The organism is Belnapia moabensis DSM 16746, from assembly GCF_000745835.1.
Lineage (GTDB): Bacteria > Pseudomonadota > Alphaproteobacteria > Acetobacterales > Acetobacteraceae > Belnapia > Belnapia moabensis.
Window position 1 is genome coordinate 1 of sequence record NZ_JQKB01000018.1, and the last position, 57,290, is coordinate 57,290.

Annotated in this window: 49 protein-coding genes, 1 tRNA gene and 2 pseudogenes (1 of these 52 running past the window's edge); 33 read left to right on the plus strand and 19 right to left on the minus strand. The window is 67.9% G+C overall.

Annotated features, from left to right (window positions below; all coding sequences use genetic code 11):
• From EP26_RS13530 to EP26_RS13540, 3 genes are all read left to right on the plus strand, one after another.
• Positions 1 to 284: transposase (locus tag EP26_RS13530; protein WP_043339185.1), on the plus strand; the 284-nt coding region annotated here is incomplete at its 5' end.
• Positions 285 to 472: 188 nt separating this feature from the next.
• Complete coding sequence (locus EP26_RS13535; protein WP_043339186.1) at positions 473 to 1,927, plus strand: cryptochrome/photolyase family protein; 1,455 nt, start codon at positions 473 to 475, stop codon at positions 1,925 to 1,927.
• A complete protein-coding gene (locus EP26_RS13540; protein WP_043339188.1) occupies positions 1,924 to 2,655 on the plus strand; it encodes a metallophosphoesterase in 732 nt (243 codons plus the stop codon). The genes EP26_RS13535 and EP26_RS13540 overlap by 4 nt, the downstream gene beginning before the upstream one ends.
• On the opposite strand, the gene EP26_RS13545 is transcribed toward EP26_RS13540, so the two are convergent.
• The 3 genes from EP26_RS13545 to EP26_RS13555 form a co-directional block, all read right to left on the minus strand.
• The gene (locus EP26_RS13545) at positions 2,644 to 3,144 is read right to left on the minus strand and encodes a VOC family protein (RefSeq protein ID WP_043339189.1); all 501 of its coding nucleotides are present in this window, start codon (positions 3,142 to 3,144) and stop codon (positions 2,644 to 2,646) included. The two genes, EP26_RS13540 and EP26_RS13545, sit on opposite strands and share 12 nt — an antisense overlap.
• A 73-nt stretch (positions 3,145 to 3,217) precedes the next feature.
• Positions 3,218 to 4,099, minus strand: a complete 882-nt coding sequence (gene rpoH, locus EP26_RS13550; RefSeq protein WP_043339190.1) for an RNA polymerase sigma factor RpoH — start codon at positions 4,097 to 4,099, stop codon at positions 3,218 to 3,220.
• Between the two features lie 240 nt (positions 4,100 to 4,339).
• Positions 4,340 to 5,335 (minus strand): RluA family pseudouridine synthase, encoded by a 996-nt coding sequence (locus tag EP26_RS13555; protein WP_043339191.1) that lies wholly within the window; start codon positions 5,333 to 5,335, stop codon positions 4,340 to 4,342.
• Here EP26_RS13555 and EP26_RS37450 point away from each other — a divergent pair.
• The 7 genes from EP26_RS37450 (at position 5,322) to EP26_RS13580 (ending at position 13,138) form a co-directional block, all read left to right on the plus strand.
• Positions 5,322 to 5,597 (plus strand): DUF6476 family protein, encoded by a 276-nt coding sequence (locus EP26_RS37450; protein WP_245624393.1) that lies wholly within the window; start codon positions 5,322 to 5,324, stop codon positions 5,595 to 5,597. The genes EP26_RS13555 and EP26_RS37450 overlap by 14 nt on opposite strands.
• The gene (locus EP26_RS33135; RefSeq protein ID WP_084112527.1) at positions 5,594 to 5,755 is read left to right on the plus strand and encodes a DUF2256 domain-containing protein; all 162 of its coding nucleotides are present in this window, start codon (positions 5,594 to 5,596) and stop codon (positions 5,753 to 5,755) included. Before EP26_RS37450 ends, EP26_RS33135 begins: the two co-directional genes overlap by 4 nt.
• A 42-nt stretch (positions 5,756 to 5,797) precedes the next feature.
• A tRNA-Glu gene (locus EP26_RS13565) sits at positions 5,798 to 5,873 on the plus strand.
• Between the two features lie 3,141 nt (positions 5,874 to 9,014).
• On the plus strand, positions 9,015 to 10,454 hold the full coding sequence (locus EP26_RS13570; protein WP_157033527.1) for a hypothetical protein: 1,440 nt from the start codon (positions 9,015 to 9,017) through the stop codon (positions 10,452 to 10,454).
• Complete coding sequence (locus tag EP26_RS13575) at positions 10,439 to 11,197, plus strand: SOS response-associated peptidase (RefSeq protein WP_043339194.1); 759 nt, start codon at positions 10,439 to 10,441, stop codon at positions 11,195 to 11,197. Before EP26_RS13570 ends, EP26_RS13575 begins: the two co-directional genes overlap by 16 nt.
• A 117-nt stretch (positions 11,198 to 11,314) precedes the next feature.
• Positions 11,315 to 11,527 (plus strand): DUF551 domain-containing protein, encoded by a 213-nt coding sequence (locus EP26_RS38595; protein ID WP_084112528.1) that lies wholly within the window; start codon positions 11,315 to 11,317, stop codon positions 11,525 to 11,527.
• Between the two features lie 279 nt (positions 11,528 to 11,806).
• Entirely contained in the window at positions 11,807 to 13,138 is a 1,332-nt protein-coding gene (locus EP26_RS13580; RefSeq protein ID WP_043339196.1) for a hypothetical protein, read from the plus strand.
• Between the two features lie 818 nt (positions 13,139 to 13,956).
• Here the strand turns inward: EP26_RS13580 and EP26_RS13585 are convergent.
• The 3 genes from EP26_RS13585 to EP26_RS34830 all read right to left on the minus strand — a co-directional run bounded on the left by EP26_RS13585 (position 13,957) and on the right by EP26_RS34830 (position 16,284).
• Positions 13,957 to 14,265, minus strand: coding sequence for a DUF6894 family protein (locus EP26_RS13585; RefSeq protein ID WP_043339198.1), 309 nt, complete (start codon positions 14,263 to 14,265; stop codon positions 13,957 to 13,959).
• A gap of 2 nt (positions 14,266 to 14,267) precedes the next feature.
• Positions 14,268 to 14,495, minus strand: coding sequence for a hypothetical protein (locus EP26_RS13590; RefSeq protein WP_043339199.1), 228 nt, complete (start codon positions 14,493 to 14,495; stop codon positions 14,268 to 14,270).
• A gap of 502 nt (positions 14,496 to 14,997) precedes the next feature.
• A complete protein-coding gene (locus tag EP26_RS34830; RefSeq protein ID WP_157033528.1) occupies positions 14,998 to 16,284 on the minus strand; it encodes an LAGLIDADG family homing endonuclease in 1,287 nt (428 codons plus the stop codon).
• Between the two features lie 108 nt (positions 16,285 to 16,392).
• Here EP26_RS34830 and EP26_RS38140 point away from each other — a divergent pair, with 108 nt between their 5' ends.
• The gene (locus EP26_RS38140) at positions 16,393 to 16,647 is read left to right on the plus strand and encodes a helix-turn-helix domain-containing protein (RefSeq protein WP_281177081.1); all 255 of its coding nucleotides are present in this window, start codon (positions 16,393 to 16,395) and stop codon (positions 16,645 to 16,647) included.
• Positions 16,648 to 16,665: 18 nt separating this feature from the next.
• On the opposite strand, the gene EP26_RS13595 is transcribed toward EP26_RS38140, so the two are convergent.
• On the minus strand, positions 16,666 to 18,219 hold the full coding sequence (locus EP26_RS13595; RefSeq protein WP_043339200.1) for a DUF6538 domain-containing protein: 1,554 nt from the start codon (positions 18,217 to 18,219) through the stop codon (positions 16,666 to 16,668).
• 208 nt (positions 18,220 to 18,427) lie between these two features.
• On the opposite strand from EP26_RS13595, the gene EP26_RS13600 reads away from it, so the two are divergent.
• The 7 genes from EP26_RS13600 (at position 18,428) to EP26_RS13630 (ending at position 26,052) form a co-directional block, all read left to right on the plus strand.
• Positions 18,428 to 19,309 carry a TauD/TfdA dioxygenase family protein gene (locus tag EP26_RS13600; RefSeq protein WP_043339201.1) on the plus strand — a complete coding sequence of 294 codons (882 nt, stop codon included), beginning with the start codon at positions 18,428 to 18,430 and terminating at the stop codon, positions 19,307 to 19,309.
• A 1-nt stretch (position 19,310) separates the two neighbouring features.
• Positions 19,311 to 20,213 (plus strand): fumarylacetoacetate hydrolase family protein, encoded by a 903-nt coding sequence (locus EP26_RS13605; protein WP_043339202.1) that lies wholly within the window; start codon positions 19,311 to 19,313, stop codon positions 20,211 to 20,213.
• Positions 20,213 to 21,196, plus strand: coding sequence for a Bug family tripartite tricarboxylate transporter substrate binding protein (locus EP26_RS13610; protein WP_043339267.1), 984 nt, complete (start codon positions 20,213 to 20,215; stop codon positions 21,194 to 21,196). Before EP26_RS13605 ends, EP26_RS13610 begins: the two co-directional genes overlap by 1 nt.
• A gap of 3 nt (positions 21,197 to 21,199) precedes the next feature.
• Positions 21,200 to 22,315, plus strand: coding sequence for an Ldh family oxidoreductase (locus EP26_RS13615; RefSeq protein ID WP_052389144.1), 1,116 nt, complete (start codon positions 21,200 to 21,202; stop codon positions 22,313 to 22,315).
• Positions 22,316 to 22,419: 104 nt separating this feature from the next.
• Positions 22,420 to 23,292: an FAD binding domain-containing protein gene (locus EP26_RS13620; RefSeq protein WP_211259441.1), complete on the plus strand. Its 873-nt coding sequence runs from the start codon at positions 22,420 to 22,422 to the stop codon at positions 23,290 to 23,292.
• Positions 23,293 to 23,296: 4 nt separating this feature from the next.
• Positions 23,297 to 23,776, plus strand: coding sequence for a (2Fe-2S)-binding protein (locus EP26_RS13625; RefSeq protein WP_043339204.1), 480 nt, complete (start codon positions 23,297 to 23,299; stop codon positions 23,774 to 23,776).
• A complete protein-coding gene (locus EP26_RS13630) occupies positions 23,776 to 26,052 on the plus strand; it encodes a xanthine dehydrogenase family protein molybdopterin-binding subunit (protein WP_043339205.1) in 2,277 nt (758 codons plus the stop codon). Before EP26_RS13625 ends, EP26_RS13630 begins: the two co-directional genes overlap by 1 nt.
• A gap of 91 nt (positions 26,053 to 26,143) precedes the next feature.
• Here the strand turns inward: EP26_RS13630 and EP26_RS37460 are convergent.
• From EP26_RS37460 to EP26_RS13650, 5 genes and pseudogenes are all read right to left on the minus strand, one after another.
• Positions 26,144 to 26,476 (minus strand): annotated as a pseudogene (locus tag EP26_RS37460) (hypothetical protein); the annotation flags it as partial.
• Between the two features lie 7 nt (positions 26,477 to 26,483).
• Positions 26,484 to 27,347: pseudogene (locus tag EP26_RS13635) on the minus strand (MFS transporter); the annotation flags it as partial.
• Positions 27,348 to 27,366: 19 nt separating this feature from the next.
• Entirely contained in the window at positions 27,367 to 28,635 is a 1,269-nt protein-coding gene (locus tag EP26_RS13640) for an arsenic transporter (RefSeq protein ID WP_052389145.1), read from the minus strand.
• Between the two features lie 334 nt (positions 28,636 to 28,969).
• Positions 28,970 to 32,140 carry an efflux RND transporter permease subunit gene (locus EP26_RS13645; RefSeq protein WP_043339206.1) on the minus strand — a complete coding sequence of 1,057 codons (3,171 nt, stop codon included), beginning with the start codon at positions 32,138 to 32,140 and terminating at the stop codon, positions 28,970 to 28,972.
• Positions 32,141 to 32,164: 24 nt separating this feature from the next.
• Complete coding sequence (locus EP26_RS13650) at positions 32,165 to 33,361, minus strand: efflux RND transporter periplasmic adaptor subunit (RefSeq protein ID WP_084112530.1); 1,197 nt, start codon at positions 33,359 to 33,361, stop codon at positions 32,165 to 32,167.
• 126 nt (positions 33,362 to 33,487) lie between these two features.
• Here EP26_RS13650 and EP26_RS13655 point away from each other — a divergent pair, with 126 nt between their 5' ends.
• Positions 33,488 to 34,072, plus strand: a complete 585-nt coding sequence (locus EP26_RS13655; RefSeq protein ID WP_052389146.1) for a TetR/AcrR family transcriptional regulator — start codon at positions 33,488 to 33,490, stop codon at positions 34,070 to 34,072.
• A 134-nt stretch (positions 34,073 to 34,206) separates the two neighbouring features.
• Here EP26_RS13655 and EP26_RS13660 read toward each other — a convergent pair whose 3' ends face one another.
• The 4 genes from EP26_RS13660 to EP26_RS13675 all read right to left on the minus strand — a co-directional run bounded on the left by EP26_RS13660 (position 34,207) and on the right by EP26_RS13675 (position 37,732).
• On the minus strand, positions 34,207 to 35,310 hold the full coding sequence (locus EP26_RS13660) for an LLM class flavin-dependent oxidoreductase (RefSeq protein WP_043339207.1): 1,104 nt from the start codon (positions 35,308 to 35,310) through the stop codon (positions 34,207 to 34,209).
• A 16-nt stretch (positions 35,311 to 35,326) separates the two neighbouring features.
• Positions 35,327 to 36,277 carry a Bug family tripartite tricarboxylate transporter substrate binding protein gene (locus EP26_RS13665; protein WP_043339208.1) on the minus strand — a complete coding sequence of 317 codons (951 nt, stop codon included), beginning with the start codon at positions 36,275 to 36,277 and terminating at the stop codon, positions 35,327 to 35,329.
• 103 nt (positions 36,278 to 36,380) lie between these two features.
• On the minus strand, positions 36,381 to 37,529 hold the full coding sequence (locus EP26_RS13670; RefSeq protein ID WP_052389147.1) for an acyl-CoA dehydrogenase family protein: 1,149 nt from the start codon (positions 37,527 to 37,529) through the stop codon (positions 36,381 to 36,383).
• Positions 37,526 to 37,732 (minus strand): hypothetical protein, encoded by a 207-nt coding sequence (locus EP26_RS13675; RefSeq protein WP_043339209.1) that lies wholly within the window; start codon positions 37,730 to 37,732, stop codon positions 37,526 to 37,528. The genes EP26_RS13670 and EP26_RS13675 overlap by 4 nt, the downstream gene beginning before the upstream one ends.
• Positions 37,733 to 38,172: 440 nt before the next feature.
• Here EP26_RS13675 and EP26_RS13680 point away from each other — a divergent pair, with 440 nt between their 5' ends.
• Both EP26_RS13680 and EP26_RS13685 read left to right on the plus strand, forming a co-directional pair.
• Positions 38,173 to 39,519 (plus strand): hydrolase, encoded by a 1,347-nt coding sequence (locus EP26_RS13680; RefSeq protein ID WP_043339211.1) that lies wholly within the window; start codon positions 38,173 to 38,175, stop codon positions 39,517 to 39,519.
• A 55-nt stretch (positions 39,520 to 39,574) separates the two neighbouring features.
• Complete coding sequence (locus EP26_RS13685) at positions 39,575 to 40,144, plus strand: TetR/AcrR family transcriptional regulator (RefSeq protein WP_043339212.1); 570 nt, start codon at positions 39,575 to 39,577, stop codon at positions 40,142 to 40,144.
• Between the two features lie 99 nt (positions 40,145 to 40,243).
• Here the strand turns inward: EP26_RS13685 and EP26_RS13690 are convergent, their stop codons facing one another.
• Positions 40,244 to 41,290 carry an LLM class flavin-dependent oxidoreductase gene (locus EP26_RS13690; protein ID WP_043339213.1) on the minus strand — a complete coding sequence of 349 codons (1,047 nt, stop codon included), beginning with the start codon at positions 41,288 to 41,290 and terminating at the stop codon, positions 40,244 to 40,246.
• Between the two features lie 336 nt (positions 41,291 to 41,626).
• Here EP26_RS13690 and EP26_RS13695 point away from each other — a divergent pair, with 336 nt between their 5' ends.
• Positions 41,627 to 42,001 (plus strand): hypothetical protein, encoded by a 375-nt coding sequence (locus tag EP26_RS13695; RefSeq protein ID WP_157033530.1) that lies wholly within the window; start codon positions 41,627 to 41,629, stop codon positions 41,999 to 42,001.
• A gap of 135 nt (positions 42,002 to 42,136) precedes the next feature.
• Here the strand turns inward: EP26_RS13695 and EP26_RS13700 are convergent, their stop codons facing one another.
• Positions 42,137 to 42,496, minus strand: a complete 360-nt coding sequence (locus EP26_RS13700; protein ID WP_043339215.1) for a winged helix-turn-helix transcriptional regulator — start codon at positions 42,494 to 42,496, stop codon at positions 42,137 to 42,139.
• Between the two features lie 102 nt (positions 42,497 to 42,598).
• On the opposite strand from EP26_RS13700, the gene EP26_RS13705 reads away from it, so the two are divergent.
• The 5 genes from EP26_RS13705 to EP26_RS13725 all read left to right on the plus strand — a co-directional run bounded on the left by EP26_RS13705 (position 42,599) and on the right by EP26_RS13725 (position 48,001).
• Entirely contained in the window at positions 42,599 to 42,925 is a 327-nt protein-coding gene (locus tag EP26_RS13705) for a nuclear transport factor 2 family protein (protein ID WP_043339216.1), read from the plus strand.
• On the plus strand, positions 42,925 to 43,713 hold the full coding sequence (locus EP26_RS13710; protein ID WP_043339218.1) for an SDR family oxidoreductase: 789 nt from the start codon (positions 42,925 to 42,927) through the stop codon (positions 43,711 to 43,713). The genes EP26_RS13705 and EP26_RS13710 overlap by 1 nt, the downstream gene beginning before the upstream one ends.
• 327 nt (positions 43,714 to 44,040) lie before the next feature.
• On the plus strand, positions 44,041 to 44,844 hold the full coding sequence (locus EP26_RS13715; RefSeq protein WP_169747394.1) for an alpha/beta fold hydrolase: 804 nt from the start codon (positions 44,041 to 44,043) through the stop codon (positions 44,842 to 44,844).
• Positions 44,845 to 45,124: 280 nt separating this feature from the next.
• Positions 45,125 to 45,493, plus strand: coding sequence for a hypothetical protein (locus tag EP26_RS13720; RefSeq protein WP_043339219.1), 369 nt, complete (start codon positions 45,125 to 45,127; stop codon positions 45,491 to 45,493).
• 312 nt (positions 45,494 to 45,805) lie between these two features.
• On the plus strand, positions 45,806 to 48,001 hold the full coding sequence (locus EP26_RS13725) for a bifunctional metallophosphatase/5'-nucleotidase (protein ID WP_052389150.1): 2,196 nt from the start codon (positions 45,806 to 45,808) through the stop codon (positions 47,999 to 48,001).
• A gap of 160 nt (positions 48,002 to 48,161) precedes the next feature.
• Here EP26_RS13725 and EP26_RS34835 read toward each other — a convergent pair whose 3' ends face one another.
• Complete coding sequence (locus EP26_RS34835; RefSeq protein ID WP_052389151.1) at positions 48,162 to 48,632, minus strand: calcium-binding protein; 471 nt, start codon at positions 48,630 to 48,632, stop codon at positions 48,162 to 48,164.
• Between the two features lie 99 nt (positions 48,633 to 48,731).
• Between EP26_RS34835 and EP26_RS13735 the strand changes: the two genes are divergently transcribed.
• From EP26_RS13735 to EP26_RS13755, 6 genes are all read left to right on the plus strand, one after another.
• Positions 48,732 to 50,894 carry a TonB-dependent siderophore receptor gene (locus EP26_RS13735; protein ID WP_245624394.1) on the plus strand — a complete coding sequence of 721 codons (2,163 nt, stop codon included), beginning with the start codon at positions 48,732 to 48,734 and terminating at the stop codon, positions 50,892 to 50,894.
• Positions 50,894 to 51,766: a PepSY-associated TM helix domain-containing protein gene (locus tag EP26_RS13740; RefSeq protein ID WP_052389152.1), complete on the plus strand. Its 873-nt coding sequence runs from the start codon at positions 50,894 to 50,896 to the stop codon at positions 51,764 to 51,766. Before EP26_RS13735 ends, EP26_RS13740 begins: the two co-directional genes overlap by 1 nt.
• A gap of 36 nt (positions 51,767 to 51,802) precedes the next feature.
• Entirely contained in the window at positions 51,803 to 52,438 is a 636-nt protein-coding gene (locus EP26_RS31945; RefSeq protein ID WP_052389153.1) for a PepSY-associated TM helix domain-containing protein, read from the plus strand.
• 507 nt (positions 52,439 to 52,945) lie between these two features.
• Positions 52,946 to 54,973 carry a hydantoinase/oxoprolinase family protein gene (locus EP26_RS13745; RefSeq protein WP_043339281.1) on the plus strand — a complete coding sequence of 676 codons (2,028 nt, stop codon included), beginning with the start codon at positions 52,946 to 52,948 and terminating at the stop codon, positions 54,971 to 54,973.
• Positions 54,970 to 56,556 carry a hydantoinase B/oxoprolinase family protein gene (locus tag EP26_RS13750; protein WP_043339223.1) on the plus strand — a complete coding sequence of 529 codons (1,587 nt, stop codon included), beginning with the start codon at positions 54,970 to 54,972 and terminating at the stop codon, positions 56,554 to 56,556. Before EP26_RS13745 ends, EP26_RS13750 begins: the two co-directional genes overlap by 4 nt.
• Positions 56,553 to 57,290, plus strand: the 5' portion of a protein-coding gene (locus tag EP26_RS13755) for a Bug family tripartite tricarboxylate transporter substrate binding protein (protein ID WP_043339224.1). 225 nt of this gene lie beyond the right edge of the window; 738 of the gene's 963 nt are visible here — the first part of the coding sequence; the start codon lies at positions 56,553 to 56,555; the stop codon falls past the right edge of the window. The genes EP26_RS13750 and EP26_RS13755 overlap by 4 nt, the downstream gene beginning before the upstream one ends.

A 57,290-nucleotide genomic window follows, 5' to 3' on the forward strand; every position in this document is an offset into this window, starting at 1 on the left:
GAGCCCATGCTGTCCTCGTCCTCGACGGCGCGGGCTGGCACACCTCACCCAAGCTGCAACTGCCCGCAAACATCAGCCTGCTGCCGCTGCCTCGCTATGCGCCCGACCTGAACCCGGTCGAGAACCTGTGGGAGTTCCTGCGGGCCAACTTTCTCAGTCATCGCGTGTGGGAGAGCTACGACGCTATCGTGGACGCCTGCTGCTCAGCCTGGAACGCGCTGATGCGCAGACCAGAGCAGGTCACCTCCATCACCACCCGTGCCTGGGCTCAGGTCAAGCTCTAGGGCGGCTGGTATAAGGCAAGCGTGCGAAATCGGCCTTTTCGGTTGATAGGAGCAGTCGATTGCCGGCTAGCGGGATCGCACCCGTGCGGTTGCGGAACGCGACTTCATCGCACCGGTTCGCTCCCTCGCGCTGCCGTCATGAGGTGCGGATATGTCGCGTATTCGGCAGGACCGCCTACATACTGTCGATGACCGATGCCTCCCCTGCCCTGCTCTGGTTCCGCCAGGATCTGCGCCTCGCCGACAATCCCGCCCTTGCCGCCGCAGCCGATCGTCCCCTGCTGCCCGTCTATGTTCTGGACGATGCCGCGGCCGGGCGCTGGGCCCCGGGCGGCGCCGCCCGCTGGTGGCTGCACCACTCCCTTGCCGCACTGAACGAGGCATTGGCTGTGCGCGGGGCGCCGCTGCTGCTGGTGCGCGGCCGGGCGGAGATCGTCATCCCGGCGCTGGCCGATGCTATCGGCGCCGATGAGGTCCTGGCCGGCCGGCTCTACGAACCCTGGGCCCGCGAGCGCGACGCCCGCGTGGCGGAGGCCTTGCAGGCCGGCGGCCGCAACTTCCGCCTCGTTACCTCGACCCTGCTGCGCGAGCCGCCCACGGTGATGAGCGGCAGCGGCAAGCCCTATACGGTCTATGGCCCCTTCGCCAAGTCGATGGCCACCCGCGGCGAGCCGGAGCCGCCCCTGCCCGCCCCCAACCGCCTGCACCCGGTGCCGGACGCGCCAGCCGGCGACCGCCTCGCCGACTGGCATCTGCGGCCGCAGCCCCCCATCCCCGACTGGGCCGCCGAGTTCGGCACGGTCTGGACGCCGGGCGAGGCCGGGGCGCAGGCCCGCCTTGCCCGCTTCCTCGCCGGCCCCGTGCGCGATTATGCGGTCAACCGCAACCTCCCCGGCGTCGAGGGCTCCTCCGGCCTCTCGCCGCATCTGCGCTGGGGCGAGGTCTCGCCGCGCCAAGTCTGGCATGCCGTGCGCGAGGCCATCCCCGGCGATGCCGAGGCCGCCCAGCCCTTCCTCTCCGAGATTCTCTGGCGCGAATTCTCCTACCACCTGCTTTGGCACCGGCCGGAAATGCCGGAGGTGGCGCTGCGCGAGCGCTTCGCCCCCTTCCCCTTCGAACCCGATGCCGCCCTGCTCCGCGCTTGGCAGCGCGGCCGTACCGGCATCCCCGTCGTCGATGCCGGCATGCGCCAGCTCTGGCGCCATGGCTGGATGCACAACCGGGTGCGGATGATCGCGGCCTCGCTCCTGGTGAAGCAGCTGCTCCAGCCCTGGCAGGCCGGCTCCGCCTGGTTCTGGGACACGCTGGTCGATGCCGACCTCGCCTCCAACAGCGCCTCCTGGCAATGGATCGCCGGCAGCGGGACGGATGCCTCGCCCTATTTCCGCGTCTTCAACCCGGTGCTCCAGGGCGAGAAATTCGACCCCGAGGGCAGCTACGTTCGCCGCTTCGTACCCGAGCTGGCGAAACTGCCCGACCGCTGGCTGCACCAGCCCTGGGAAGCGCCGGGGGGCGTCCTGCGCGAGGCCGGCCTCGTCCTCGGCCGCGACTATCCGGCGCCCGTGGTGCTGCCGGAAGACGGCCGCCGCCGCGCCCTCGACGCCTTCGCCCGCCTCCGCGCTGGGCAGGAGCCGGCCGCGTGACCGCCGCAGCCCAGGCCGACCTCGCGGCGCGCGGCTTCAGCGGCCTGCGCATCGTCGGCGACGTGCATGGCGAGGCCACAGCCTTCGAGCATGCGGTCGCCGGGGCGGAGGCGGAGCGGCTCTTCGTCCTGCAACTCGGCGACCTGACTGACCACGGGCCGGACAGCCCGGCCGTGCTGCGGCGGATGTTCGGCCTGCTCGATGCCGGCGCCGGGCGCTTCCTGCTCGGCAACCACGACCACAAGCTGCGCCGTGCCCTGATCGGCCAGCGGGTGCGGATGGCGCCGGAAGGGCTCGGGCGGACGCTCGCGCAACTCGCGGAGGCGCCGGATGGCGCCGCGCTGAAATCCCGCGCCATCGCCGAAATCGCCGCCGCCCCGGCCTGGCTCAGCCTCGGCCAATCGCTCTTCGTCCATGCCGGCTGGCACCCGCGGATGCTGCGCGAACCCTCGCCACCCGATGCCGGCACCCGCAAGCCGGACCCGATGCTCTCCCGCGCCCTCTTCGGGCAGGTGACGGGGCGGATGATGGCCGATGGCTACCCCGAGCGGCTGCATGACTGGGTGGACCGCATCCCCGCCGGCTACACCCTCTATTGCGGGCATGAGCGGCGCTCGACCGATGGCCGCCCCTATATCCAGCCGGGCGAGGCCGGCGGGCGGGCGATCTTCCTCGATACCGGTGCCGGCAAGGGCGGCCACCTCTCCTGGATCGACCTAGCTTGGTGAGGCGGCCTCGGCCAGCAACGCCTGCAGGTCGAACCGCCGATTGACCATGGCAAGCTCGCCCGCCGTAACGCGCGGCCATTCCTCAGGCGCGCGGTCGCGGTAGAGCTCCACGCCATTGCCGTCCGGGTCGCGGAGATAGACCGCCTCGGAGACGCCGTGATCCGCCGCGCCCTCCAGCGGCACGCCCGCCTCCACCACCCGGCGCAGCGCCACGGCGAGAGCCGCGCGGTCCGGGTAGAGCAGCGCCACATGGTAGAGGCCGGTCGCTCCCGGCGGAGGCCAAGCGCCGCCTGCGCTTTCCCAGGTGTTGAGGGCGATATGATGGTGATAGCCGCCGGCCGAGAGGAAGACGGCCTGCCGGCCCATCCGCTGCTGCACCTCGAGCCCGATCACGTCGCGCCAGAAGCCGAGGGCGCGGTCGAGATCGGCGACCTTCAGATGGACATGGCCGATCCGCATGGCGGGATGGACGGGAATGGCGTCGGGCATTGGATGTCTCCTTCGCCCAAAACAATGGCGCCGCCCGGGGGGCGGCGCCAATCATCAGTCCTGATAGTGGTTATCAGACAGCCAGGCGGCGCTCGACGATCTGGTTCTTCATGCTCTTCTGCAGCTTCTCGAAGGCCCGCACCTCGATCTGGCGCACGCGCTCGCGGCTGATGTTGTACTGCTGCGACAGCTCCTCGAGCGTGGTCGGCTCGTCCTTCAGCCGCCGCTCGATCAGGATGTGGCGCTCACGCTCGTTCAGCGTCTTCAGCGCCTCACCCAGAAGCATGCGGCGGTTGGACAGGTCCTCGCGGTCGGAAAGCTCGCTCTCCTGCGTCTCCTGGTCGTCGACCAGCCAGTCCTGCCACTCGCCCTCGCTATCGGCGCGGACGGGGGCGTTCAGGCTGTGGTCGGGCGAGGCGAGGCGCCGGTTCATCGACACCACGTCCTGCTCCGGCACCTGGAGGACGCGGGCGATTTTCTCGACCTGCTCGGATTGCAGGTCGCCCTCCTCCAGTGCCGACATCTGGGCCTTCAGCCGGCGCAGGTTGAAGAACAGCTTCTTCTGCGCGGCGGTCGTGCCCATCTTCACGAGCGACCAGCTGTGCAGGATGTATTCCTGGATTGCGGCGCGGATCCACCACATGGCGTAGGTAGCGAGGCGGAAGCCGCGGTCTGGGTCGAACCGCTTCACCGCCTGCATCATGCCGACATTGCCTTCGGAGATCAGCTCGCCGACCGGCAGGCCGTAGCCGCGATAGCCCATGGCGATCTTGGCGACGAGGCGCAGGTGGCTGGTGACGAGCTTGTGGGCGGCTCGCTCATCGCCATGCTCTTTCCACCGTTTGGCAAGCTCCAGCTCCTCCTCCGGGGCGAGCATCGGAAATTTCCGAATCTCCTGGAGGTAGCGCGAGAGGTTGCCCTCGGGGGCAATGGGGATCATGGAGCTGGAAGCCATAACTGATATCTGCCTCCTGCGCTGGCGCGGTGCCCCGTGACGGCGGCACCATGGACCAGCGACGAATCTGGCAGTTGAACGCCCTCCGAGCCCACCCGACCGCGCCTGCCTCGGTCACGACGAGGCGAGCAAGGCTGCGATATGGGTCTTGGCACCCGAAGGCCGCTGCCGAGGCGTTTTTTAGACGAAGTGGTGCCGCGATGCAACAAAAATCCGACTTTCTGGGTCGGTTACTCGGCGTTACGTGCCGCCATCCTTAGTCAGGATATCAAGCAACGCGGCAAAATCCGGGGGCGTCGGCACGCTGAAGCTGAGTGCCTCGCCCGTCACCGGATGGCGGAAGCCGAGGCTCGCCGCGTGCAAGGCTTGGCGCGGGAAGGCCAGCAACGCCCCACGCGCCGGCTCCGCCAGCAGCCGCGCCGCGCCCGGTGTGCGGCGCAGATAGACCGGGTCGCCCACCAATGGATGCCCCCGCTCCGCCAGATGCACCCGGATCTGGTGCGTCCGCCCGGTCGCCAGCCGGCAGCGCAGCAGGGCACAGGCGGCGCCCCAGGCGCGCTCCGTGGCATAGCGGGTGAGCGCATGCTTGCCGTTGCGGGTGACGACGGCCATCCGCTTCCGGTCGGTTGGGTGGCGGCCGATATCCCCCTCGATCTCCCCGGCCGGCGGCTGCGGCACACCCCAGGCGAGAGCCAGGTATTCCCGGTCGAGGTCCCGATTCGCGAAAGTCTCGGAGAGCGTCCGTAGCGCTCTCTCCGTCTTGGCCACGACCATGACGCCGGAGGTATCCTTGTCCAACCGGTGAACGATGCCCGGCCGCTTCTCGCCCCCGATTCCCTCCAGCTCCTCTCCCGCATGGGCCAGCAGCGCGTTCACCAGCGTGCCGTCCTGGTTGCCCGGCGCCGGGTGGACGACGAGCCCCGCGGGCTTGTCGAGCACGATCAGGTCGCGGTCCTCGAACAGGATCGTCAGCGGGATGTCCTGCGGCAGCGGCAGCGCATCGGTCACGTGCGGGATGGCGAGGGCGTAGGTGCTGCCCGCCCGCACCGCCTCGGCGGCGTCGCGTAGCGGCTTGCCGTCCCGCGTCGCGGCGCCGGCCACGATCAGCGCCTTGACGCGGGAGCGCGAGAGCGAACCTATCGCCTCCGCCAGGAAGCGGTCGGCGCGGGTGCCGGCGGCCTCGGGCCCCGCCACGGCGGTGAATGTCTCGGAGGGGGTCGCGTTGAAAGCGCTCAAGGTCCTGGTCGTCGTGATGGGGGTGCTGATCGTCGGCGGCACCGTGACCCTGGTTGCGCTGCTCGTCCAGCGGGCCGGCGGCGGCGGGGCCAATGCCGCCTGGCAGGCGGCGCTCGACCAGCCCGAGGGATCCCGCATCGCCGGCATCGCCGCGAGCGAGACCGGCATCGGCGTCTGGGTCCAGCGGCCCGATGGCGACCGGGTGCTGATGGTCGATCCGAAGCGCGGCCGGGTCAGCGGTGAGATCCGCCTCGGCCGATGAAGCCGCCCCTGCCGCAGAAAACCTGTGCCGCCTGCGGCCGCCCCTTCGCCTGGCGGCGCAAATGGGCGCGCGACTGGGAGCAGGTGCGCTTCTGCTCCGAGGCCTGCCGCAGCGGCCGCTATGCGCGGGCGAAAGAAAAACCGCGGAAGGGCGCTTGATCCCGGCTCCATCCGCGGGTAGAAGGCGCGCCTCGCGGCCTTGTCCCCTTCGTCTAGAGGCCTAGGACACCGCCCTCTCACGGCGGTAACAGGGGTTCGAATCCCCTAGGGGACGCCACGCGGCGTTTTTGTAGCAAATTCAAACGGTTAAAGGACCCAATCGGGCCCACTTTGTAGCACCGTTTTGTAGCAATGCGGTGTTTGAAACCCGCTGCTTGCGCCGCGCTGTCCCTGCCGTCCCTACGGCACGCCGTAGTATGTCCAGAACCACTGCAGCAGAGCCATAATGAACGGCACGGCGGTCATGCTGGCCAGCAACAGAAAAATGCCGCCGACGAATGAGCCGACGCCTCTGAAGGCGAACCTGCTGACAAAGCGGCGCCCCTTCCTCGTTTCTGCCTCCCGCTTAACCGTCCATTGCGCTGACAGGAGCCCTGTCAGCCATCGACGGCTCTGCCGTCATCTCTGGACGGCATTAGCGGCCCGGATGAGTGATACCGGCGGCTTGTAACGTGCCAGCGCAATGGTGACGAACTGCGCCTAGAAGTGTCTGTAATGTTATAGCATTGCGTGAATGTGTGAGGCTGCTTTTCTGCCTCTCTTTTGTCAGGGTGTCTCGCACGTACGCAAGCGACCGCTGCAGTTATGTCGCCTCGCCTTGGTGGTCGCCGAAGCAGACCGGATACCCGAAGATTGCAACCTGCGTGGGCTGTCTAACGGCCATCATCGACGCTGCTTCCGGTACCGGACTTAAACCAAATCTGCATTCGAGCAGCGCCAGGAAGCGGCTGACTACCCCACCGCCTACCCTTGCTGCGCCGCAACAAGCCACACTTACAACCACTTGCTCTCGGTTTCGTGAGTTTTAGCTTGAGGTGAAGATTTCGGCCGGATAAATCAACCCCAGCACGATTTAGCCATATTCGCCGAAATAGAGACACAATCGATATGTTCGCACCGTTCGCGGTCGGCGCTGCGTTTGCGCGCGCCCTACCACTTTGCGCACTTCTGACCACTCCTCTATCGGCGAAAGCTGATTGGGCCGTAACGCCAGCTCAGGCTTTAACTGGACAGGCGAACCGGGCGATTCTTACCGACGCGGCACGGGTGCGATGGAGCACGCCAAACGGCAACTTGTGGGCGCAGGGTGAGGTCCGCCCGACTGCCCCAAGCGTGGAAGCGGAAGGAGGGGTCTATAGGGGCGCTATGAGCCTTGGGACACGTCACAAGCTCATCACCGCAAGCTCTTTCTCTTTGGCGTTTGTGCCGCAGCTTCGAGTAGAGAGCTCAAGCGTAACGGGCAGTTCGGCTACTTCGCCGGCTCTCGGCGCCTCCCTAGTGCAGGAAGCTACGTGGGCGCTGCCAAGTGGCATACGCATCAGTGCTAATATGGGGATCGGCGACTCCGTGGGCGTGTCAGCGCCCCTGGAAGGTAGCAATTGGGCTAACGCGCGGCTGGCTGTTCGCGCCCGTGCTGCCGTAGCGGGTATCATTGGTACAGTCGCAGCGGCGCCGCTGCACGCTGAGTTTCAAGTTACCGCCACTCGCGCCGTAATCTCGGATCGGGGAGCGGTCCAGAGCTCGCGCTGCGAGCTGAGAATGGAGCTTAGCCGACCCGAGATTCCTCCTTTGCGGTTTGTTACCTCCTGCCCCGGCGACAATGGGGCGCGTTTTACCGTGGGCATCGGTGGCCATTTTTAACCAAGCCGCTTCCGAGACACCTATTCAACCGGCCCCGCCGTACATTTTGTGTTAACAACATTCCGGTTAAAGGTCTGAGTGAGAGCCGGAAGGGGCCGTGACTGCGCGAGCTTCCCCGCTGATCGCGGTGCAAGGCCGGGGCCGAATGGCCCCCTCTCGAAACCTCCAAGGCTCTTATAAATAGAGAGAATTTTTTCGGAGAAGCGCGCTCCGGCATGCTTGCTCACAAGCATTCGAAGCGAGGCGGAAGCAGCGCCCGCGCCGCCGTCACTTCGGTTGTGTAAGGCAGGATTTAGCCAGTTAAGCCGGCCGCCTCATGAACCGGTTGGTCAGCGGCGGCATTGCCGACCCCGACCGTCGCGAGGCGGTCGGCTATGGGGATCAGGCGGCCGTAGGTGAGCACCGCTTCGCCTTTGGGACTAACCGCATATAGCTCGGCAGCCGACCCTCATCGAGCCATAGATCAACGAGCGGTGTGATGGTGCCGACAACGCCGAAGCCGCGTCCGTGTAGCGGGTGATCGGGCATCCGAAGCGCGCAGACGTGCCCGCCCTTGTGGCAGTCGATCACCGCGCCTCGATAGGCGTAAGAGGGACCGCCGAGAGGGCCTTCCGCTGCGGTCAGCTCAGGCTCGGGACGGGCGCCGTCAACACGCGGGGGGTCGGCGAACAGGCTCATGCTGCAAGCGTTGCCGAAAACGCCTAACGGTTGATTGCTCGGGCCCGGAGGGGGCTTGGGCCAGCCGGGGTACCCGGATAGTGGATGTAAGTGAAGGCCAAACAATCCTGGCAAGGGCACGATACCACCTTATCACCTCTGCGCAGGGGTTTCGGACGGCTGGATGGCGGGTGCACGGATTGTCTGGCTGGCAGCCCTGAACTGAGGCTCGGCGCGGGAGAGCCAGTTCTGACCTAAGCGGCTGCTCACAGGAACAACGCCTAACGGCCCAAACCGGCATCAGCGTGGCGCCATTCGGCCAGAGGACGGCTCCGGCAATCGGCCAAAACCGCTATGCAGGGGTGCTAGCCGCTCCTGCTTGTTCTGCGCTCGGATCAGGGCGTCAGAGCGAACGCAAGTGATTTCAGTTGACCTCACGATATTGTGAGGCTAAACAGAGGCTATTGGGACCGAGGGCCTTACCCCCGGAAGCGCCATTAACCCGCCTCGCATTGCAGCTCGGAGTACTGCCAAACCCACTCTTGCAGTGGGTCTGAAGGGCTCCCGGCCTGCTCAACCCTGCATTTTTGGTCCTGTCATGCTCCCCATTGATCCAAACTGCTCCCCGGCAGATGTGCTGGTGGATGATGCATGCACGCTTAAGTCTATTAGTAGGCTCCCCTCGGGGGGGCCGTATAACAATAAGCCCCATATAGAGACTCAAGCAGCCAACTCCGAAGATGATTGGCTTCAAGACATCTTCGGGGAGGCTTCCAGCTCTGTCGAAGCAGCCTCTGTTCATGAATCCGCTTCACTCCTGGAGGAAGATTACTGCTCCAAGGCTGAAATCTCCCTCCAAGCACCTCCGGCGCGGCACTCTCGTACGAAGAAGCCGAAGCCGATGCCCGAGAAGGTACCTCCGCTCCGGAGCAACTCGTCTCTCGGACTGATGGGAGGGTTCCGGTTCCCTCCGGAGAAGCTGTCTCGGAAAGCTGTTGGCGACTCCCGCTACCTCAACTTCCTCCGGGCTCCATCGAATCCGGCAGCCGAAGCCTTAGTCGCGGAAATTCACCGCCGCGTCATCCTCGCAGAAACCTATGCCGAAGCCCGTACTCGGGCTCGCCGGGCGGATGCTGATCGTCAGCTCCGGGCAGCTCTAGGCGCCATTGTCGGCAGTCTGCTTCTCGCTTGGACAGAAACACCACCTCGGGCAGTCTCCCGCAGCTTCGATGCAAACACCTTCACGGGTGAGGACATTGGTTATCCCGCATTTGTCGATGCGATCCACTGGATGGAGAAGGAGTATTTCCTGCGCCGTAGAAGGGGCGGACGCCTCCCGGACGGTTCTAAGGGTGCTGCCTCACGCTTCTGGCCTACCGAGAAGCTGCTGACGCTCGCCGCCTCCTACGGCATCGACACGGCCACCGTCGCCGCAGATTTCGGGTGGCGCCGGAGCAGCAGCTTGAAGGCTCCCAAGGTCCGCGAGGCAATCGTCCTGCAAGAAATCCCGCCGCATCCGAATGCCGAGCGGGGACGGAAGCTTCGGATCGATCCACATGACCTCGTCGCTTCCTCACTCCGGGCGGAGGTAGAGCGCCTGAATGCCTTTGCGGCCGGCTTTGACGTCACGGGATGTCTCCCGCCGCGCTGGCAGCGGAAGTTCAAGGGCAACCTTCAACTCTACGGACGCCTCCATGCGGTGGGTGACGGCAACTACCAAAGCATGCCGCTTGAGCGCCGCCTCAATGACATCCGGATCAACGGTGAGTCCGTCGTCGAAGTCGACATCAGCGCCTCTCATCTCTCGATTATGCATGCCTTGGTCGGGCTGCCGCTTCCTGAAGGCGACCCTTACGCGGTGCCGGGGTTCAGCCGAAGCACCGTGAAGGCGTGGGTTAACGCCACTTTGGGCAAGGGAAGCCCGGTGCGGAAGTGGCCGAAGGATCGGCTTGCAAAGACGCCGGAGCTGGCCGCCGTCGACCCGCTGGAAGTGATGGCCACTGTTCTCAAACAATATCCTTGGCTTTCGGAGCCGTGGCGCCTCGCAACCGAGTTCTCGGCCGTCGCGGAGCCGAAGCGCGTCCTCCCGCACATGCTGATGGGGCTTGAGTCCGACATCATGCTCGTCGTGGTGCAAGGGCTCGGCAAGCAAGGCATCCTTGGGCTGCCGATCCACGACGGCATCCTTGTTCCGGCCAACGCTGCGGCTCTGACCTGCGACTTGATCCGCGCCATTTCACGCCGAGAAATCGGCCTCGAATTCAAGCTAAAGACCTACTCTACCACTCAAAATCACAGCCAGTCCCATTTCGAAGGAGCATACCCATGTGCGGACGCCTGATTTCAAACCTGCCCGTCTCCACTATCGCCGACCTACTCGATGCTAAGCCGGCTGAAGGGGTCATTGAACCGCGCTTCAACCTCGCGCCACGCGGCATCGCGCCGATGGTCTGCGTCGACAAGAGGCCGGGCTCGAAGGATAGAGGCCGTCGCGTGCTCATCCCTGCTACCTTCGCCATCTCGGTGCCCGAGCCAGCATGGAAGGCGATCAAGAAGAGGCGGCCCGCATACGACACCCGCACCGAGGAGGTGCCGTCCGTCAAATCGTCAGCCCTGAAGAAGGCGCCTTGGGCTGATCTACTCCACCATCGCCGTGGGATAGTGGCCGTGTCCGGGTACTACGATTGGACCGTGCCTCACCCCAACCTGCCGCATCACAAGCACGTCCACGCCGTCGTGCGACAGGATGGCAGCCCTATGTTGCTCGCCTGCCTTTACGATGATGCGTGTGAACAGCGGCGCGGTGCAGATGTGCGGTTCTCGGTCGTGACCGTTGAGGCAAAGGGACATGAGGCGGCGCCGAATGGATGGATGCCGGCCATCTTGCAATCCGACGATATTGTGGCGTGGATTGGAGACGCCGCAGCGGAGCATGACTTAAAGCAACTTTCAGCGTTGCTGCGCCCCGCCGCGGACGGTGTGTTGCGTCGCTACAGGGTGGCGAATGCGGTCGGGAACGCGGCGAATGATGGGGAATGGCTGCTGCAACCCATCGATAGAGTGACAGCCATCAAGGCAGCCTAAGTTCGAGCGGCGCCCTGACGTCTACCTCGGCACGGCCAGCGATTGAGCTTGCGTCGCGTTCGGCCGAGGCTGCTACCCTGCCCGCCAAACTTTGCTCGCAACGTCGTGGGAGGGGTCATGCAAAGCTGGCAGCCTATCGCAACGGCCCCACAAGACGGTCAGGTCATCCTAGTCTACCTTCCTGAGCGTGCCGGCCATGCCCTCCGGCAGGACGTGATTACGGCCTATTGGAGTAGTTGGGGCGGTGGGCGATGGGAAACGGCGTGGAGCGGGGCGAAGCTCACCGCGAAGCCGACGCATTGGATGCCGCTACCTGATCCCCCGACGTGACATGCAACGCGGTTTGAACCGGAGGAAATAAGCGCGGGCATTCGTCGGTCCGGATAGCTGTTTATGGCATGCATGCGTGCTTGCCAGTTGCCAAGAGCGCCGACAGACCGTTGGGCCTAGTCGTTGAGAATACTTTCGGCTCCTTGGAGCTGTCTTAGACAGATTATTTCGAATGTTGGCTTCTCCGGAGCCACATTTGGACGCCACACGCTGTTGCCGTAGAGAGTACGGCTTCTTTCACGCTCTACAAAGGAGAACCGCTTGGCTGGCCTAACTGATATGGAGGAGCTCATCACTACGGTCCACGACCGAGATGTGGCGGACTTTTTAAAGGAAGCCTTCATTTGCTACGGTACTGGTGCACACCGCGCCTGTGTGGTGCTCACTCACATCGCGCTGTTTGATAGTCTGCGTCGAAAGATCAAGGCCATTGCGCCCGTAAACGGCACCGCAAAGGCCGTTTCCGATGAGATCGAGGCGCTGGCTGCCGCACAAAGGGTCTTCGAGACGCCACTTATCCAAAAACTAAAAGCGGCCGGCATACTCACGCACCTTGAGGCGCAGATCCTTGAGCAGCTTAACTCCCAACGGAACAAGGCGGCGCATCCCTCTGGCCACACTGTCACGGCTGAGGAGGCGCGTTTTGTGTTCGCGGAGGCAGTAAAAAAATTCATAAGCCAGCCAGTGAGAGAAACCTCGTACATCGTTGAAGCTGTAATTGGGAGGTTCGGCGATCAGAATTTCTTCCCAAGCTCCAATGTTCCCGACATGGTGGCTGTTCTCGGCCAAGAGCTCGCCAACCTTGATCCGGCAGCCAAGCCATTTTTGATCAGTCGGGTGGTCCAATCTTTGGACAACGCCGATGCTACTATCGCCGGTAATGCGCGCAATTTCCTGCTTGCGTTCGTTGCGCGCCGGGAAACCGCTGACCGAGACTTAATCATCAAAGGCCTCGTGATCCCCAAGTCATCTGATACGAAGCTTGCCGAACTCTTTTCCATGTTGGTAGCAAGCGACCCATTCTTATTCTCCAGCCTGCCGCTAGCAATCAAGCTTCGCATCAGGTCGCTACTTATGCTGAATGCCACGGCCGTAGGGGTGGGATTGCCCTATCAGCAGCTTAGGCACCCTGCACGTGTTTTAGGGGCGTGCGTTTCAGAGCTTGGCGAAGCTTTTGTCGTCGCCGAACTTAAGGAGTTCTCCGATTGGGTTGTAGCGCTCGCCCCATACACGCCGGAACTCTTGCAAACGCTCGCGCATGCTCCCGACCTGTTCAGCCGGCTGTTCGAGAATTACGTCACTCGTGCGGCCTCGTCGCAATGGGCAACTTCAAACCCGTTTGCAGCAGCCGTTCCGGCGCTCGATGTGCCACTGGCGGCGTTGATTACGGACGAGCAGGCATTTCAGCTTCTTGCCGCGATCAAGAGAGGAGCAGAGTGGAGCGGCCATGGTCCATTGGCGCTCACCAACAGCGCGTTTGCTACGTTACCGGCCTTGAAGGCTAAAGCGCAGTCCTTCGCCGCTGTCGACCCTGCAAGAGCCACCGCCGTTCTTGCCGCGCAAAAGGTCGTTACCGATCTTGCGGAATTTCTTAGCGAGCACCTTGCCTAATTACAAAAGGGCCGCAGGAAGCTTAGCAAAACGTCGCGTCTAAGCCCGCGCGTCAGCGGTCTTGAGCGTGAGCTTCGATCAGGTCTAGGTACGGTCACTGTAGTAGGCAGAAAGTAAGAAAAGGATGTAATGCATGTTGCTACAGCCTTTTCTCCTCCTGTTACAGGGGCGCCGAATGCAAGCGTCTCGCAGGAGAAGACGGTCAAGAAATTTATGGCAGGCGCCGCCCTATATTACAATTTAGTCGATCGATAAGGATGCCCGCTCGGCTAACCTCGACAAGATAGCGGCTATTAAGAAGGGTATCGACAACCTCGTCGCATTTAGCGCGTGTTTTCGAAGTGGTTGAGCCTTCAGGTCCGGGCCACGCTATGGCCCAAGCCAGGAACATGAGCGAGGCTCCAAGAAAAGCCAACGAAACCACCATTCCCATGAGTGGGCGCATACCATCTGCCAAAAACATGGCTAAACACTCCACCAAGCGGCTATAATGTTACACTCCGCTCTGATGCGATGCTAGCCGGTTTTGGAGCCATCATACTCGCACCCAAAGATGCATAGCCTCTGCCGTAATGAGCATCGAACGCCTGCTTATAAGGCAGGTCGCACCATCTCGCCGAGGTGTCAGAAGGCTTGAAATCGGTGTGCCGCCCTTTGGTTATACCGCCACATTCTATACCCCACCTTGACCCCGCTAAAGCGAACCTTGGGTGGGGCTGAGGGAATGGTCAGAAGTTGCCGTACAAGGTGTCATCTCCGATCGATCCAGGGCTTGATTGGCAGTCACGACAATACCACGATCACCAACCAAAAAACGCTTACCCCGCATAGATAGCCACCCGGTACCGCTCGCCGCTCTCGTCACGCACCACAACGGTCACGGTCTGCCCGGTGCCCTTGCAGTCAAGAGTAGCCCGCAGCAGTTGGGTCGCGGTTAGGATAGCCTGCAATCGGGCCGCTTGAAGGTTGGCCAGCAGCTCGCCTTGATCGTCGCGGGATGATAGACCGCATCCGAAGATGTCGAAGTAGTAGGTTTCTCCGACCGGCGCCGGCACCAACGACAATCGGCGCAGGTCCTGACCATGTTTGGAGCCTCTGGACAGGAGGCGGAGGCCGGCTCGCGCCATGGTCAGGGCCCCTTCACCGCAGCGGACGAGACGATGCCCTCGGCGGCCTCCCGCAGCATCGCCAGAGGCAGCGCAGGATAGCGGCCTACGAGCACTGCCAGCGCCTCCACCGCGCCATCACCGCCCGCCTGAGCGGCAACTGAGGCAGCCTGTCCAACGGCTGCGACCGCGACGCTGTCGAGCCATACAGGCGAGGTAAGCGGCAAGGGAATCGGCAGGGCGTCCGGCATGGGCGGTACGCTGCCACGCCGGGAAGGAACAATTCAAGAACATCAAGCAAGCGGACCGGTGGCTATCCCCGTTATCCACAGTCTTCAGCGAAATGAAGGAGAAGGGTTAAGGAGCTGGCAGGGTGACTATTTGTCTCGCATTGTGCCGCTCGCGCTCGGATAATTCCTTCTCTCGGGCACCGCGCTCCCTAGCCGTGGTCGAACCTTGCCTCCGGGGATCGCACCAAGTTTTTGTCGACGCATCCCCGCTGAAAACTGCTTTGAGTTAACGGACAGGCCACTTGCAGCGGTGATAAACCGCACACTCAGGACCGCCAAAGCCACCGACAAGCGAGGCTTAAGCCCCGCTGAAGTGAAGCTTGGGTGGGGTTGAGGTACGGTCAGGGTGCTAGGACGGCGGTTCCTCGGCAGCAACGCACAAGCGCCCAAAATACTCTCCCTAGCTGAGGAGTCCCTCGCTCTAAGGCAAATCCTTCATGTCTGAACCCAAACACCAGCAACATTAGTTCGTCCTGCGTCCAGATAACCACTGGCCAAGGGGAGTAAAAAGCCACGTCGAAGGCGCGTCCGTTTGCGGTACTCGCTCGACGGCAACCGCTTCGAGCCGGGGACATCCGTGAACCGCGATCAAGCTGCGGCCGACAAGGAAAACTCCGTCCGCGCTACCGATAGCAAACGCGCGGACAGGAGCAGGCTCGTCCTCAACGGCACTTGCGATGTAGCGCCGCAGCGTCGTCGGCCTGAACCCCTTTAGCTTCTGCCTTTCGGCTTTCCGAGGAAGTCGAAACGCAGGAAAGGGAGCCATGAATTTCAAACGGCCTCGGGTACCCACCGTTCGGCCGTACAACTTAGCGGGACCTTGGCGCAGTTCCACCTTGATCCCCAAGCCTGCAACGAGGTCTAGTACCCCCTCTATCAACTGCTGGCTCGTAACCGAAAACTCGATCTGACCGCGAGAGTTACACGTACCGTCGGTGTCCAAGAGTCCTTGAAGCAAGGCTATCCGCTGAGCGATTGAGCTTCGAAGGTAGATAGCGGGGACATGCTTGTTTTTCAGGACCCCAAGCTCTCGCAAGGCCGTTGTCATCCCATCCCATCGGCATATGAGGAAGGGCCGCCTGTACGCAGGTCGAGGGTCGACAACCTTCGAGGCAGGCTCCGGCAGGTATGGGAAGAGCAGCTCAAAATCAGACTGTGCCATCCCGATTTTGCCGGCGGCGCTGTAACCATCCCCAAGCCAAGCCCCAAAGTGGTAGGGCTCAATCGGCAGCGTAGCTTCGGGCAGCTCGACGCCTACGGAGACAGGAACGGAATGGTTCAACTCACGCCCGTCGCTGTGCAGCAGGGATGCCATGATCGCTGCTGGCAGCCGAGGAGACGGCAAGATGGGGTCAAGATAGGCGTGTTGGCGTTGCCGATTCAGCTCGGTCACTTTCAGGGAAACACCGGGCTTCTTCGACACGGCTTTCGCCCGACTAGGACGCGCTGCACGGCGACGTGCCCGATACTCATCAGACCGTTTAGCTGAAAGCTTCCGCTCCTCGGCGGTCATCGTTGGGATCGGCTGGTCGAACGCGGTACGAACTTCCTCTCCGGTATCCAGCCGGTAGCGAGCAAGCTTCGCTTCCGAGAAGTCGGCGATGGCGACAACGGGAACCACCCGGCCTGCGGCACCGAATACTTCATGACCTACGCGGACATCAGCAACGCGAATTATGCCAGACGGAGACGTTGAGAGGGGGCAGGGCAGAATCTGATCGAGTGTAAGCCCTCCAGTAATCCCCTGCATCTCGCCCTCCTTTGTCTGCGGCCTGCTTGCCGATAAAGGCGCCTCCTGGCATTCGTGACGGTGAAGCCGTTATCGAATGTCGTCAAGGATGCCACTTCGGCGAGCCAGGTGCGCGCTGCGCGCGCGCTTCTCGCTTGGCCACAACGGCATTTGGCACACCTCAGTGGGGTTCCGCTGCGGACGTTGGCGAGGATCGAAGCCGGAGAAGTGACGAAGCCACGCGGATCGACGATGAAGCGGCTTTCGGCTGTGCTGCGCGAGGCTGGCGTCGAATTCATCCCCGCTAATGGTGGCGGTCCGGGAGTGCGATTAACCCGCGAGGCTGCGCTACGGGAGGCGATGATGGCGATGAAGGGGGAGTAGGGGGACGGGCAGCTACGCCTACGCCGGCGATGCCTTGACGCGTGCCGCGTCGGCGCTCCCCTCAATGCCGAAGGTGACGAGGTCGATCTTCGCCTTCAGCGTGCGCATGCTGTAGCTGCCGTAGGTTCTTCCAACGGATTTCGCCGTGTGGCCGGTCAGGCGGTCATGAAATTCCTCCGCAACCCCGCCGTCGCGGCACCCGTCCTTGAAGGTATGGCGAAACTCATGAAACACCTTCCCCGATCCGGGTAGCGCCCCGTCTATTCGCCGCGCCATGCGCTTGCTCATAGCATCGGCATCGACGCTGAATAGGCGCTCTGTCGGCCGACTTTCCATCCAATCGAGGAAGCCGTCCGTGATGAGCTGGCGGTGGATCGGAACCTTGCGTACCGAGCCTTGAGTCTTAACCGTCCTCCCGACCTCCGCATCCGCATGGATGTCGAAACATGGGATGCCATCGACCACTACGATGTCGCGCTTGACGAGCTGGCAGATTTCGTCGAGCCGCGCTCCTGTGTATAGAGCGATGCGAGCCATCCACCATTCGTCACCGCATAGGACCTGGAACAAGGCACCAAGCTGCTCGGCGGTGAACGCTCCGCGCTTCCTCGCATCCTTTGGGAAGCTGGCCTTGATCCGGACGAAAGGGTTCGCTTCGAGGAGCCCATCGTTGACCGCGACGTTGAGCAGGGTACGAAGCATACTCCATTTCTTCTGCTTCGTCGCTCCCGCAAGGTTGGGGGCGCTTACAAGAAATTCCTTAAAACGTCGAGCATGTTCCATGGTAATCTCGGCATATCGAAGCGGGCCATTGATCGCCTCGAACTGCGCGATCGCTTTGGTCATCTCGCTATGTGCTGATGGCCCCGATGTCCCTTGAGCCTTCCAACGGGCGGCAAGCGCCGTCAGTGAGGTTGTGTCGATCGGGTTCTCGCTCCCCTTTTCGCCGTCGTCGGAGGGGCCCGCGATCAATGCCCGTTGGGCTTCCAGTGTCCGTCGTTCGGCCTCGGCGAGCTCACGCGCACGGTCCATCAAGGCTGGAACCCAACGATCGGGGATAGTTCCGAAATCCGGTCCGCCATCCTCATCGACACCTTTGACAAGCGAGGCTCGCGCAGCCTCGTCCTCAAGGGCCGATAGGTCGTGGTCAATGTGGCGGATAGCTTCTGTCCGGGTTGCTGGACGGGGCCGCGCAAACCCGGTTGCGATGTTACGGGCGACCGCCTCGGCTTCAGCGGGCGTCGCCCAAGTGGGTGCAAACGGCAAGCCGCCCGTCTCCATGCCCATCGTAACCGTAGCCTGAGCCCGCAATGCAGCGTCGAAATCTTCAGAAGCAAGGAAGGCTTCCTCGCGCTTCACCGTATCCCTCGCTTGCCGGGCGGCCGAGAACTGCTGCTCTAGATCAGCCAGCACAGCATGCGAGGCGGCCTCGGCTTCTCGCTTCAAGCCGGTCTTGAGGCTGATCCAGATTTCCTTTCTGCCTTCGAAGGCAGATTGCACGTCCGGCGGAACAGGCCGCCTCACATAGTAGGTCGTCTTTCGGAGGTGGAGGAACTTCGGGAGAGGCGCCATGCTGCTCACGGTGAAATTGTAGCAAGGCTTTGTAGCAGCTCGTTAGCCGTAAGCCTATACATCTAATAAGCTTTTGCGTCTCCAAGGGTTTGAACAGATACGTCGTCCCATCCCCTAGGGGACGCCACGCGGCGTTCGACTTACCAGGACAGCGGTTGACGGCAGCGCCCCGGCGCCCGACGCTCTCCCCAAAAGGGAGGGCGTGGCCATGCGGATCACACCGAACAACGCCGCACTCGGCGCTCGCGTCGAGGATATCGACCTGGCACGGCCGCTGTCGGCCGAGGACTACCGCACCCTGCTGCGCGCGCTCGGTCGCCACGGCGTGCTCTGCTTCCCCGGCCAGGACCTCGACGCGCCGCAACTCTCCGCCTTCGGCAGCCGCTTCGGCACGCTCGAGGTGAATGTTGCGAATCTGTTCCATGCCCCGGACCATCCAGAGGTCATGATCCTCTCGAACCGAAGGGACGCGGAGGGCAAGCCGCTCGGCCTGAACGATGCCGGCCAGGGCTGGCACACCGACATGTCCTATTCGACCGAGATCGCCCTCGCCAATGTCCTGCACGCCAAGCAGGTGCCGCAGCGCGACGGCCGGCCGCTCGGCGACACCCAGTTCCGCAACATGCACGCCGCCTATGACGACCTCCCGCCCGAGGTGGTGGAACGGCTGGAAGGGCGCGTGGCCATCCACGACTTCGAGAAATTCTGGGACATGATGCGCCAGCGCCCGGGCAGCATCCGCGGCCCGCTCACCCCGGCGCAGCGCGCGAAGAAGCCGCCGGTGGCGCAGCCTCTGTTCCGTGTCCACCCGATCACCGGCCGCCGCGTGCTCTACTGCAACCCCGGCTACGCCATGCGGATCGAAGGGCTAGAGCCGGGCGAGAGCGACGCCCTGCTGGAATACCTCTTCCGCCACCAGGCGCAGCCGAAATACCTCCACAGCCATGCCTGGACGCCGGGCGACCTGCTGATGTGGGACAATATCGGCACCACCCACAACGCCGTCGCCGACTACGCCGCCGACGAGCCACGCTACATCCTGCGAGTGCAGGTCATGGCGACGCTCGACTACGCCGCGCTGGCCGCCTGAGATGAAGCTGGCGACCTTCCAGACCGAGGGCACGGAGCGGATCGGCGCCCTGCTCGGTGATGCCGTGGTGCCGCTGCAACCGGCGCTCGACGCCGCCCGCGCCGCCGCCGGCGAGCCGCCCGAGCACCTGCCGGAAACCATGCGCGGCCTGCTCGCCGCCGGCGAGGCGGCGATGGTCGCCGCCGGCCGGGCGCTGGCCTTCGCCGCCCGGCCGAAGAATGCGGCACTCCGCCGCCCGCTGGCCTCGGTCGCGCTCTGCCCGCCGCTGCAGCCCGGCAAGATCATCGGCGTCGGCCGCAACTATGCGGAGCATGCGAAGGAGGTCGGCGGCCCGGCCCTCACCGCGCCGCGCCTGTTCCTGAAACCGACCTCCTCGGTCTGCGGCCCGGGCGACGTCGTGCGCATCCCGCCCACAGTCACCAAGCCGGACTGGGAGGTGGAGCTCGCCGTCGTCATCGGCCGCGCCGCCTGGCAGGTCGGCGAAGGCACCGCGCTCGACCATGTCGCCGGCTACACCGTGCTGAACGACATCTCGGCCCGCGAATTCCAGTTCGACCAGCCGCTGCCGATGACGAGCTTCGCCAAGGGCTTGGACGGCTTCTGCCCGCTTGGCCCCTGGCTCGTCACCGCCCAGGAGGTGGGCGAGCCCTGGCAGCTCGGCCTGCGCTGCTGGCTGAACGACGAACTCGTGCAGGAGGGCAATACGCGCGACTTGATCTTCAGCGTCGCCGCATTAATCGCCTATGTCTCCCGCTACATGGCATTGCAGCCGGGCGACGTGATCGCCACCGGCACGCCCTCGGGCTCCGGCCATTTCCGCACGCCGCCGCGCTACCTGCAGCCCGGCGACCGGATACGGCTGGAGGTGGAGCGCGTCGGCGTGCTGGAGCACGGGATCGCATGATGCGGGGATGGATTTCGGCCGCGCTGGCGGCGCTCGCCATCGGCACCGCCCAGGCCCAACCGAAGGCGCCGGGCACCGACTATCCGAGCCGCCCGGTGCGGGTCATCGTCGCGCTCGCGCCCGGCGGCAATGCCGACATCAACGCCCGCGTCGTCGCCGGCCAACTTTCCGCCCAGCTCGGCCAGCAATTCCTGGTGGAGAACCGCCCCTCCGGCGGCGGCACCGTGGCCTTCGAGACGCTCGCCGCAGCGGCGCCCGACGGCTACACGCTGCTGGTCGGCGCGCTTGGCTCGCATGCGCTGAACATCGGCCTCTACGGCGAACGGCTGCGGGTGCATCCGCTGACCGGCGTCGATCACATCACCATCTCCAGCCATTCCGCCATCGCCGTCGCGGTGCATCCCTCGCTGCCGGTCAGGACGCTTGCGGAATTCGCCGCGCTGCTGCGGGCCGATCCGGGGCGCTACGACTACGGCTCCTCCGGCAACGGCACCACCGGGCACATCGCCGGCGCCATGCTGGTCCAGCTGCTCGGCGTGCAGGCGCAGCACGTGCCCTATCGCGGCTCGGCGGCGGCCTTCACCGACCTCGCCGCCGGCCGCACCGCCTTCCAGGCCGACACCATCTCCTTCCTCGCCGAGCCGCTGAAGGCCGGCACGGCGCGCGGCCTCGTCATTGCCACGCCCGAGCGCTCGCCCCTCGCCCCGGACCTGCCGACCAGCGCCGAGGCCGGCCTGCCCGCCTACCAGGCGACGACCTGGACGCCCTGGTCGGCGACGCTCGGCACGCCAGCGCCGATCCGCCAGTTCCTCTACGAGCAGATCGCCGAGGCGCTGCGCGAGCCCGCGGTGCGTGACCGCCTCACCGGCCTCGGCAACACCATCCCCGAGGGAATGACGCCGGAGCGCACCCGGGCCTTCATTGCCTCCGAGATCGACCGCTGGGTGCCGATCGTGCGCGCCACCGGCGCAAGGGTGGATTGAGCCATGGCCCGCAACGTCACCACCGGCCGCCGCATCCCGGCCGAGACCCTCCGCGCACAGATCCTCGCCGTGCTCGGCGCCTGGGGCATGCCGGCCGGACATGCCGCGACCACCGCCGAGATTATGGTCGAGACCGACCTGATGGGCATCGACAGCCACGGCGTCTCGATGCTGATGGCCTATGAGGAGGGCGTGCGCGAGGGCCGCATCCGGCTCGCCGCCGAGCCGAAGCCGCTGCGCGACACCGGCCCGACCGCCCTGCTCGACGGCGGCGACGGGCTCGGCCACCCGGTCTCCGCCATGGCAATGAACCTCGCCGTCGACAAGGCGAAGCAGCACGGCATCGGCGCGGTCGGCGTCGTCAACAGCCACCATTTCGGCGCGGCCGGGGCCTATGCCCGCATCGCCGCGGCGCGCGGCATGATCGGCCTCGTCACCTCCTCGACCCGCGGCGTCTCGCTGGTGCCGACCCGCGGCGCCATGCCGGTGCTCGGCACTAACCCCATCGCCTTCGCCGCCCCCGCCGGACGCAACCCGCCCTTCGTGCTCGACATGGCGACGACCACCGTCGCCGCCAACAAGGTGAAGGTGCATCACCTGAACGACGCGCCGCTGCCCGAGGGCTGGGTGATCGACGGCGCCGGCCAGGGCGTCACCGACCCGCATGAGGCCAACGCTCTCGTCTTCCAACGGCCTGAGGGCGGCATCACCCCGCTCGGCGGCCTGGAATCGACCGGCAGCGCCAAGGGCTACGGCCTGGCCATGATGGTCCATATCCTCGCCGGCACGCTGGTCGGCGCCAGCTTCTCGCCGATCCGCAACCGCACGCAGAAGCCGGGGCAGCCACACAATATCGGCCATTTCTTCCTGGCGCTCGATCCCGGTGCCTTCCGCGCGCCGGGCGACTTCGCCGCCGATCTCGACGATGCGCTCGACGTGCTGCACGCCACGCCACCCGCCGACCCTGCCGAGCCGGTGCTCGTCGCCGGCGAGCCGGAGGACCGGATGCGCGCCGAGCGGCTGGCCCATGGCGTGCCGGTGCCCGAAAGCCTCGACGCGCTCATCCGCGGCATCTGCGACCGCGCCGGCGCGCCCTACCTTCTGAGACCGAACGCCTGACCTTGCACCACCCGGGGCTATGCCGCCCGCGCCGGCCGGCATAGCCTCGCAACGAGGCCTGAACCCGGCCGGGACCGGGACAAAGAACGATCACGGGGACGTACATGACCGACATCCGATACCTTGCGCCGCGAACCCTCGACGAAGCGGTGGCCGCCTTCGCCGCGGCGCAGGGCGCTGCCCGCATCCTGGCAGGCGGCACCGACCTCCTGGTGCAGATGCGCGCCGGCGTGGTGCGGCCCGGCCTCATCGTCGACATCAAGAAGATCGGCGAGATGACCGAGATCGTGGAGCCGCCCGAGGGCGGCTTCCGCATCGGCGCCGCCGTCGCGGGTGCGACGCTCGCCGAGCATCCGCGCTTCGGCAAGGTCTGGCCGGGCGTGCTGGAGGCGATCAACCTCATCGGCTCGAAGCAGGTGCAGGGCCGCGCCTCGCCGGGCGGCAATCTCTGCAACGGCTCGCCGGCCGGCGACAGCGTCCCCGCCATGGTCGCCGCCGGGGCCGTGGTCACCATCCAGGGGCCAGGGGGCCGGCGCACCCTGCCGGTGGAGGCCGTCCCGGCCGGGCCGCACCGCACCAGCCTCGCGCCGGGCGAGATCCTGGTGAGCTTCACCCTGCCGCCGCGCCCCGCCGGCTCGTCGGATGCCTATCTGCGCATGATCCCTCGCACCGAGATGGACATCGCCGTGGTCGGGCTGGGTGCCAGCCTGACCCTGCAGGGTGGCGTCGTCACCGCAGCCCGCATCGGCCTTGGCGCCGTCGCCCCGACCGTGCTGCTGGTCGAGGAGGCGGGCAAGGCGCTGATCGGCAGCCGGCTGGACGACGCCGCGCTGGAGGCCGCCGCCGCCGCCTGCCGCGCCGCCTGCCGGCCGATCGACGACAAGCGCGGCACCATCGCCTACCGCACCAGGGTCGCCGGCGTGCTGCTGAAGCGCACCGTCGCCATCGCAGCCGCGCGCGCCCAGGGAGGGAACTGACGCCATGGCCAAGACGCATATCTCGACCAGCATCAACGGCGAGCCGGTGGAATTCCTCGCCGATCCCGGCAGCAGCCTGCTGGATGCGCTGCGCAACACCCTCGGCCTGACCGGTACGAAGGAGGGCTGCGGCACCGGCGATTGCGGCGCCTGCAGCGTCACCGTCGACGGCCGCCTGGTCTGCTCCTGCCTGGTGCTGGCGGTCGAGGCCGAGGGCGCCGAGATCGCCACCATCGAGGGCATGGCGCAAGGCGAGGCGCTGCATCCGCTGCAGCGCAAATTCCTTGAGATGGCCGCGCTGCAATGCGGCATCTGCACGCCGGGTGTGCTGATCTCGGCCCGCGCGCTGCTGGAGAAGAACCCCAACCCGACCGAGACCGAGGTGCGCTTCGGCCTCGCCGGCAACCTGTGCCGCTGCACAGGCTACGACAAGATCGTCCGCGCGGTGATGGAAGCCGCCGCCGAGATGCGGGAGACCGTCTGATGAACGTCATCACCGACAAGCTCCGGGTCGAGGACAACAAGTGGATCGGCCAGCGCACCATCCGCCCCGACGGCGCGGACAAGGTGACGGGCCGCGCCAGCTACGCGGCCGACAACACCATGCCGGGGATGATCTGGGGCAAGGTGCTGCGCAGCCCGCACGCCCATGCCCGCATCCGCTCCATCGACACCAGCAAGGCGGAAGCCCTGCCGGGGGTGAAGGCGGTGGTCACGGCGAAGGACATCGTCGACTTCCCGCTCGAGACCTCGGTCATGCTCGGCATCCAGGACATGCGCTGGATGTGCCGCAACGTGATGGCACGCGAGAAGGCGCTGTTCCACGGCCACCCCGTCGCCGCCGTCGCCGCGATCAACGAAGAGGTAGCGGCCGCCGCCTGCGCCCTGATCGCGGTGGATTACGAGGTCCTGCCGCATGTCATCGAGATCGAGGACGCGATCCGCGATGACGCGCCGATCCTGCACGACTTCGCCAAGTTCGAGGGCAAGCCCTCCAACATTGCCGGCACGATGACGGCGAAGCTCGGCGATGTGGAGGCCGGCTTCGCCGAGGCCGATATCGTCGTCGAGCGGACCTTCCGCACCCGCCCGATCCACCAGGGCTATATCGAGCCGCAGGCCTGCACCGTCAGCTACTCGGCGGATGGCCGCGCCACGATCTGGAGCAGCAGCCAGGGCCAGTTCATGGTCCGCGCCATGACCTCGCTGCTGACCGGCGTGCCGCAGAGCAACATCCGGGCGATCCCGGCCGAGATCGGCGGCGGCTTCGGCGCCAAGACGATCATCTACCTCGAGCCCGTCGCCCTGCTGCTGTCGAAGAAGTCGGGCCGCCCGGTGAAGATGGTGATGACGCGGGAGGAGGTGATGCGGGCCACCGGCCCGACCTCCGGCTCCTTCAGCACCGTCAAGATCGGCGCTAAGAAGGATGGCACCTTCGTCGCCGCCAAGGGCGACTTCTACATCCAGGCGGGCTGCCTTCCGGGCGGGCCGCTGCGTGGACCGGTCGGTTGCTCCTTCGCGCCCTACGACATCCCGAACGTGCTCTCGGTCGGCTACGACGTCGTCTCCAACCGCTCAAAGGTTGCGGCCTACCGTGCGCCGGGCGCCCCGCTCGGCGCCTATGCGGCCGAATGCGTCATCGACGAGATCGCCGAGCAGCTGGGGATGGACCCGCTGGAGCTGCGCCTGAAGAACACGGCCAGGTCCGGCACCAAGGCGGCCTATGGCGCGACCTTCGCCAAGGTGACCTTCGAGGAGACGATCGAGGCGATCCGCGACCATGAGCACTACAAGGCGCCGCTCGACCGCAACCCGCGCCCCGGCGTGAAGCGCGGCCGCGGCCTCGCCTCCGGCTTCTGGTACAATGCCGGCGGCGAGAGCAGCGCGCAGGTCAACATTACCGAGGATGGCAACGTTGTCGTCACCACCGGCCACCCGGATGTCGGCGGCTCGCGCGCCTCGATCGCCAATGTCACCGCCGAGCTGCTGGGCGTCGACCATGGCCGCGTCTCGGTGCTGATCGGCGACACCGCCAGCATCGGCTACAGCAACCTCACCGGCGGCAGCCGCGTCACCTTCGCCTCCGCCATGGTGGTCACGCAGTCGGCCGAGAAGGTGATCGGCCAGCTGAAGGAGCGCGCGGCGAAGATCTGGAAGATCGACCCCGAGGCGGTGCATTGGGAGAATGGCGAGGCCCGCCCCGCCGGCCCCAATGCCGGCCAGTTCCCGCCGCTCAGCCTCGCCGACCTGGCCGCGAAGGCGAGCGAGACCGGCGGGCCGATCGGCGCCGGCGTCCAGCTCAACACCGCCGGCGCCGAGCCCGGCTTCGCCACCCATGTCGTCGATGTGGAAGTGGATGTCGATCTCGGCATCGTACGCGTCCTGCGCTACACCGCGGCGCAGGATGTCGGCCGCGCCCTGCACCCCAGCTATGTCGAGGGCCAGATCCAGGGCGGCGTGGTGCAGGGCATCGGCTGGGCGCTGAGCGAGGAGTATCTCTACGACCGCCAGGGCCGGCTGGAGAATGCCGGCTTCCTCGACTACCGCATGCCGGTCTGCTCCGACGTGCCGATGATCGAGGCGGTGATGCTGGAGATCCCGAACCCCAAGCATCCGCAGGGCGTGCGCGGCGTGGGCGAGGCGCCGATCGTCCCGCCGCTGGCCGCCATCGCCAACGCTGTCCACGACGCGCTCGGCACCCGCTTCTACAGCCTGCCGATGTCGCCACCGAAGGTGCTGGAGCGGCTGGACGGAGGTTAGGGCCGCTTCCCCAAGCCCGCGCCGCCGCCCTCCCCGCGGCCGGCGGCGCGACCTCCGCCCGCTGGCCGGTTTCCGGCATTGCCAGCAGGTAGCCGAGGAAGCCGAGCAGGGCGATGCCGCCCAGCAGCAGGAAGGCGGCCGAATAGCCCAGGCCGACGATCACCGCCCCCGCCAGCGTCGCGCTGAGCGCCGCGCCCAGCCCCTGCGCGGTGGCGACAGCCCCCTGGCTGACATTGAAGCGCCCCGTGCCCCGCGTGAGGTCCGCCACCACCACCGGGAACAGCGCCCCGAAGATGCCGGCGCCCACGCCGTCCAGCAGCTGCACGCCGAGCAGCCACCACGGGCTGTCGGAGACGATGTAGAGCCCCCCGCGCCGCCAGCACGCCGAAGGCCACGAGGAAGATCGGCTTCCGCCCCCAGACATCCGCCCTGGCGCCGACCAGCATGGCGACCGGCACCATCACGCATTGCGCGCCGACGATGCAGCCCGCGATCAGCGAGGTGGCGTAGTCCTTGCCGACCACATGGGTCAGCTTCTGCCCGACGGTCGGCAGCATCGCCGCAGTGGCCAGGTGGAAGGTCGCCATCAGCCCGGCGAAGATCAGCAGCGGCCTGCAGGTCAGCAGCGCCTGCCAGGCCGAAGGCTGCTCCCGCCCGTCCGTCCCGCCCCGCTCCTCCTCCAGCCCCCGCGCCACGTCGTCGTCGATCGCCGCAGCCGCTATCATCAACATGGCGGCGATGCTGGCCGCCGCCAGCGCCCCCATGATCCAGAAGACGACCACCGGCCCGAACAGCACGGCGAGCCCCGCCGCCAGCGCCGCCGAGACGGCATTGCCGGCATGGTTGAAGGCCTCGTTCCGCCCGACCCGGCGGGAGAAAGCCCGCGGCCCAACGATGCCCAGCGTGATCGCCGCGAGCGCCGGCGGGAAGATCGCGCCGGCGATCCCGGCAACCGACTGCGTCGCGGCCACCGCGTAGAAATTGCCGATGAAGGGCAGCACGACGCAGCTTGCCGTCACCGCTACGGCGGCGGCGATCACGATGGCCCGCTTGTGCCGGCTGCGGTCGATCAGCGCGCCGGCCGGTGTCTGCGCCAGCAGCCCCGCCACGGCCGAGAGGGTGATGACGAGGCCGATGGTCGCCTCGTTCCAGCCCTGGTCCGGCCCGCGCACCGCGAGCAGGTAGATGGCGAGGTAAGGCCCCAGCCCGTCCCGCACATCCGCCAGGAAGAAGTTGAGCGCATCCAGCCCGCGGCGGATCCGCCGAGATGGCTCCTCGGCGGCAGCCGTCATCATCGTCACTCCAGGTCGGGGATCAAGAGAGGAGGATCACCGCGGCCATCGCCAGCACCAGCGCTGGCGGCGTCACCAGCGCGCCGAGCTTCAGGAACTGCCAGGCCGTCACCACCAGCCCCTCCCGCCGCAGGGCGATCAGCCAGAGGATCGTCGCCAGTGACCCCGTCACCGACAGGTTCGGCCCGAGATCGATGCCGATCAGCACCGCCGCACGCACCGGCTCCGGCACCTGCGCCAACTCCACCACGCGGCCGGCGACCAGCCCGGCCGGCAGGTTGTTGACTAGGTTGGTGCCAACCGCCAGCACTCCGCCCGCGATCCAGGCGGCCTCCGTCACCGAGCCCTGCACCAGCTCCCGCAGCAGCCCGGCCAGCGCGGCGGTGACGCCGGTGCGCTGCAACGCCTCCACCAGCACGAAGAGCCCGGCGACCAGCGGCAGCACGCCCCAGGCGACGCCGCGCAGCACCGTCATCGGCCCGCACTCCGAGCGCAGCAGCACCAGCCCCGCCGATACCAGCCCGGCGAGGAAGGTCGGCAGGCCGAGATCCGCCCCGAGGCCGGAGGCGGTGAGCAGCACGACGGCCGTGCCGAGAATGCCGATGGCTGCCATCCGCCCGCCGGGCGAGAGCACAGGCACCGCGATATCCGTCTCGAGCGGCGCCCGCAGCGCCTCCCGCTGGGTCAACCACAACATCCCGTAGGTCGTCAGGATCGCCGCCAGCGAGGGCAGCGCGTAGCGCGGCAGCCACTCCAGCAGTGGCGGCATGTCGCTGCCATAGATCACCAGATTGGCCGGGTTCGAGATCGGCAGCACGAAGCTCGCGGCATTGGCGATGAAGGCGCAGACCAGCAGGTAGGGCAGCGGCCGCTCCGCCCTGGCCGCCCGCGCCACGGCGGCGACGGCCGGCGTCAGCACCACCGCCGTCGCGTCGTTCGAGAGGAAGGCGGTCACCAGCGTGCCGACCGCGAAGACCAGCGTGAAGAGCCGCGTCGCCGAGCCCTTCGCCAGCCGCGCCGCGCGGGCGGCGAGCCAGTCGAACAGCCCCTCCTGCCGCGCCAGCTCGGCCAGCAGCATCATCCCGACCAGGAACAGGTACACATCGGTGCCCCGGGCGACCCCGGCCAGCGCATCCGTCCAGGGCATCAGCCCGAGCAGCACGAGCAGCACCGCGCCCGACGCCGCCCAGACGAATTCCGGCCAGGCGAAGGGCCGCAGGATCACGCCCGCCGTCGCTACCGCGGCGATGCTCCAGACCGTCCAGGGCGAGGCTGCCAGCGTCGCCAGCATCAGCCCGCCACTCTCGCCACGTGACGGCTGAGGCCGGCACGGGCACGGGCCAGGGCAGGATGTCGTGCGTTACGCACGCAGGCATCGCACATCAGTCTCGTCTCTCCTGGACAGCGTGATGGTCAGCCACGCGGCCGCCACGGCCTTCGGGCGCCGGCGGGCCGCAGGCCTCCACCAGCGGGCCAAGCCGTTCCTCGAATAGCCGATTGATGCGCATGCCGCACTATAGGCGCGGCGACCCGTTTGGTTGCATCACCCGGCCGCTCCCTCGACATCCCGCTGCGGATGCCGAAGGCCTGAGGGTCAGGCGGCCATACCCGCCTGACCCGGTCCCTCACTCGGCCGGCGCAACCCCCGGATGACCCGCCTCCACCCGCGGCTTGCGGCGCCGCGCGAGCGCCCGCGCCACCACGTAGAAGACCGGGGTGAAGACCAGCCCGAACAGCGTCACCCCCAGCATCCCATAGAACACCGCGACGCCGAGGCTCTGGCGCATCTCCGCCCCCGCCCCCGTCGCCACCGTCAGCGGCAGCACGCCGAGGATGAAGGCGAGGCTGGTCATCAGGATCGGACGCAGGCGGGTCTTCGCCGCGGCGACTGCGGCGTCCCAGCGGCTCATCCCCTCATCCTCCGCCGCGCGGGCGAATTCCACGATGAGGATCGCGTTCTTCGCCGCCAGCCCGACCAGAACCACCAGCCCGACCTGCACCAGCACGTTGTTGTCGAGGCCCATATGCTTCACGCCGAGCAGCGCCGCCAGCACCGACATCGGCGCGATCAGCACCACCGCCACCGGCAGCAGCCAGCTCTCATACATCGCCGCCAGCACGAGGAAGACGAAGACCACGGCGAAGCCGAAGGCGATCGGCGCGGTATTGCCCGCGATGCGCTCCTGCAAGGCCAGCTCCGTCCACTCGTAGCCGAAGCCCTCCGGCAGGTTGGCCTTCAGCACCTCCTCCATCGCCGCGATCGCCTGGCCGGTGGAGACGCCCGGCAGCGCCGCCCCCTGCAATTCGGCCGCCGGATAGAGGTTGTAGCGCGGCACGCGATAGGGGCCGGAGGTCTCGTGGAAGGTGGCGAGGCTGCCGAGCGGCACCATGGAGCCGTCGTCGCTCCGCGTCCGCAGCCGCGCGATGTCCTCGATGGCCATGCGATGCTGCATGTCCGCCTGCGCCGTGACGCGCCAGGTGCGGCCGAGCAGGTTGAAGTCGTTGACGAAGGCGGAGCCCATGTAGACCGCCATCGCCTCATGCACCCGGGAGATCGGCACGCCGAGCATCTCCGCCCGGGTCCGGTCGATATCGGCACGGATCTGCGGCGTCGCCGTGTTGAAGAGGCTGAAGGCGAAGGCGATGCCCGGCGTCCCGTTTGCCGCCATCATCACCTGCTGCGTCGCCCGCTCGAGCTCCGCCGGGCCGCGGCCGGCACGGTCCTGGATCATCAGCTTGAAGCCGCCGCCCGTGCCGATGCCAGGCACCGGCGGCGGCGGGATGACGAGCACCTGCGCATCCGGGTCGCCCATCAGCCGGCGCTGGAGGTCGGCCAGGATGCCGTTGCCGGTCAGCCCCTCATGCGTCCGCGCCTCGAAGGGCTTCAGGCTGGCGAAGACCACGCCGGTATTCGGAGCGTTGGTGAAGGTCGCGCCGTCGAAACCGACGAAGGCGACGGCGCTCTCGACGCCCGGCGTCGCCAGGATGGCGTCGGAGGCCCGCCGCACCACCGCATCCGTCCGGCTGAGGCTGGCGCCCGGCGGCAGTTGGAAGGCGGCGATGAAGTAGCCGCGGTCGAGCGGCGGGATCAGCCCCGTCGGCGTCGCCAGCACCGTCTGCCCGGTCAGCGCCAGCAGCCCGCCATAGATCAGCAGAAGCAGCACCGGCAGCCGCACCAGCCGTCGCGTCAACCCGCCATAGCCGAGCGAGAGCCGGTCGAAGACCCAGTTGAAGCCGCGGAAGAACAGCCCGACCGGCAGCAGCCAGCGCGAGCGCGGCCCATGCCCGTGCGGCTTCAGCAGCAGCGCGGCCAGCGCCGGCGAGAGCGTCAGCGACACCAGCGCCGAGAGCAGGGTCGCCACCGAGATCGTCGCCGCGAACTGCTTGTAGAAGGCCCCCGCGATGCCGGTGATGAAGGCCGTCGGCAGGAAGACCGCGACCAGCACCAGCGCGATGGCGATGAGGGCGAAGCCCACCTCGTCCATCGTCCGCCGCGCTGCCTCGAGCGGCGACATCCCCTCCGCCATGTGCCGCTCGGCGTTCTCGACGACGACGATGGCGTCGTCGACGACGATGCCGATGGCGAGGATCAGGCCGAACATCGTCAGCGAGTTCAGCGTGAAGCCCAGCGCCAGCAGCACGCCGAAGGTGCCGATGATGGAGACCGGGATGGCCAGCAGCGGGATCACCGCCGCCCGCCAGTTCTGCAGGAACAGCACCACCACCAGCACCACCAGGGCCACGGCCTCGGCGAAGGTGTGCAGCACCGCCTCCATGCTCTGGGCGATGAAGCGCGTCGGGTCGTAGACCACGCTGTAGCCGATGCCGGAGGGGAAGCCGGGCGCCGCCTCCTCCATCGTCGCCCGCACCGCGGCCGCCGTCTGCAAGGCATTGCTGCCCGGCCTTTGGAAGATGACGATGGCCGTCGCCACCTGGTTGTTCAGCAGCGCGTTGATGGTGTAGTCGGCCGCGCCGATCTCGGTCCGCGCCAGGTCGCGCAACCGCACCGGCGCGCCGCCCGCGCCCGTCGCCACCACCTGCTCGTCGAACTGCTCGGGCGAGACGAGCCGCCCCTGCGCCTGCACGCTCACCTCGAAGGCGCCCGCCTCCGCCGCGCGTGGCGCCTGGCCGATGGCACCGGCGGCGACCTGCGCATTCGCCCGCTGCAGGGCCTGCACCACATCGCCCGGCGAGAGACCGCGCGCCGCCGTGCGGTCCGGGTCGAGCCAGACGCGCATCGCATAGTCCCGCGCGCCGAAGACCTGCGCATCGCCCACGCCGTCCAGCCGCGTCAGCCGGTCCTTGATGGCGAGCGTCGCATAGTTGGAGACGTAGTCGGGGCTCCGGCTGCCATCCGGCGAGGTCAGGTGCACGACCATCAGCAGGTCGGGCGAGGCCTTCTTCACCGTGATGCCGAGGCGCCGCACATCCTCCGGCAGGCGCGGCTCTGCGATGGCGACGCGGTTCTGCACTAGCACCTGCGCCTGGTCGACATCGACGCCCTGGCGGAAGACAACACTGATCGTCACCCGCCCGTCGCCGGTCGATTGCGAGGAGAGGTAGAGCATGCCGTCCACCCCGTTCACCTCCTGCTCGATCGGCCCGGCGACGGTGCCGGCGATCGTCTCGGCGGAGGCGCCGGGATAGAGCGCCGTCACCTGCACGGTGGGCGGCGCGATCTCGGGATATTCGGCGATGGGCAGCCGCAGCGCGGCCAGCGCGCCGATGAGGGTGATGGCGATCGACAGCACCGCGGCGAAGACCGGGCGGTCGATGAAGAAGCGGGCGAGGCGCACGGCACGGGGCCTTTCAGGGTGCGGTTATTGCGCGGCGGCGATCGGGCTCGGGCCGATGCGGCCCTGCTCGGTGGCGACCTTGGCGCCCGGCCGGGCACGGTGCAGCCCGCCGATGATCACCCGATCGTCCGGCCCCAGGCCGCTGCGGACGACGCGCAGCCCATCGACGAGCGGACCGAGCTGCACCGTGCGCGGCGCGACGGTGCCGTCCGACGCCACGGTCAGCAGCATCCGGCCGGACTGGTCGGCGGTGACGGCCGCATCCGGCACCATCAGCGCCGGCGTCTCGCCGGATTGCAGGCGAAGGCGGGCGAAGCTGCCCGGCGTCAGGAACAGGTCCGGGTTGGGCAGCACGGCGCGGCCGCGGATGGTGCCGCTGCGCGCGTCGAAGGCGGTATCGACGAACTCCAATCGTCCCTCATGGCCGAATTCCGTCTCGTCGAGCAGCCGCAGCTGCACGGTGACGGCGGATTCGCGCATCCCACCCCGCGCCGCGCGGGCGAAGCGCAGATACTGCGCCTCGCTCGCATCGAAGGTGGCATAGACCGGGTCGAGGGTGAGCAGCACCGTCATCAGCGTCGTGCCCTGCTGCACCAGGTTGCCGGCATCGACACGCCGGTCGCTGATGCGGCCCGGCCGCGGCGCGCGGATTTCGGTCCATTCCAGCTCCAGCTCAGCCTGGTGCAGCGCGGCCCGCGCGGCGGCGATGCCGGCCTGCGCCTCGCGCAGGCTGCTGCGCCGGGTGTCCATCTCGGATTCCGGCGCGAAGCGCTGCTGCACCAGCGGCGTGTAGCGCTGCACCTGCTGCTCGGCGAGCGTCAGCCGCGCCTCGTTCCGTGCCAGCTCGGCCCGCGCCGTCTCCACCGCGATCCGGAAGGGCCGCTGGTCGATGGTGAAGAGCAGGTCGCCCGTCCGCACCAGCGCGCCATCGCGGAAATGCACCTCCGCAACCTGCCCCGAGACCCGCGGGCGGATTTCGACCCGGGCCGAGGGCTCGATCCGCGCCGTATGCTCGTCCCATTCCGTGACCTGCCGGGCGAGTGGGGTGGCGACGACGACGCTCGGCGTCGGCGGGACGCCCTGGGCAAGCGCCGGGTCAGGCAGGCTGGCGCCGGCCACGAGGGCGAGGGTTGCAGGGGCAGGTAGGGTGCGGGCCAGCCAGCCGAGCCAAGGGCTTTTACCCTTTGTCGCGACAGGGACCTTGCGGGGATCGGGGAGCATCGCTTATCTCCGGGGTCGGAAAATGATACCGACCGGTTCGTCCCTATAGTAAGTGACCGGTCGGTATCATCAAGAGCCAATTTTGCGCTGCCGCATGGTTCCGGCATCGCGAGAAAGGGAGTAAGCATGTCCACCGCGACCGCCGACAGGCCGAAAGCCGCCCAGCGCATCCACAGCGCGGCCAAGGATCTGTTCCATCGCCAGGGCATCCGCGCGACGGGGATCGAGGAGGTCTGCCGCGTCGCCGAGGCCACCAAGATGAGCCTCTACCGCAGCTATCCGAGCAAGGACGCACTGGTCGCCGCGATCCTCGAGGAGGACGCCGCCGCCTACGACGCCTGGTTCGCGGAGGCGACCGCTCTCGCCGCGACTCCGGCGGAGAAGCTGCGCGCCGCCATCTCCGCCATCGCCGACAAGCTGGAACGCCCGGACTTTTGCGGCTGCCCGCTGCTGCTGGCCCAGGCCGAGTTCCGCGACCCCGGCCACCCGACCTTCCGCCTCGTCGCCGCCTACAAGTCGCGCATCCGAGACCAGCTCGCCGGGCTGGCCCGCGACGCCGGCGCCGCCGACCCGGTGCTGCTCGGTGACACCCTCGCCATGCTGATCGATGGCGCCTGGTGCAGCCTGCCCTATATGGGCGGTCAGCAGGCCGCCGCCGTGCTGCGGCAAAGCACGGCGGCGATCCTGGGCGCCTTCTGCAAGCCCGCCTGATTGCGCCTACCGAAACCGGCTCTCGTCCGGTGTCCTTCCGCGGCTCTACCGCGGAAGGCGGTGCGAGGCCTCGGAAGGCAAGCGGCAATCCGGCCCCTCCCCCCGCAAAGCCGCGAAGCGGTTTTGCGGGGAGTTTACTCCGCCGCCACCGCCAGCCCGCCCCGCGCTGCGATCGCCGCCCGCGTCGCCGGCAGCAGTTCGCGCCCATAGGCCTCCGCGTCCTCCAGCGGGTCGAAGCCGCGGATGAGGAAGGTCGTCACCCCGAGCGCATGGTAGTCGGCTAGCGTCTCGGCAATGCCCTCCGTCGTGCCCACCAGCCCGGTGGTGTTCGCCCCGGCGCCGACTGCCGCCGCCACCTCGGTCCAGAGCCGCGTGTCGCGCACCCGGCCACCCTTCGCCGCCTCCAGCAGCCGCTGCGAGCCGATGCTCTCCGGCTTCGGCCCGCCGCCGCCCACGGCATCGGCCCGCAACTCGCGGATGCGGGCGATGATGCGGTCGGCCCGTGCCCATGCCGCCTCCTCCGTCGCCCCCAGCACCGGCCGGAAGGACATGCTGAAGCGGATCGAGGCTGGGTCCCGCCCCGCCTTCGCCACGCTCGCCCTGACCCGCCCGATGGTCTCCCGCGCCTGGTCGAGCGTCTCGCCCCAGAAGGCGTAGACATCGGCGATGCGCCCGGCAATGTCGATCGCCACATCCGAGGAGCCGCCGAAGAAGACCGGGATATGCGGCCGCTGCACCGGCTTCACTTCGGAGAAGCCGCCCTCGAAGCGGTAATAGGTCCCCTCATGGTCGAAGGGCCTGTCCTCCGTCCAGAGCCGCTTCAGCAGCGCCGTGTACTCTTCCGAGCGCGCATAGCGCTGGCCATGGTCGAGCCAGTCGCCATCCTTCCGCTGCTCTACCGGGCTGCCGCCGCTGATGACGTGGATCGCCGCCCGCCCGCCGGTCAGCTGGTCGAAGGTGGCGAATTGCCGCGCCGCCAGCGTGGGCGCGATGAAGCCCGGCCGGTGCGCCACCATGAAGCCGATGCGCTCCGTCCCCGCCGCCGCATGGCTGGCGACCAGCAGCGCATCCGGCGAGGTGCTGCCCCAGGCGACGAGGATGCGGTCGAACCCCGCCGCCTCATGCGCCTGCGCGAAGCGCCGGATATAGCCGGGATCGACCACCGGCCCCTGCGGCGGATGGATCTCGGACTGCGCCCGGTGCGCTATCATCCCGATGAATTCGAGCGGATGGGTCATCCTGGCCTCTCCCCGTTCAGGCGATGTTGAGGCGGCGCAACACGCGCCCGATCTCGGCATGGTCGGCGGCGACGCGGCGCCCCAACTCTTCTGGCGCCACCGCCTCCGGCTTCAGGCCGAAGCGGCGCAGCGCGGCCGCGACCTCCGGCTCGGCGAGGCTATCATTGAAATCACGGTTGAGGCGGGCAATCACCGGCGCCGGCGTCCCACCCGGTGCGAACAGCCCGAACCAAGTCCCACCCGGCCAGTTCCGCCCGATGCCCAGCTCGGCCAGGTTCGGCAGGTCCGGGAAGGCATCCCACCGGTCCGGCCCGATCGTCGCCAGCGCCCGCAGCCGCCCTTCCTGCGCATGCGGCGCCGCGATCGGGTCGATCACCAGGTGGCAGTCACCGGCGACGACGCTCATCGCCGCCGCCGCGCTTCCGGGGAATGGCACATGCACCGCATCGATTCGCGCCTCGTCGGCCAGCAGCGCCCCGCGCAGATGCCCAGCCGAGCCGATGCCCGCCGAGGCATAGTTGAGGAAGCCCGGCCGCCACCGCCCCAGCTCGATCAGCTCCGCGATATTGCGCACCGGCAGCGCCGGATTCACCGCAACGAGGCCGTATGCCTCGCCCGCCAGGGCGACCGGCGCCAAGTCCCGCAACGGGTCGTAGCCGACATGCGACAGATGCGGCGCGATGGTGAGGTTGCCGGCCGAGGCGTTGAGCAGCACATGCCCGTCCGGCTTCGCCTCGGCGACCATTCGGCTGCCGACCGCGCCGCCCGCCCCGGCCTTGTTCTCCACGATCACGGGCACGCCGAGCCGCGGCGAGAGTGCCCGGCTCATGGTGCGGGAGACGTTGTCGTTCGTCGCCCCCGGCGGGAAGGGGCAGACATAGCGGATCGGCCGGTCGGCAAACGCCTGCGCATGGGCGACGAAAGGCGCGGCCAGGCCGGCGCCGAGCAGAAGACGGCGTGAAATCATCTGAGAATGTCCTGAACCAGTGCCGGCGGGCGGGCGAGATCAGTCGCCGCCAGGACGCCGAGCGCGATGGAAAGAATGAGCAGGAAGCGGAAGGCGAGGCTGGTCATGCCCGCGCCTCCCCGAGCGCCGCGCGGCCGGCGGCGAGATGCGCCGCATCCTCGGCCGGCGCGTGCATCCGCGCGCATTGCACGTCGCGCCAGTGCCGCTCGAGCGGCAGGGCCCGGTCATGCGCATGGTTGCCTGCGAGCAGCGTTGCCTCCTCGACGGCGCGCACCGCATTGCCGGCCAGCACCACCTTCAGCACCCCCGCCTCCGTGGCCGAAGGCGGCACCCCCGCATCAGCGCTGGCGGCCAGCGCCCCGGTGATCCGTGCATTGGCGGCGAGCAGCCCCTCGATGCGCCCCACCGCCTCCTGCACCCGCGCGAGCGTGGCCAGCGGCGCGCCGAGGCTGCCCGGCGACCGCGCCTTGACGAAGCCGATGATCCAGTCCCGCGCCGCCCGCGCCACGCCGGTATAGACAGCCGGCACCAGCACCGCGTTCCACAGCATCTGCACCGCATCCGGCGCCGCCCGCCCCGGCGAGGCGAGGCCGATCGCATGCTCCTCCGGGATCTCCACCCCGTCGAACACCACGTCATGGCTGCCCGAAGCGCGGAGCCCGAGGTGATTCCAGGTCTCGACGATGCCGACACTCGGCGCCTCCGCCGGCACGAGGAAATTGCCGACCAGCGGCGAGGCGTCATCGGTGCGGGCGAAGACCTCCATCCAGCGCAGCCCCGGCGCACCCGTCGCATAGCGCTTGCGCCCGGAGATCACCCAGCCCCTGGCCGTCCGATGCGCCACCGTCGCCGGCAGCCCGCCCCGCGTCGGCGAGCCGAGCTCCGGCTCCACCCGCAACGCATTGATGAGCGCGCCCTCGCCGACGGCCTCGCGCTGCACCCGCTCGCGCAGCGCCTCCGGCCAGGCCGGGCTGCGAGCGAGCGCCGCATGCTTCAGGTATTGCATGGCGAGCACCAGCGCCGTCGCCGGACAGGCCGTGGAGACGCGCTCCACCGCCTCGGCGGCCAGCCGCAGCCCACCGCCCCCGCCGCCGAGCGCTGCCGGCACGGTCAGCCCGAGCAGCCCCGCCCCGCGCAACGCGGCGATGCTGTCATGCGGAAAGCTCGCCTCCCGGTCATGCCGTGCGGCCGCTTCGGCAATACCCGGCAAGAGCCCTGGCAGCGCGGCGAGCAAGTGCGGCGCCGCCGTCATCGGACCGGCCTCCGCACCGGCAACCCGCTGTTGCGCCCGATGACGAGGCCGGCGACGCGCTCCGCCTCAGCCGGGCTCGGGAAGGTGGCGCCGTCGATATCCTCGACGACCGGATCGGTGGCAATGAACCGCCAGGCTGCGGCATGGGCGACGGCGACGCCGAGGAAGCGTCCCTGCACCTCGATGGGGCGCGATGTATGCATGGCAGATGTCTCCCGGCGCGCATGCGGGCGCACCGATCGGGAAGGCTGACGTCATGGTGGAGAAGGACGGGCGCTCAGCGCCGACAGCGCATCCCAGGACAGGGTCCGGCGGGGCGGCGCTTTAGCCCTTGGTGACGCGGTGCAAGCTGCATCGTTCAAAATCCGCGGGGCCGACGCGGAATGCGCCTGCCACGGACCAATATAGCGATGACCGACGGTTATTCGTCAATAGCACAAACCACTATTCACGACGCGTGTTCTCAACTCCACGCGATAGGTCATGCAAACCACTGAAAAATTTGGAGGACACGCACCCCATTGGTCGGCAATGACGGCTTATTCCACTGTCCTGTTCTGTATTACACGCCCTGCGTCGTGCTGACCATTTCGCCCACGCCCCTAGCCTGGGGCCACCGCCCGCGCCATGTCACCCTCAAGCCATGCCGATTCCCCGCCGCACCGCCCTCGCCCTGCCCTTCCTCGGGCTTTTTCCCAGCTCCCTCGCCCGCGCCCAGCCCCCCGCCGCGCCGCCTCCCGTGCTCTTCCTGCACGGCAATGGCGACCACGCTGCGCTCTGGCAGACGACCCTCTGGCGCTTCGAATCCAATAACTGGCCGCGCGAGCACCTACGCGCTGTGAACTTCCCCGACCCCCTCGCCCGCGACGACGACGCCATCCCTCAGCCGCTCCGCAGCAGCAGCCTCGAACAGACCGAGCGCCTGGCCGCCTTCATCCGCGCCTTCCGCACCGAGACCGGCGCCGCCCGCATCGCGCTCGTCGGCAACAGCCGCGGCGGCAACCCGATCCGCGACTTCACCGTCCAGCAGGGCGGCGCATCGGAGATCTCGCATGCGGTGCTCTGCGGCACGCCGAACCGCGGCGTGATGGATTGGCCCGAGCGCGCTGGCAACGAGTTCAACAGCCGCGGCCGCTTCCTCACCCGCCTCAATGCCGGGCCGGACGACGTAGTGGCCGGCACTGCCTTCCTCACCCTCCGCAGCGACGCCAACGACCTCTACGCCCAGCCCCGCGCCGTCTGGTCGCCGACGCCCGACCGCCCGACCGGCACCGATACCGACGGCCCCGAGCTGCGCGGCGCGACCAACCTCGTCCTCCCCGGCCTCGACCATCGCGAGGTCGCCTACCACGCCCGCGCCTTCGCCGAGATGGCCCGCTTCATCGCCGGCCGCGCCCCCACCCGCATCGCCGTGGTGCCGGAGGCACGCCCGGTCCTCGACGGCCTCGTCACCGGCACCCCCGGCGGCGTGCAGACCAACCGCCCCATCGAAGGCGCGGTCGTCGAAGTCTTCCGCACCGACCCCGAGACCGGTGCCCGCCTCGGCGAGGCCATCCACCGCCGCACCACCGCCGCCGACGGGCGCTGGGGTCCGGTCATGGTCGAGCCCGGCTGGACGCTGGAGCTGGTCGTCGCCGCCCCCGGCCACCCCATCACCCATATCTACCGCTCGCCCTTCCCCCGCTCCTCCGCGGTGATGCATCTCCGCCCCGCCCGCCCGCTGACCGAGGCCGACCGCGCCGCCGGCGGCGTGCTGCTTTTCACCCGCCCGCGCGGCTATTTCGGACTGCCGCGGGACACCATCCTGCTCGACGGCGCCGTCCCCGCCGACATCCCCCGGGGCATCGCCCGCGTCGCGACCTCCACCCTCCGCCTGCCCGCGGGCGAGCTGGGCCGCCCCATCCCCGCCCTTTTCAATGACGAGCGCCTCGTCGCCCGCGCCTGGCCCGTGGCGGAGGGCCGCATCGCCGTCGCCGAACTGACCTGGTAGCCCCGCCACTTGACATAGATAGCGACCGCCATCCTCAATCCAGGCGGAGGTGGCGATGCGCGTCAGCAGGGCCCAGGCTGCGGAGAACCGGGCGAGGATTCTCGCCGAGGCGTCCCGGATCATCCGCGAGACCGGCATCGCCGGCGCCGGCGTCGATGCCCTGACGCGCGCCGCCGGCCTCACCCATGGCAGCCTCTATAGCCAGTTCGGCTCGAAGGAACGGCTGGTGGCCGAGGCGCTGGAGGCCGCCTCCGCGGCCAGCGGCGAAAAGCAGGCGCAGGAACTGCCCCCCGGCGGCGGCATCGGCCGCTTCGCCGCCCGCTACCTTTCGCCCGATCACCGCGACCGCCCCGGCCAGGGCTGCGCCCTCGCCGCCATCGGCCCGGAAGCCGCACGCCAGGGCGAGCCCGTGCGCGCTGCCTATACTGCCGCCGTCCGCCGCATGGCCGCCCGCCTCGCCGCCGCCCTGCCCGAGGGCACGCCTGACCGCGAGGAGGAAGCCCTCGCCTGCGCCGCTACCCTGGTCGGCGCGCTGATCCTTGCCCGCGCCGTGGATGACCCGGCCCTCTCCGACCGCATCCTCGCCGCCGGGGTGAACCACCTCACTCCATCCGACCAGGACTGAGCCCAGTACTCTCCACCAGCCTTGCCCCGGCGCTGGTGCGCCGCGGCATCCATGACGGCTGGACCATGGCGGCGCTGCTGGCCCTCGCCTGACCGCGCCCTATCCGCCGCGCCTGAGCAACGGCATCACATGCTCGGCGAAGCGGCGCATCTCCCGCTCGAAGGGCTGGAACTGCGTCAGCAACGTGTCGATGCCCAGGTCGTGGAACTGCCGCAGCCGCTCGGCCACCTGCCGGTAGCTGCCAACCGTCCCGGCCGAGGTCCCGCCATTGGTGCCGACGCTCTCGTATTTCGCCTGGGTCTTCCGCATGGCGACGGCCGGGTCGGTATTGGCCTTCACATAGTCCTTGATGTCGCTGTCCTCCGCCGCCAGGGCGAGCAGGCGACGGTATTCCGCCTGCGCCTCCTCCGCCGTCTCCCGCGCGATGACGAAGGTGGAGAGGCCGAAGCGCACCGGCTCCCCCCACCGCGGCCGGGCCCTGACATCGGCGATCAGCGCCTCGACATTCTCGAGCGGCTGGCCGTTGATGAACCAGACATCGGCCTGCGCCGCGACAAGGTCCCGCGCCGGCGGGCTCTCGCCGCCGACATAGATGCGCGGCCGCGGCCGGGTCGCGGCGCCCGGCCGCAGCACATAATCCCTGACCTGGAAGAAGCGCCCCTCGTGCCGCACTTCCTCGCCGCGCATCAGCCGCTCGACCAGCGACAGCCACTCCGCGCCATAGGCATAGCGCTCGTCATGCTCGCGGAAGACGAGGCCCGCATCCTCGATCTCCTTGCGGTTCCAGGCATTCACCAGGTTGATGGCGAAGCGGCCGCCGCTGATCTCCTCGATCTGCAAGGCCATCTTGGCCAGCACGACGGGGTGGTAGAGCATCGGCTTGATAGCGGCGATGATCTCGATCCGCCGCGTCTCCGCTGCCAGCGCAGCGGAGGCCGTCCAGGCCTCCAGCTGGCCGAGATCGGTGCGGTGCGGGTTCATCGTATGCTGCGCGACGAGGACGCAGTCATAGCCGAGCGCCTCCGCCTCCAGCACCAGCGCGCGGTTGCGCCGCCAGGAGGCGTCATAGGGCTCCTCCGGGTCCCGCAGCGCGGCGCGGTTGCCATGGACGAGCGCCCAGATGCCGATGCGAAGCGGATGGGTCATCCCTGGTCCTCCCGGAGCACGATCGCCGGAGGCGTGAATCATGCCGCAAAACAGTAGGCTGTCTCCACTTTGGCAGGTCAAGGCTGCGCGGCGCGTCGATCCATCCGGGGTCATGCGAGCATCGTCGCGCTGTTCGGGCGCGAAGCAGGCGGGCGGCGAGGATGGCATGCCGCATGGCGGGCCGGCCCGGTGAGCTGCGGGACCCGGCATTCGGCCCGGCGCCACCACCACCGGTCCAAGCCCATGGAAGCAATGCGCCGCTGCCGCTCAACGCGTCCGGCGCTGCTCCATCCCGCTCTTTCCTGGCGGTGCCGGGCACACCATGTCACAGCCACCATGCACCGTTTGCTGATCGCGGCCCTGGCCGCCCTCGCCCTCACGGCCTGCGCCACTCGCGCGGGCTTCGACGCCCGCCAATCCGCCCTGATCGGCCGCTCCGAGGCTGACCTGGTCGCCACCCTCGGCGTTCCGGTCCGTACCTATGAGGCGGAAGGCCGACGCTTCCTGCAATATGAGGAGCGGCGCCTTGTTACCTATCCAGGCTCGCCCGGCTTCTATGGGCGGTATGGCCGCTATCTTGGCGGCGGCTTCGCACCCTCGGTCGAGAGCCGGTCCTGCGATGTCACTTTCGAAGTTCGTGCGGGACGTGTGATCGGCTTCAATGCGCGAGGGAATGACTGCGTTGCGCCACCGCCATCCTCCACGGTGTGATCGCGCTTCGCTCCGCTCCCGCGAATGATCAGCAGGCCGTACTCGCCGCTCGCCGGACCGACCCGCTGGCCGCCTTGTGCGAGAAGCTCGCGCCACCGCCTATAGCGGCTGGCAGTCAGGCCGCAGCAAACCCGGCTAGTCGCCCCGTACCGCCTGAACGAGCCGCGGTCCCAGCTCGCACGGCGCCTGTTCGGCCCAGCTGAGCAGGGCATCCAGCGCCGGGCAGAGCGATTGGCCCCATTCGGTGAGGCGATACTCCACCTTGGGCGGCACTTGGTGGTGGACGATGCGCGCCACCACGCCATCGGCTTCGAGTTGGCGCAGCTGCTGTATCAGCATCTTCTGCGACACGCCTGGAATGGCGCGCTCGAGATCGGAGAAACGTCGGACCTGTCCGCCGAAGAGCTGAAACAGGATCACGAGCTTCCATCGTCCTTCGAGCACCCGGATGACGTTCTGCACGCCCTGCGCTGCCGATTCCGGCGTGTAGGCCACACGCTTACCTCGAGGTAAGTCCCTTACATTTTCGTCCGTACTTGTCATCCATTCAGCCTAGAAACAGGTTCTCCGCAGTGCAAGCAACCGCGGAGACATGCGATGGCCGATGACCTGCCGACACCCATTGCGGCCTATGCCGCAGCCAATGCCCGCCTCGACGCGGATGGCATGCTGGCGCCTTTCGCGCCGGACGCGGTGGTGCGCGACGATGGCGGGCACCACATGGGCCATGACGAGATCAGGGCCTGGATCACCTCGGCGACGATTGCCGCCAAGGCCGTCTTCACGCCGGAAACCTGGCACGACGAGGATGGCCGCGTCATCGTGGAGGGGCCGACCGAGGGCGATTTCCCTGGCAGCCCGATCCGCTTCACCTTCCGGTTCACGCTCCGCGACGGCGCGATCGCCGCGCTGGATGTCTCCTGATGCAGCCGCACGCCAACCCCGCAGAGTTCGCGGGACGCCGCGTCCTTGTCACGGCGGGGAGCAAGGGCGCCGGACGGGCAACCGTGCGTCGCTTCCTCGACGCCGGGGCCAAGGTCATGACCGCGGCGCGGCAGCGGCCCGAGGATCTCGCGGGCGCCGAGTTCCTGGCGACCGACCTCACCAGCCCGGACGGCACCCGCGCCCTGGCCGAGGCGGCGATGGAGAGCCTCGGCGGCGTGGACATCCTGGTGCACGTCCTCGGCGGGTCGGCCGCGCCGGGCGGGGGCTTCGCTGCCCTGACGGAAGATCACTGGCGCGCCGAGCTCGACCTGAACCTCATGCCGGCCGTGCGGCTCGACCGGCTGCTCCTGCCGCAGATGATCGCACGCGTGTCCGGGGTGGTGATCCATGTGGCGTCGATCCAGCGCCGGTTGCCGCTGCATGACTCCACCACCGCCTATGCCGCGGCGAAGGCGGCGCTTACGACCTACAGCAAGGCCCTCTCCAAGGAGGTCGGGCCGAAGGGCGTGCGGGTGAACGTCGTATCGCCCGGCTGGATCTACACCGAAGCATCGGAGGCTTTGGTGCAGCGGCTCGCGGCCAGCAGCGGGGGCACGCCGGAGGCCGCGCGGCAGGGCATCCTGGAGGCCCTCGGCGGCATCCCCCTCGGCCGCCCGGCCAAGCCGGAGGAGGTGGCGGATCTCATTGCCTTCCTCGCCTCCGACCGGGCTTCGGCGATCCATGGCGCGGACTACGTCATCGACGGCGGAACCATCCCGACAGTGTAGCCGCGCCGGGTCCCACCTCGCGGCGACGCGCCATGTCCAGTTCAGCAATGGGCAGCACGCGGCTCCCGGAGGTGGCACCGGCAGGTTTTGCCTCAAGGAAGCGCTGGCCCGTTCGCCGCCACTCCTGCCCAGCTTTCCAATACTTGGCTACAGTTGAAATATTAAAGCCGATTCCAGTCGATGGAACAGCTGTTCATTGGAATATTGTGTGGGAGCCACAGAAAAATACTGAAAAATTCCTGACAATTCGTGGATATACACATGAACACATCGCCTGGACCCGGAGCGCCGAGCTTTTCCGATACGTCGCACGGGAGGTTGGCTTTCGTGGATAGCGGCGGCGCTGGAACGCCGGTCCTACTCATCCACGGCAACTCCTCATGCCGGCAGGTCTTCGCGCGCCAGTTTCGCAGCGATCTCGCCGCGAGCGTCCGGCTGATCGCCTTCGACCTGCCGGGCCATGGCGAATCCGAGGACGCGCCGGATCCCACCCGCACCTACTCCCTGCCGGGCCTTGCCGACTGCACGGCCGAGCTGCTGGGGCGCCTTGGGGTGAAGGAGGCTGTCGTGATGGGATGGTCGCTGGGCGGCCATGTTGCGATCGAGATGCTGTCCCGCTTCAAGGGCATGAAAGGCCTTATCCTCACCGGCACGCCGCCGATCCGGCGCGGCGGCTATGCGGAAGGCTTCGTCTCCTCGCCGGCCGACGGGCTGGCCGGCCGTCGCCACCTCGCCGAGGCGGAAATGGACCGCTTCGCCCAGGCGATGTTCGGCACGCCCGTCGAGCCCTTCCTCCGCGACGCCATCGGCCGCTCGGACGGCCGCTGCCGGCAGGGTCTCTTCGAGGCGTCGCGGGCTGGCCTCGGCGTCGATCAGCGCCTCGCGGTCGAAGCCAGCGCCCTGCCGATCGCCGTCGTCAACGGCGCGGCCGACCCGCTGATCAGGCTCGACTACCTGGACAGCCTCGCCTACCGCAATCTGTGGCGGGGGCGCTGCCATCGCCTGGACGGGGCAGGCCATGCCGCGTTCTGGCATGCGGCCGGCGCGTTCAACGCCCTGATGGACGGCTTTCTCCACGATGTGGAAGGCAAGGCGGCAGCACCTGGACGCGCTGCGTTGGGTCCATCCTGACGGTAGGCGACGCGATCGGCCTCCACGCCGGGCTTGCCGAGCCGCCGGACCACCTCCTGCCGCAGCGGCATGGCTGCGACCACGCGGGCCGAGCGCTGCTTCTTGGCCGGGCAAGAGAACGCCAATCTCGGCCGGCTGGAAGTGCTGACGACCGAGGGCGATACAGACGGCGACGGCGACTCGACGCACTCCATACACTGGGCGGAGGTTCAGCATCTGGGAGGTCCAGAAGAACGGCCTCAAGCTGACCTTCGATTCGGGTGACCTGATCGAGCGAACCTTGCTGCAGAGGGCCCCATCGCTGCTCGACGATACGCGGCCCGACAACAAGGGCCTGGAGCCTGAGCACGTGTCGGTCGCCACGCTGGACGGCGAGGTGTACGCCTTCGTCGGCCTGGAGCGCTCGAATTCGATCATGGCCTTTCACGTCCATGGCCCGCGCAAGGCGAGCTTTGCTGAGGTGATTGCAACGCCGGACGACGTCGGGCCTGAGATCTTCACCGTGGTGGACGAACCCGACCGGGGAAAGGCGGCGCTCTACGTTGCCATTGAGGTTTCCGGCACGTCGCGAGCCTATGCCCTGGGCTTCGGCGACGACGACAACCTGTTTTGCGCAGACTTGCGGACCTCGGACCTCGACCTGTTCTGACGGGACTGCAACGCGGAAGCCGGCGGCCAGCCAACCCAAGGCCGTCGAATCTGGGCTGGCGCCGACGAGCCGGGGAGCCATTCTCGGAACAAAGCCTCGCGCACTGCTAGGCCCACTACGATGTTGCTCGAACCGCTCGATGCACCTCGCTCGGTACCGCGCGAGTTGCCCATGACGGCATTCATCCCGAACGATTTTTCATTAGCGGGTTTAACGTCACGGAAGTGTGCCGGACCGGCGTTGCCGCTCCGCTTATTCGGTCCCATGCGCTATCCGGCGCCATAAAACTTCCGGTATCGGGACGACATGCCAATGGCCGCGGACTTTTCGCTGCAGATCCTGCACGCATCGGATTTCGAGGCGGGGCTTGCCGCCCCTGATCGGGCTCCTCAGTTCGCGGCAATCGTCGACAAGCTTGAGGATGCGGCGCCAAACAGCATCACGCTGTCGTCCGGCGACAACTTCATCCCCTCGCCCTTCCTCAACGCAGAGGGCGATGCCAGCCTGGCTGAACCGCTGCGCGAAGCCTATGCCGCCTTGCTGGACGTCCCCGTTGAGCAGCTCTCCGCCCTCACCCAAGATCTCGGCCGCGTCGACATGGCAGTGCTGAGCGCTATCGGCGTGCAGGCCAGCGTCTTCGGCAACCATGAGTTCGATCTTGGTACGACGGTGCTGGCGAATGCGATCGACTTTGCCGTGGGCGAGGACGGCACCACCGCGCTAGGCCCTCTCTTCCCCTACCTGTCTGCCAATCTCGACTTCTCCGGCGATGCTGCGCTCAGCCGCATATATACGGCCGAACTGCGCGATGCAGCGAGCTACGCGGCCACCGCTGCGGACATCGCGGCACCCGAGGTGGCGGCGGACGCGCCGCGCGTCGCCCCCTGGACGACGATCGAGGAGAATGGCGAGACGATCGGAGTCCTGGGCGTCACGACCCAGATTCTCGCCTCCATCTCCTCCGTGGGTGGCGTCGAGGTGCTGGATCCGAATGGCGACGGCGCCCTGGACAACACGGACGAGCTGGCAGCGATACTCCAGCCCTATGTTGACCAGATGACGGCGCAGGGGATCGACAAGGTGGTGCTGCTCAGCCACCTGCAGCAGTATCAATTCGAGCTCGACCTCGCCACCAAGCTCTCGGATGTGGATGTCATCGTTGCTGGCGGCAGCCACGCGCTTTTTGCCGATGACGGCACGCCGCTCCGCTCCGGCGATGCGCCGGCCGAAGGTTATCCGGTGATCCAGACCGGCGCCGACGGCAACCCCGTTGCCGTGGTCAACACCTCGAGCGAATACAGCTATGTTGGCCGCCTGGTCGTGGGCTTCGACGAGAGCGGGGTTATTCTCCCGGTCGAGACGGACACCGCCGAGAGCCGCCCTTACGCGACGACCGACGAGACCGTTGCCGAGCTTTGGGGCAATGAGGACCCCTATGCCGAAGGCAGCCGTGGCGCCATCGTGCGCGGCCTCACGGATGCGGTCGAACAGGTCATCGACACCAAGGATGGAGAGGTTTTCGGTTTCACTGATGTCTATCTGGAGGGCCGGCGCACGGCCGTGCGCGCGCAGGAGACCAATCTCGGCGACCTGACAGGCGACGCCAATCTCGCCGCGGCGCGCGAAGTCGACCCGACCACAGTTATCAGCATCAAGAATGGCGGCGGCATCCGGGCCGAGATCGGAACCTACGCAACGGGCGCCACGCCCGAGCCGCTGCCGCCTCAGGCCAATCCCGATGCGGGCAAGCCGGAAGGTGGCATCAGCCAACTCGACATCGAGAATGCGTTGCGCTTCAACAACGGGCTCTCGTTGGTGACGGTCACTGCGGAGGGGCTGAAGGCGGTGCTCGAGAGCGCCGTCGCCGGTGTTGCGCCCGGCACCACCCCGGGGGCCTTCCCGCAGGTCTCCGGCATCGAATTTTCCTTCGACCCGGTTTTGCCTGCGGGAGAGCGCGTGCAGAGCCTCGCCCTGGTGGATGAGGCGGGGGTGCCGACCGAGGTGCTGGTACGCGACGGCGACATCGCGGTCGATCCCGCACGTGAGTTCCGGGTCGTGACACTCAACTTCCTGGCCGAGGGTGGCGACGGCTATGCCTTCGGCGAATTCGCCAAGGATCGGGTGGACCTTTATCAAGGCGATGACAATTCCTTTGCTGCCGAGGGACGGGAGCAGCAGGCGTTGGCTGACTTCCTTGCCGCCGAACACGGCACGCCGGAGACGGCCTTCGACGTGGCGGAGGTGCCGGCCGAGCAGGACGAGCGCGTGCAGAACCTCTCCGTCCGTGACGATACCGTCCTCGAAGGCGCAGCCGGTGGCGGCGGCGAAGCGCCAGTCGATTGGAACGCGCTTGCTGCACAGGCTCTCGCAAACTTCGAGGCGACCGGCTTCTGGTACCTCGATGGCGTGGGCCTCGGCGCGATCGATCCTTCAGAACCGCAGGACTGGAATGCCCTCGCGGCCCAGGTGACCGCGAACTATGAGGCAACGGGCTTCTGGTACCTCTAAGCCGGAAACCGCCGGCCGCCCGACCAGCATCCTCAGCGCCAAAGCCCAGGCTGGCGTGCGGGTCTCATGACACGGTGGGCTTGGGCTTCCTCACCCGCCATGCATCGGCCTCCTCGACCGCCGCCGCCTCAGGCGAGTAGGTAATCGCTGGCAGCCTCGCTCAGGGCTGCCCCGTTCTCCGAGACCAGGAAGAAACGCCTGACGGTCCCAGCATTATTGACGATGCTGTAAAGGTACCGGCTGCCATCGAAGCCTTCGAGGCGGGGATATCTGTGCCGGTGGATGCGTAAGGCCGACAGGCCCCCTCGAAGTTCAAGAGGGTGTCGATCGTGCCGTCGGCGACGTCGGCCGCGAAAATCGTGAAGGTGTCGTTGCCGGCGCCGCCGGCGATATTGTCCTGCCCCGCTTCCCCGCGCAGGACGTCGCGCCCCTCGCCGCCGTTGATCGAGTCGTTACCGTTCATTCCGCTGATGTCGTCATTGCCGGCGCGCCCAACCAGGCGGTTCGCAGCAGCATCGCCACGGATCGTGTCACTGCCTGGGCCGCCGACCACGGTCTCGATGCTGACCAACCGGTCCTGGCCTCCTTGCCCGTCCTGACTGTCCCGCGCCACGGCGAGATCGATCACCACCTGCAGGGTGCTGGGGCCGGAACCACTATGATTGCGACGACGTGGACGTTCTGTTAGATGCGACTAAATCGCATTCTCAGGAAACTGCCTGTGTCGCGCATGGTCCACAGAGAGGTCTGGACATCGCTGGTTTCCAAGACCGTGCTATGTATCCTTCAAGTATCGCCTGGTATTGCCACGGTGCTTCTGGCCGGGGCAGCCGCTGCGCAAGAGCAGCCGGCGCCGCTCGCTATCGAGCTACCCCAGCTCAACGTGACCGGCACGGGCGAGAGCGCCTTTGGTCCAATCCAAGGATATCGCACCACACGTTCTTCGACCGCGACGCGGACCGACACGCCGATCCGCGATGTGCCCCAGGGCATCACCGTCCTGCCACGCGAGTTGCTCGACGATCAGCGCATCACCTCCCTCCTCGAGGCCGTGCGGCTCAGCCCGAGCGTGAATGGCGGTGACGGTTATTTCGCCAATTTCTTCGTCCGCGGCTTCGAGGCAACACAGCTTCTGAATGGCGCACCTCGCCCCTTCGGCATCGTCAGCAACCGCCTCGGGAACGAGCTCGTCAATGTCGAGCGGATCGAGATCCTCAAGGGACCGTCCTCGATCCTGTATGGCACGGTTGCGCCAGGCGGGGTGATCAACCGGGTAACCCGCCGGCCGCTGCTCGACGGGCCGCATCACAGCCTGACCGGGCAGGTGCGCAGCGATGGGCTCTACCGCACCGAGTTCGACACTACCGGCCCGATAGGCTCCGAACGCAGCTTCGGCTACCGGATCACCGGCGCCATCGAGGCAGGCCGGACCTACCGCGACCTTTCGGAGGGCGAGCGGTACTTCATCGCCCCGTCCTTCTCCTGGCAGCCAAGCGCCGCTACGCGTGTCTTCGCGGATTTCTCGGCTGGATACGACAATCGCTTACTGGACCGCGGTTTGCCCCTTGATCCAATCCGCCGGCGCATCCCGCGGGTGTCACGCGACCGCAGCTACCAGGAGCCGAGCGACCGCAGTCGCTTCGAGGAATACTCCGCCCAGCTTCGGGTGGAACACGACTTCACCAGCCAGCTCAGCGGTCAGCTCCGCCTCGACTGGGGCCGCTCTAGGGAAGAGCGGAACGGACTGCACCAGCTTGGCAATGTCGGCGCCAACGGGCGCACAGTTGCACGGACCTACTCCCTGCTCGACAGCCGGACGGACTCCTATGGTGTGGACGGTTTCCTCGCCTGGCGGTTCGAGACAGGGCCGGTCGCGCATCGCCTGGTAGTGGGAGCGGATGCGCGCACTGTTCGCGGCAATCCCTTCATCAATACCTTCTTCACGGCGTCGCCAATCGACCTGCTCGCCCCGGTCTACGGAAATGTCGCGCCCCCCCGCGCGACCAGCGCCTTCGCCACGGATTACGAGACCCGCAGCTACGGGCTCTATGCGCAGGACCAGCTCTCGCTGTTCAATGACCGGCTGATGCTCCTGCTGGGCGCACGCTTCGACAACTACGACATCGAGGCCTTGGAATCGGCCGACATTCTCGTCTCTCCGGCCATTTCCCGCCGCGACCGTGCAAGCCGGATCTCGCCGCAGTTCGGCCTTGTCTACAAGCCGCTCCCCGAAGTCTCGCTCTATGCCAGCTACAGCGAGTCCTTCCGCGCCCCTACCGGATCCAGCAGTCTTGGACCTGGCCTCTTCCCACGACCTGAAGCCGGGGAGCAGATGGAAGCCGGTGTAAAGGCCGACCTACTGGAGGACCGGCTTTCCGCGACCCTCGCCGTATTCCAGATCACCAAGCAGAACATCGTCACCGCGAACCCGGCCGACCCCAATTTCTCCATCCAGGTCGGCGAGGCGCGAAGCCGCGGCGTGGAATTCGAACTGAATGGCCGGCTGGCGCCGGGCTGGAACGTCTTCGGAGGCGTCGCCTGGACCGATGCGGAGGTCACGAGCGACACGCGGCTGCGCACCGGCGCCCGCCTGCCCGAAGTTCCTCGCTTCGCGGCCAACCTTTGGAGCAGCTACGAATTCGCTCTGCGTGACGAACGCCAGCGCCTCGGCCTCGGCGGCGGCGTGTTCCATCGCGGCAACCGGTATTTTGATGCGGCCAACATCTACGCGCAAGGCGACTACACTCTGTTTAACTTGGCAGCCTGGTGGCGCTTCGGACCCGTCCTTGCTTCGTTCAACCTGAACAACCTGCTCAACGAGTACTACATCAGCGAACGAACGGTGCCCGGCGCGGGCCGGACCCTGATTGGCCGGGTGACGGTGTCCTTCTGATGGATGGCGGCAACCGCTTGCCGTCGGCCTCCGGGACGCGTCGGGGCGGCGGCCGTGCGCGCATCTGGTTCCTGGTTCATTCCTGGCTCGGTTTCAAGCTCAGTCTCGTGCTGGGGGTGATCTGCCTGAGCGGCAGCCTCGCTTCCGTCTCGCATGAGATCGACTGGCTGCTGACACCGACGCTCCGCTCGAGCGCGCCGCCATCGGCACCGATGGCTTGGGGGGCGGCAGGGGACGCGTTGGCCGAAGCATACCCCGGGGCCAGGATCGACACCGTTCGCGTCCCGGAGGGGCCGGGCTTCGCGGCCACGGCCATTGTCACCCTGCCCGATGGCCGCCAGCGGATCGCGCATCTCGATCCCTCGACCGGCCGTGTGCAGGGCGACGCCAGCCGGCAGACCGTGCAGCGCTTTCTGCGGGATCTGCATATGTGGCTGTTTATCACCAACAGTTGGGGGCTGGTGACCGTCTCGGCCTTTTCAATTCCGCTATTGGCCTCGCTGGTGACTGGGCTGGTTGTCTACAAACGCTTCTGGCGCGGCTTTTTCCGACTGCGCCTGCGGGCAGGACCACGGGTGCTGGTGGGGGACCTGCACCGGCTGATCGGGCTTTGGTCGCTCTGGTTCGTCGTTGTCATCGGCGTGACGGGCGTCTGGTACCTGGTCGAAGTGATCGGATACATGAACGGCCATCGCTTCGATCGTCCGGTGCCGGCCGCGCCCGGACAGAATCTCGCCGATCTCGGTGCTGCACCTCAGCCGCTTGGCCTGGGCGGGGTCACACGACTTGCGCGCATCGCCTATCCTGAACTCCGGATCGTCGCGGTCATTCCCGCCCGCTCCGCACGGGAACCGGTCGTGGTCTGGGGCTAGGACGCAGCCTGGCTCGTGCGGGAGCGCGCTAGTGCCGTGCGCCTGCATCCGGTGACCGGGGCCGTGCTCGACATCCAGCGCGGTGAGGCACTCACGCCCATGCAACGCGTCGTGGAAACTGCCGACCCGCTGCATTTCGGCAATTTCGGCGGGCTGCCGATCAAGCTGCTCTACCTCGTCTTCGGCCTGGGCCTCACGGGCCTCATCGTCAGCGGCGGCTGCCTCACGCTGCGGCGAGGCATAAGGCTGCGGCAAGTAGCCGGTCAGTCCAGGACGGATGGTTGGCGCCTGGGGCGGTGGCGCTGGGCGAACCTCGCTTTGCTTGGCACCGCGACGGCGCTGGCACCGGCTGCGCTGTCCGCTTGGGAGGATGGAGGCACGCCGCGCGACTTCGGCACCCGCGACCTTGGTCCCTATCGGGTGACGCTGCTTTGGCAGGAAAACGGCCCGGCGGCCCGGCGGGGCCTGCATCTACGCCTCGACTGCGGCGGGTGCCTTGCCAATCCTCGTGCGGCCTGGCTGCGGACGGAGGGGGAACCCGATCTGCCCATCCGTCTCGCAAGTAGCCTGGGCAACTCGCCGGTCGCACAGTATGGGCCCGGCCGGGAACTCTCGATCGAGATGGAGGCATGGGATGGAATGCGCGCCACAGCACGATGGGTGACCAATTAACGGCTGCTCCGTTCCGTTTTCATTGCGAGGCATGCCATGGGCCGTGGGTGCCTCGTATAGTCGGCAAATCAAGCAGCACTCGGCTGCAATGCCGGTTGAGCCTGTTGATGGCCACCGGCCGGGCGAGCCTCTGATGCTGATGACTGGGGGTGACCCACATCATGCGCGCCTTATCGCATGTGTGGATGTCCCTTGCGGATCAAGGCGGATCTGCGGCGTTGGCGCCGAGAGCACGGGTGCGGTGATGTGTCCGGCCCTACAGCCCTAGGCCCTGGCAGATGCCCTCCCCCGTCCTGTTGCCGCAAATAATCCAGATCGTCGTCTCGCCAATGGCCAGCCACAGATCACGCTTCTCAAGACCACTCCTCCAACACCTTCCGCTACCTGGAGCCATTGAGCGTCGCCGGCGTACTCTTCCTCCTCTACGATCTCCTGATCGCCTTCTCGATGCAGCGGCACGGATGCATCGGGTCCAGGCGTGTTGAGACGGCCGCCAAGGGGAATCGGATGGATATCGGCATCGACATTGGCGGAACCTTCACGGACGCGGTGCTGCGCAGCGGGGACGGGTCGATGCGCTCCCTCAAGGTGCCGAGCACGCCGGACGATCCCGCCCGCGCCGTGGGCCACGCGCTGGAGCGGCTGCTGGGGGCGGCTGAGGCCGCAGGCGTGCGCCGCTTCCTGCACGGCACCACGGTGGCCACCAACGCCATCCTGGAAGGCACGGCATCGCCGGTCGGGATCATCACCACGGCCGGCTTCGCCGACGTGATCGAGCTCGGACGGACCAATCGCGCCTCCAACTACGACCTGCTGATCCGCCCGCAGACGCCGGTGGCGCTGGTGCCGCCGGAGCGCCGGATGGAGGTGGTCGAGCGGATCGGCGCCGACGGCACGGTGTGGGAGCCGCTGGACGAGGCGGGCGTCGCCGAGGCGGCCCGCGCGCTGGAGGCGGGGGGCGCGAAGGCGGTCGCGATCTGCTTTCTCTTCGCCTTCATCGATCCCACCCACGAGCGGCGCGCGCGGGAGATCGTGCTGGCGACCTGCCCGGGCCTCGCCGTCTCGCTTTCCTCCGAGGTCGATCCGGCGCCGCGCGAGTACGAGCGGAGCTGCGCCACCGCCTTCGACGCTGCGCTGAAGCCCGTGATGAGCAGCTATCTCGGCCGGATCGAGGCCATCCTGCGCGATGCCGGCATCGGCGTGCCGATGGGGGTCATGCACTCGCGCGGCGGGCTGCTGGGCGCGGCGGCAGCGCGGCGCCGGCCCATCCGCCTCACCCTCTCCGGCCCCTCGGCGGCGGCGATCGGCGCCGCCGCCCTGCTGCGCGAGGCCGGCTTCCTGGACGGCGTCTCCATCGACGTCGGCGGCACCAGCGCGGACGTGGCGGTGATCCGCGGCGGCGCGCCGGCGCTGCGGGTGGATGGGATGATCGGCACCTTCCCCGTGCGCGTACCCACCGCCGACGTGCTGGCGGTCGCGGCCGGCGGCGGCTCCATCGCCTGGATCGACGACGCGGGCGGGCTGCGCGTCGGGCCGCGCTCGGCCGGCGCCGATCCCGGCCCGGCCTGCTACCGGCGCGGCGGGACACGCCCGACGGTGCTGGACGCCTCCGTCGTGCTCGGGCTGGTCGATCCCGCGCGTTTCGCGGCTGGGCAGCTGGCGCTGGACTCGGCGGCGGCGGCGGCGGCGATCGAGCGGGAGGTGGCCGGCCCCCTGGGCCTCGGCGTGCGGGAGGCGGCGGTGGCCATCCATCGCGTGATCAACGCCACCATGGCGGAGGCGGTACGCGCCGTGACGGTGGCGCGCGGCGTGGACCCGCGGGAGCTGCCGCTGGTGCCGGCGGGCGGCGGCGGCGGCCTGCACGCCCACGCCATCGCCGACGACCTCGGCCAGACGCGGATCGTCGTCCCCGCCGCGCCGGGCGTGCTGGCCGCGATGGGCCTGCTGGACGCGCCCCTGGAGCACGACGCCGCCCGCGGCTTCGGCCGCGTGCTGGACGAGATTCCGACCGCGGATCTGCGCGCCACCATCGACGCGCTGGCGGACGAGACTCGCACGGCCATGGCGGCCGAAGGCGCCGACGTGGCGGCCGCCGAGATGGCCCTGACCGCGAGCGCCAGCTATGTCGGCCAGGGGCACAGCCTGGAGGTGCCCTTTCCTACGGAGGCCCCCGACCCGGCCGGCGCGATCCGCCGGGGCTTCATCGACCTGCACCGCGCCACCTTTGGCCACGCGCGGGAGGCGCCGGTGCGGCTCGTCTCGCTGCGCGCCGTGCTGCGGCTGCGGAGCGAGCCGCTGGCGCTCCGCCCCGTCGCGGCCACGAACGCTGCCCGCACGGCGCGCGAGGCGGTGCTGGAGAGCGTGGCACAGACCATCTCGGTGGTGCCGCGCGGCGCCCTCGCGCCCGGCGAGATCCTGCCAGGCCCCGCCATCGTGGAGCAGGACGACACGACGCTGGTGGTGCCGGCGGGCTGGCGCGTCACGACGCATCCGGCGCACCTTCTGATGGAACGAGTGGCAGGGAGGCGCGCATGAACGCCGAACGCCTGGATCCGGCCACGGTCGAGATCGTACGTCGCCGCCTGGAGGCGATCGCGGACGAGATGCAGGGAGTGATGCTGCGCTCCGCCGTCTCGCCGATCGTGCGGGAGGCGAATGATGCCTCAGCCAGCCTGTTCCTACCGGACGGCACGCTGATCGCGCAGTCCAACTCCCTGCCGCTGCTGCTCGGCTGCCTGATGCCGGCCGTGAACCGGATGCTGCGGGAATTCCCGGTGGAGACGATGCGGCCGGGCGACGCGTACCTCATGAACGACCCCTATGACGGGGGCACGCACATCCCCGACGTCTCGCTGATGGTGCCGGCCTTCGCGGAGGGGCGGGTGATCGCGCTGGCGGCGGCCATCGTGCATCACCAGGACATGGGCGGCATGACGCCGGGCTCGCTGCCCACCGCGTCCACCGAGATCTACCAGGAGGGGCTGCGCCTGCCGCCGCTCCGCTTGGCGCGGGAGGGGGTGGCGGACCCGCAGATCCTGCGCATCATCGCCCTCAACACCCGCACCCCCGACGCCTTCGCCTGGGACCTGGAGGCGCAGGCGGCCTGCTGCCGCGGCGGCGCGGCGCGGATGGAGGAGCTGGCCGCCCGCCACGGCGCCGCTCCGCTCGCTGCCATGATGGCGGAGCTGGTCCGGCGCGCCGAGATGGCGACGCGCGCCGCCATCCGCGCCATCCCCGACGGGTCCTGGACCTACGAGGACGCGCTCGACAACGACGGCGTGGAACTCGACCGCGCGGTGCCCATCCGGGTGCGCGTGACGGTCTCGGGCGAAGCCATGACCTTCGACTTCACGGGCTCCGCCCCGCAGGTGCGCGGGCCGGTGAACGCAGCTCCGGCCGGCGTGATGGCCGGGTGCTTCTTCGCGCTGCGCGCCGTGACCGGTCCGGACATCCCGAACAACGGCGGCTGCGCCCGCCCGCTGACGGTGGTGCTGCCCGAGGGCAGCGTGCTGAACCCGCGCCTGCCGGCGCCGCTGAACGCGCGCACGGGCACCGTGAAGCTGGCGACGAACGCCATCCTCGGCGCCCTGGCCCAGGCGCTGCCGGAGCGCATCCCGGCGGCGAATGCCGGCTGCTCCACCATCATGGCGCTTTCCGGCCGGCACGCGGACGGCAGCACCTGGGTGGTGACGGAATCCATGGCGAGCGCGGCGGGCGCCTCCGCACACGGGCCGGGCGTCAGCGGCATCTCCACCGACATCAGCAACACGATGAACATGCCGGCGGAGGCGATGGAGACGGACGCGCCGGTGCGCGTGCACCACTACCGCGTCCGGCGCGGCTCGGGCGGCACGGGGCGGCACGCGGGCGGCTGCGGCATCAGCCGGGAGTACGAGGTGCTGCGCGGCCCGCTCACCCTCACCTTTCGCGGCGAGCGCCACTACCACGCCGCGCGCGGCGCCGCGGGCGGCGGCGACGGCCTGCCCGCGGAGGCCTGGGTGATCCGCGCGGACGGGCGCCGGGAGGGGGTCCGCTCCAAGCTGACCACTGTGCTGCAAACGGGCGACCGGCTGCTGATGGGCACGGCCGGGGCCGGGGGCTGGGGAGACGCTGCATGAAGAGACGCCATCTCGGGACGCTGCTCCTCGCCGCGGCGGCCAAGCCGGATCGCGCGGCGGCGCAGGGCGCTGGACGCCCCCTCCGCATCCAGGTCGGCTACGCCAGCGGCAGCTTCGACGCGACGGGCCGCATCGTGGCGGACGGGCTGCGCGAGCGCCTGGGCGTCAACGCGGTGGTGGAGAACCGCACGGGTGCGGGCGGCGCCATCGCCTCCGACTATGTGGCCAAGGCGCCGGCGGACGGCTCGGTGATCCTCATCGGCGGCGCCGGCACCCACGGCGTCACCCCGGCGGTGCGCAAGACCCTGCCCTTCGACGCCGCGCGCGACTTCACCGCCATCGCGCGCGTGGCCGAGTTCCCCAACGCCATGGTGGTCTCGGCCGCAATGCCCGTCCGCACCGTTCAGGACTTCGTCGCCTGGGCGCGCCGCTCCGGGGGCTTTAATTTCGGCTCCTCCGGCACCGGCACCTCCATCCACCTGACGGGAGAGCTGTTCCGGCTGCGGACGGGGCTGGAGATGACGCACGTCCCCTACCGTGGCAGCCCGGCGGCCGTGCTGGACCTGCAAGCCGGGCGGATCGCGGTGATCTTCGACAACCTGCCCAACGTGTTCGGCGGCATCCAGGCCGGCACGCTGCGGGCGCTCGCCGTCACCTCGGCGGAGCGCGTGCCGACCCTTCCGGAGGTGCCGACCATGGCGGAGGCGGGGATGGCGGACTTCGTCGTCTCCAGT

Coding starts and splice junctions, on each gene's coding strand:
- EP26_RS13695 (WP_157033530.1), top strand. CDS start 41,627: ATGCACCGTTTGCTGATCGCGGCCCTGGCCGCCCTCGCCCTCACGGCC.
- EP26_RS13570 (WP_157033527.1), top strand. CDS start 9,015: ATGCCCGAGAAGGTACCTCCGCTCCGGAGCAACTCGTCTCTCGGACTG.
- EP26_RS13545 (WP_043339189.1), bottom strand. CDS start 3,144: ATGCCCGACGCCATTCCCGTCCATCCCGCCATGCGGATCGGCCATGTC.
- EP26_RS13685 (WP_043339212.1), top strand. CDS start 39,575: ATGCGCGTCAGCAGGGCCCAGGCTGCGGAGAACCGGGCGAGGATTCTC.
- EP26_RS33135 (WP_084112527.1), top strand. CDS start 5,594: ATGAAGCCGCCCCTGCCGCAGAAAACCTGTGCCGCCTGCGGCCGCCCC.
- EP26_RS13590 (WP_043339199.1), bottom strand. CDS start 14,495: ATGCCGGACGCCCTGCCGATTCCCTTGCCGCTTACCTCGCCTGTATGG.
- EP26_RS13750 (WP_043339223.1), top strand. CDS start 54,970: ATGAACGCCGAACGCCTGGATCCGGCCACGGTCGAGATCGTACGTCGC.
- EP26_RS13665 (WP_043339208.1), bottom strand. CDS start 36,277: ATGATTTCACGCCGTCTTCTGCTCGGCGCCGGCCTGGCCGCGCCTTTC.
- EP26_RS13675 (WP_043339209.1), bottom strand. CDS start 37,732: ATGCATACATCGCGCCCCATCGAGGTGCAGGGACGCTTCCTCGGCGTC.
- EP26_RS13725 (WP_052389150.1), top strand. CDS start 45,806: ATGGCCGCGGACTTTTCGCTGCAGATCCTGCACGCATCGGATTTCGAG.
- EP26_RS34830 (WP_157033528.1), bottom strand. CDS start 16,284: ATGCAGGGGATTACTGGAGGGCTTACACTCGATCAGATTCTGCCCTGC.
- EP26_RS13615 (WP_052389144.1), top strand. CDS start 21,200: ATGGCCCGCAACGTCACCACCGGCCGCCGCATCCCGGCCGAGACCCTC.
- EP26_RS13610 (WP_043339267.1), top strand. CDS start 20,213: ATGCGGGGATGGATTTCGGCCGCGCTGGCGGCGCTCGCCATCGGCACC.
- EP26_RS13710 (WP_043339218.1), top strand. CDS start 42,925: ATGCAGCCGCACGCCAACCCCGCAGAGTTCGCGGGACGCCGCGTCCTT.
- EP26_RS13650 (WP_084112530.1), bottom strand. CDS start 33,361: ATGCTCCCCGATCCCCGCAAGGTCCCTGTCGCGACAAAGGGTAAAAGC.
- EP26_RS13740 (WP_052389152.1), top strand. CDS start 50,894: ATGGATGGCGGCAACCGCTTGCCGTCGGCCTCCGGGACGCGTCGGGGC.
- EP26_RS13640 (WP_052389145.1), bottom strand. CDS start 28,635: ATGCTGGCGACGCTGGCAGCCTCGCCCTGGACGGTCTGGAGCATCGCC.
- EP26_RS13600 (WP_043339201.1), top strand. CDS start 18,428: ATGCGGATCACACCGAACAACGCCGCACTCGGCGCTCGCGTCGAGGAT.
- EP26_RS13660 (WP_043339207.1), bottom strand. CDS start 35,310: ATGACCCATCCGCTCGAATTCATCGGGATGATAGCGCACCGGGCGCAG.
- EP26_RS13655 (WP_052389146.1), top strand. CDS start 33,488: ATGTCCACCGCGACCGCCGACAGGCCGAAAGCCGCCCAGCGCATCCAC.
- EP26_RS13705 (WP_043339216.1), top strand. CDS start 42,599: ATGGCCGATGACCTGCCGACACCCATTGCGGCCTATGCCGCAGCCAAT.
- EP26_RS13585 (WP_043339198.1), bottom strand. CDS start 14,265: ATGGCGCGAGCCGGCCTCCGCCTCCTGTCCAGAGGCTCCAAACATGGT.
- EP26_RS13595 (WP_043339200.1), bottom strand. CDS start 18,219: ATGGCGCCTCTCCCGAAGTTCCTCCACCTCCGAAAGACGACCTACTAT.
- EP26_RS13535 (WP_043339186.1), top strand. CDS start 473: ATGACCGATGCCTCCCCTGCCCTGCTCTGGTTCCGCCAGGATCTGCGC.
- EP26_RS13735 (WP_245624394.1), top strand. CDS start 48,732: ATGGTCCACAGAGAGGTCTGGACATCGCTGGTTTCCAAGACCGTGCTA.
- EP26_RS13630 (WP_043339205.1), top strand. CDS start 23,776: ATGAACGTCATCACCGACAAGCTCCGGGTCGAGGACAACAAGTGGATC.
- EP26_RS13680 (WP_043339211.1), top strand. CDS start 38,173: ATGCCGATTCCCCGCCGCACCGCCCTCGCCCTGCCCTTCCTCGGGCTT.
- EP26_RS13575 (WP_043339194.1), top strand. CDS start 10,439: ATGTGCGGACGCCTGATTTCAAACCTGCCCGTCTCCACTATCGCCGAC.
- EP26_RS13745 (WP_043339281.1), top strand. CDS start 52,946: ATGGATATCGGCATCGACATTGGCGGAACCTTCACGGACGCGGTGCTG.
- EP26_RS13605 (WP_043339202.1), top strand. CDS start 19,311: ATGAAGCTGGCGACCTTCCAGACCGAGGGCACGGAGCGGATCGGCGCC.
- rpoH (WP_043339190.1), bottom strand. CDS start 4,099: ATGGCTTCCAGCTCCATGATCCCCATTGCCCCCGAGGGCAACCTCTCG.
- EP26_RS13690 (WP_043339213.1), bottom strand. CDS start 41,290: ATGACCCATCCGCTTCGCATCGGCATCTGGGCGCTCGTCCATGGCAAC.
- EP26_RS38595 (WP_084112528.1), top strand. CDS start 11,315: ATGCAAAGCTGGCAGCCTATCGCAACGGCCCCACAAGACGGTCAGGTC.
- EP26_RS13620 (WP_211259441.1), top strand. CDS start 22,420: ATGACCGACATCCGATACCTTGCGCCGCGAACCCTCGACGAAGCGGTG.
- EP26_RS13625 (WP_043339204.1), top strand. CDS start 23,297: ATGGCCAAGACGCATATCTCGACCAGCATCAACGGCGAGCCGGTGGAA.
- EP26_RS13670 (WP_052389147.1), bottom strand. CDS start 37,529: ATGACGGCGGCGCCGCACTTGCTCGCCGCGCTGCCAGGGCTCTTGCCG.
- EP26_RS13580 (WP_043339196.1), top strand. CDS start 11,807: ATGGAGGAGCTCATCACTACGGTCCACGACCGAGATGTGGCGGACTTT.